Origin of the sequence: Psychrobacter sp. SC65A.3 (genome assembly GCF_025642195.1) — a bacterium.
Taxonomy (GTDB): Bacteria; Pseudomonadota; Gammaproteobacteria; order Pseudomonadales; family Moraxellaceae; genus Psychrobacter; species Psychrobacter cryohalolentis.
In genome coordinates this window covers 2,537,545-2,595,215 of the sequence record NZ_CP106752.1, presented here as the reverse complement: position 1 = coordinate 2,595,215, position 57,671 = coordinate 2,537,545, and the positions used below count along the sequence as shown (strand labels likewise).

Genomic DNA, 57,671 nt, shown 5'->3' with positions numbered 1-57,671 from the left:
TCTTCGTCGGTCCGGAGGGCTGTGAAGTCACAGGTATTACGATGGCCCCAGACTTTAAAACCTTATTTATTAATATTCAGCATCCGGGTAATACGTGGGGCGCTATTGCTGGAGGTAGTACACCACGCTCAGCCACCGTCATGATTACTCGCGAAGATGGTGATGTCATATTGGCAGAGTCGTTTGTCTAGTTAGACATTTGCATTAGTAATGATGCGTCTTAGCAAACATAAAAATCCTAAGCCATGGCTTTGGGATTTTTGTGTTTTAGGCGATAGCTACTAGTGTGCAATTTTTGATATTGAATAATTACATGGCTTTTTGACAATAAAGATACTTGATAGTTAAATCATTCTCTTCTGTTTATGACCATTACAGGATAGTATGGAAAATCCCTTTAACTGTTTGATATGTCAACATTATGCTCAGTCCAAAACCTTTAGAAACTATACATGATTTATTTGCAACGACTCGGCGTCCTTCTGATGAGCAATCTGCTATCGATATAGGATTTCAAGGCGATGTCTATGAGGAACTGGATAAGCTTGACTATATCTATGTGGATGAGCTGACTGAAAAAAGCGTGAATCATAGTGATGTTCAACCGTATCAACCGCTCTCATTGGTTGGTTTTTTTGAAGGATTGGCACAGCTTGCGACTATGGGTGTGGTCGAGGTGACTGACATTGTAGAAGCCATCCACCGTGAGATATTACTGCGTCCTTTAGGGCGGTTTAATAAAGGAAATGTCGAGCGCTGGCAACAGGGTATCACGGGACGCATTTATGGTACGGTACGTCAGGCGATGCAGCTGATTGGTAATAATTTAGCCTCAGGTCTGCACCTTTATAATACTGTTTTAAAACCCAAAAAGGTCAGACTATTACCTAAGAACTTGCGGCGCATGGTCAATATCCTAAACGGAGTGATGGGTGATCATCTGATTACGCATCAAAATCCATTAGCAGTATCGATGGTGCTGTATGATACCAATAATCGGGTGCAAAGCGCTGTATTGTCAGGGCGCGTTATTATTCTATGCCATGGACTTTGTTTAAGCCACTTAAGCTGGAAAGTATCTGGTGAGAATAATCTGGCAAAAGCGCTCATGTATAGCTTGCCATCAGCGACTGTCTTGTACTTAAATTATAATACAGGTCGACGTATCTCAAGTAATGGACGTAGCTTTGCTCAAGTGTTGCAAGATTTGGTTGAAAATAACCCAGACATCACCCAGATTGATTTGGTCGGTCATAGTATGGGCGGTTTGGTAAGCCGTAGCGCGCTGTTTTATGGCAAAGAGCAAGGTTTTAGCTGGGTCAAAAGGGTGAGCAATCTGGTGACTTTAGGGTCGCCGCATCATGGCGCAAGTTTGGAGCAGATTGGGCATTTCGTCCAAGATAAAATCGCTAAATTGCCCTTTGCTGGGTCATTGGCAAAGCTTGGTGATATGCGCAGTGCGGGTATCATTGATCTGCGTTACGGCAGTATTCGAGATGCTGACTGGCAAGCGTTAGAGGGGCGTAGTGTGCTACCAGCAGATTTTCGGCATCCTACTCACTTGCCATTGCATGTGAATACCTATCTGGTAGCAGCAGTGATGGTCGAGACCCATTTTGAATTTAAGACCACAAGTTTATTGGGCGATGGGCTAGTTTCGGTAGAGTCAGCACTGGGTGAGCATACCGAAGAGCATACGCTGGCAGTACCAGAGGGACACAAAGCTATTTTTTATGGGATAAACCATATGAACTTAATCTACAGCGATAGAGTACATCAGCAAATCATTGCTTGGCTCTTGGATGACAGATTAGGCGATGCACATGAAGCAAAGTATGCGCTGAACCCGCGTATTTATTCTTATCCAGAAACCTATGAGGTTTAGCATAAGAGATACAAAATAATCAGACTAATGCTAAAAACCCTCAAGCATCATACTTGAGGGTTTTTTATGACTGACTATAGTGAATTCAGTATTAAAACGATACAGTAGGACTGGGATGAATTTTACGCAGCCTCTGTCGGCGTAGGCACAGCACGCCAGAAAAATTTATACCAGTACTGCGTTGAAATATAACGTATCTGTTTTATTTGGAATTGACTATACTTAAATAAATGAGATAAAAGACTACTCAGCAAAAATCGCTGCCACATCGTCTTTATTAAATTTATAAATCTCACCGCAGAATCCGCAATCCATCTCAAAGGTACCGTTTTGCTCTGCAACGATATCCAATGCTTCTGTTTCGCCAATTTGCTCGATTGCCATTTCACACTTTTCACGTGAACACGTACAACCAAACGATAACGAGATAGGATCAGGAGCAACGACTTTTTCTTCATGATATAAGCGATACAAAATCTCATTGGTATCAAGCGTGGTCAATTCTTCTGCTTTCAGTGTACGCGTCAATACAGACAAGCGTGTCCACAAGTCATCATCAATACCAGCATCTTCATTTTGCTCAACTTCGTAGGTTTCTTGAGCGGTACGCGGCAGCATTTGCACCAAGATGCCACCCGCTTGTAAACCATCAGATGCCAAATTAATCAGCGTTGGAATCTGTGCCGATTGCTTTTGATAATGCGCCAAGCAATCTGCCAAATTGTCATGGCTACGTTCAACAATACCTTGATACGGCTCGCCGCCATCCGGTTGGATATTGATAAATAATACGCCTTGACCAGTAGCGCCCAGTTCAGCAAACGCTTCTTTAGCATGCAGCATATTATTCCACGCTTGTACGTGCTCGTCAGTATCATCTTTCCAGCTAGCAAGGGCGCGGATAATACCGTTTTGATCACATTCAGCCATCGCCCAATTCAGCAAACTATCGCTATCTGATGATTGCAATTGAATCGACAAGCGACCATTGATTTTAACAGTACCAATCAGCAAACTTGCAGCCGTCAACATCTCACCGAGTAAGCGTTTTAGTGCTTCAGGATAAGGCTTTTGCGCAATGGTCGTCGCATAGCTACGCGATAGGCGCACCACATCACCGCGCACCGGAGAGTCTTCAATAAAAAAGCGTTGGCGAATGTCGTTATCTTGCATCAGATCAGTATTTTGTTCAGGGGCATTCGGATTTTGGGTATCTTGGATCATAGGTCATTTATAAGATTAAGAAGTTGCTAGCTTTATGGGGATAGGTTCGGATTTATCAATCGTATCTATAGTAGATACACTTTTAAAAAAATACAGTGCTACTGGGATTAATTATTCGCAGCTTCTTTCTGCGTAGGCACGGTCAGCAAGCAGAATTGATACCAGTAGCACCTTATAATTTTTGTATTTCTTTTATTTGGGACTGACTATAGTATATTGTTGACGTAAGAAATGCCGTTTATAAAAAATGAATTTCTCTATTAGCTTTATCAAATACATACCTATATTAATGACGTTAGAGCTTGTTTTATTTAGGGATTATCATCTCCAAAAAATTAAAAACCAAAAATAGTCAGCTGAGTAAAAAAAGTTTACCCTCGTCAGTCAATTTGTTGTACAGTAACATTAAGTTGCATAGTGATAAACAACAGCAACAGCACGGATGCATAGCAATAGGGCCCATAAACGCAAATTTATAGCGTTTTTCTACGGTTTCTATCGCACTTAAATGTCATTCCAATCTTGTGGCAATGTGATAAAAGGACATATCTCATGACTTACTCTCTTTCTACCTCTATATCCAAACCATTAACGTTAGTTGCCTTTATGGCACTAGCTCTAGCAGGCTGTAACAACAATAGCCAAACCAGTAATGAGGCGACGTCAGCAGATGGAGCAACCACCGAGGCGACGGCAAATACCAACGGCACCTTAGATAAAATCAAAGAATCAGGCACCATCGTCGTCGGTCACCGTGACTCTTCTATTCCGTTCTCATACATCGCTGATGATCCAAATCAGCCGATCGGCTATGCTCATGATTTAGAGATGAAAGTGGTAGAAGCTGTCAAACAAAAGCTGAATATGCCAGATCTAAAAATCCGCTATAACCTTATTACCTCACAAACACGCATCCCATTAGTACAAAATGGTACAGTGGATTTTGAGTGTGGTTCAACAACCAACAATGAAGAGCGTCAGAAACAAGTCGCTTTTTCTAACGGCTTCTTTGAAATCGGTACGCGTTTATTGACCAAAAAAGATTCAGGTATCCAAGGTTTCGATGATTTAAAGGGTAAAACCTTAGTCACGACTGCAGGTACAACTTCAGAGCGTTATATTCGTGAATACAACGATGATAAAAAGATGGATATCAATGTCATCTCAGCAAAAGACCATGGCGAAGGTTTCTTGATGCTAGAAAACGGTCGTGCCGATGCCTTTATGATGGATGATGTATTGCTAGCAGGCGAAAAAGCCAAAGCAAAAAATCCAGATGAATGGGTCATTGTCGGTGAGCCACAATCGTTTGAGATCTATGGTTGTATGATGCGTAAAGACGATCCAGAGTTTAAAGCCGTGGTCGATGAAGCACTAGCCAATGTCTTTAAGTCAGGCGAGATCAATAGCATTTATGACAAATGGTTCTTAAATCCAATTCCACCAAAAAATGTCAATCTAAAGTTTGAGATGTCAGATAACTTAAAAGCATTGATTGCCAATCCACATGATAGCGATCAGCCAAAAGTAGCGACTGCGCAATAACGCTTCTTGTCCCTCAACATAGCATGCTTACGCGTTCAGATTGTTTGTCAAATAGTTTGATAGCAGTCTGAAAGCGTGGGCTTTTTAACCGTTGCTCGGAGAGACAATTATGAATTATAGCTGGAACTGGGGTGTGCTGTTTGAGCAGACCGGTATCGGTAGCGAGCTGTATATCCATTGGATGATTACTGGTCTTGGCTGGTTGTTATTGATTGGCAGTATTGCATGGGCAATCGCCATGGTGGTTGGTACTATTTTTGGCATCATGCGTACCTTGCCGAATAAAGGCGCACGTGCTATCGGTACTGCTTATGTGACGTTTTTCCGCAATATCCCTTTATTGGTACAATTATTTTTCTGGTTTTATATAGCTCCAGGTTGGCTCACCCCATCCATACAAGAGTGGTGGTATAAAGACTTGTCTCCCAATACCTCAGCCATGCTGTCAGCCAGTATCGGTCTTGGTTTATTTACCGCAGCTCGTATTGTTGAACAAGTACGTACTGGTATCGAGTCACTACCTCAAGGGCAGATCAATGCTGCCTACGCACTTGGCTTTAGTATCCCACAAGCCTATAAAGAAGTACTGCTGCCACAAGCGTTTCGAATTATCTTACCGCCGCTGAGCTCAGAGCTGACCAACTGCTTTAAAAACGCCTCAGTTGCGTCTTTGGTTGGGGTAATGGAGCTGATCAGTCAGACCAAAACCATCAGTGAATATACTCAAAACAGTCTTGAGATTTATACCTATGCGACCATTATTTATCTGGTGTTTAATCTGTCTTTAATTGCCATTATGGGGCTAATTGAACGTAAATTGCGTGTGCCTGGGCTAATTGCAGGGAGTCAAAAATGAATATGACCGAACTTGCAACTGCCTATCCCGGTTTGATGGGTGGCATGCTGACTACTTTAAAAGTATTATTTTTAGCAATCTTAGGCGGTCTCAGCTTAGGAACGGTATTGGCTTTGATGCGTTTGTCTGGTATCAAAGCGCTTGAGATACCTGCAAAGCTATACGTCAATTATTTCCGTTCTGTGCCATTGCTGCTCGTGCTGCTCTGGTTTTATTTTGCCGTACCGATGATTTATTTTTGGGTCGCTGGTAAATATCTGCAACTCGATACAGCCTTTACCTCGTGTGTAGTCGCTTTTATGATGTTTGAAGCGGCATATTTTTCAGAGGTGGTACGTGCGGGTATCCAATCTATCGGCAGTGGGCAGGTTAACGCTGCGAAAGCGCTTGGCATGACCTATGGGCAAACGATGCGCTTGATTATTTTGCCGCAGGCGTTTCGCAAGATGCTACCGCTGATTTTACAGCAATGTATTATTTTATTCCAAGATACGACATTGGTTTTCGCGATTGGCTTGACGGATTTTTTCCGTGCCGCTTATGTACGCGGTGAGCTGATGGGTTTATTAACGCCCTATATATTAGGAGCAGGCGCTGTTTATTTTATTATCAGTTTGAGTGCCTCTATTGGCGTACAACAAGTACAAAAGCGTTTAAGATTCTAATGATCTTTAATAAATTCGTATCGAAACCTGTACGTTAAGAGCTATATTTAATAATGATGAAAATAATGTGGTTAGGAGCCAGTGATGAATGAGCCAGTAATGAATAATACTGACACGTATATAAATGAATTTGGCGGACTGGTCACTAACACTGGTCATGCAAGCGATGAAATCGTCATCCAAATGAGTGATGTGAGTAAATGGTATGGTGATTTTCAAGTGTTGTCTGGCTGTAGTGCCCATGTGCATAAAGGCGATGTCGTCGTCGTTTGTGGTCCATCGGGCAGCGGCAAGTCGACCTTGATAAAAACGGTTAATGGGCTAGAGCCTTTTCAAAAAGGCGAGATTATGGTCAGCGGTATCTCCGTTGGCGCGCCAAAAACCAACTTGCCAAAATTACGTAGTAGTGTCGGTATGGTCTTTCAGCACTTTGAGCTGTTCCCGCATCTGACGATTGTTGATAATTTGACTGTCGCGCAAATCAAAGTATTGGGACGTAAAGAAGCGGAAGCCAAGCAAAAAGCCATGGCATATCTAGACCGCGTCGGACTAACGGCGCAAGCAGCAAAGTATCCAGCTGAGCTGTCCGGTGGGCAGCAGCAGCGTGTCGCGATTGCACGTGCGTTAGCAATGGATCCAGTGGCAATGCTCTTTGATGAGCCAACTTCAGCACTTGACCCTGAAATGATTCAAGAAGTACTTGATGTCATGGTTGAGCTAACCCGTGAGGGCATGACGATGATGTGTGTTACCCATGAGATGGGCTTTGCCAGTCAGGTGGCCAATCGGATTATCTTTATGGATGAAGGTCATATCGTTGAAAACTGTAGCAAGGATGAGTTTTTTGAAAGCGCGAAAAGTGACCGCGCGCAAATGTTTTTATCAAAGATTCTCAATCATTAAGGCAGTCATTTAGAGTTGATTTATTTAGAGCGCCTATTAATAGGCGCTTTTTTTATTGTAAGCGACTTTATAAACGCCTACGTGAGTGAATACCTGTTTACTGATATAATGGCAGCCACTATCATAAACAACCACTATCATAAAAACAATATAATCTCTCATCTATCATGGAGTCAGTATGAGCAAAGAAGCTACATTTCCTATTACTACAGCAACAGACGCCAAAGGTATTGTCATCATTGGTGCAGGTTTAGCTGGCTGGCACGTGATTGATGCCATTCGTGCCAAAGACAAAGATGTGTCGATTACTCTAATCACCACAGACAATGGCGATCGTTATCATAAGCCGATGCTTACCATGGCAATCAGCCAAAACAAGCAGGCATCAGACTTGGTACGCGCGACTGGCGCTGATGCGGCAGAAGCGGCACAAGTGACCTTACTTGCCAATACGCAAGTCACGGACATTGATGCTGCTGCGCAAACGGTACAGCTTATCTCAGCGCTACGCTCAGATCCTGTTTATACCAATTATGCAACCATCAGCTATGACAAGCTGGTCTTAGCGATGGGTGCTCATCCTATTTTCCCTAAGAGTTTGCCGCAAGATTTGGTATGGCATGTCAATCATATTGAGCGTTTTGGGCAGCTACAAGAAAAGCTGGCAGCTGGCAGTCAGCATGTGGCGATTGTCGGTGCGGGTATGGTAGGCACTGAGATTGCTGAGGACTTGCTTAAGGCGGGTCATGAGGTGACCTTAATTGATTTAAATGATGCGCCGCTATCGCAAATGCTACCGCCAAAAGCGACAGCTCGTATTGCCAAAGCAGTGCAGTCGCAGGGTATTAATTTCTTAGGCGGTTATCAAGTATCCGATGTCATACGTAATGATGACGGTAAGCTGCAAGTTAGCTATGAGCCATTTACTCCTAATCGAGAAGATACAGATGCTCAGTCATTTGAGATGTTAATCGTCGACCATGTGATTGCCAGCACGGGTCTGACCGTTGATGGTAAATTACCAACTGCAGCTGGAGTTGAGTTCAACCATCGCACTGGTATCGTAGTAGATGCACCAACACTACGAACCAATACCAATAATATTTATGCGATTGGTGATTGTATGTCTATCAATGGTGTTGCCTGCCGTTATGTAGCGCCACTACGTGCGCAAGCAGCAACGATTGCTGATGATGTATTAGGTTTAGAGCATAGCGGTTATGAGCATAAGCCACCGATGATTCGCTTAAAGAATAAAGCCATCTCAGTGATGGCCACGGGCGTGCCGCAAGCAAACGGCAACTGGCAAGTAACCACTGAAACTGAAGACGAGCTTATTATGAATTTACTCAATGATAATAATGAAGTCAGCGCGACCGTTACTATTAAGGCGCCGCCAATTATATCAGCGTAGTAATTATCAAATTGCCTGTAGTTTATGGTCTTAGCTTGTTAAACATGCATCATGTTTTTAAATTGAAAATACTCTAAAATTTAGTGCTAAAAAAAAGCCAGCCACCTATACATAGCGTGACTGGCTTTTTTGTGTCAAATATCTGCCATATTTTTATGCTATCTTTAGTAAATCATCACCATTGGTTTCTAATTAAATGATACATATTGTATTACTATTATTGACAGCATTCGATTTAAGGCGGTATAGTAGCTAACGCTAGTCGAGACCTGTTCAAGGAAGAATGAATGGGTGGCAGGCGACTAATAAGTATTATGAAAAGTAAAACGAAAGGACTCGTTATGACTCAAAATATCCATTTTGATACCATTCTAAATAATATCCCCTCTATCAATATGGGCGCACGTTCGGCAAATGCGCCATTGACTCAAAGCTATGATAAAGGTCCTGATGTGCCGCTGATTGAAGCGACCATCGGTGATTTCTTTGATGCTATCGTCTCCAAATATCCTGAACGCGAAGCGCTGGTCGTCTGCCATCAAAATATTCGCTGGACATATAAACAGCTGCAACAGCAAGTCAATCAGTTAGCGAGCAGCATGATTGAGATGGGGCTTGAGATTGGTGACCGTATCGGTATCTGGTCGCACAACAATGCTGAATGGCTTTTGATGCAATTAGCGACCGCCAAGGTCGGTGTCATTTTAGTCAATATCAACCCTGCTTATCGTGTCTTTGAGCTGCAATATGCGCTAAATAAGTTGGGCTGCTCGGCATTGGTGCTCATGCGCCATTTTAAAAGTAGTGACTATGCCAGTTTAATCCGTGAGATGTGTCCTGAGATTTACCACAAAAATTACACTCAGCTGGATTTGGTCGAGATTCCAACGATTGAGCGCATCATTTGGATTGATGAACCAAACAGCGATGAAGAGTTTGGGTTTATGCAGAAGTTTTCTGCATGGATGGCAGAAGGTGATGCCAATGATCCGCGTATCGCCGAGCGTCAAGCTCAGCTTAAAAATACTGACGCCATTAACGTACAGTTTACCAGTGGTACAACGGGCACACCGAAAGGCGCGACTTTAAGCCATCGTAATATATTAAATAACGGCTATTTCATCGGTGAAGCGATGAATTTTACTGAAAAGGATAGACTGTGTATTCCAGTGCCTTTATATCATTGCTTTGGTATGGTGCTTGGCAATTTAGCCATTCTCACTCATGGCGGTTGTATCGTTTATCCAAATGATGGTTTTGAACCATTATCGGTATTACAAGCAGTTGAACAGGAAAAATGTACGGGTTTACATGGCGTACCGACGATGTTTATCGCTGAGCTTGATCACCCTGAATTTAAAAATTTCGACTTATCGACCTTGCGTACTGGCATTATGGCAGGCTCTAGTTGTCCGATTGAGATCATGCGCCGCGTCATCGATGAGATGCACATGAAAGAGGTCACCATTGCTTATGGCATGACTGAAACCAGCCCAGTATCCTGTCAAACCAATGAACATACGCCACTTGATAAGCAAGTCTCGACCGTGGGACTCGTGCAGCCTGCACTTGAAGTCAAAGTAATTGATACTGAAACAGGTGAAATTGTGCCCTTAGGCGAAACTGGCGAGTTACTCACCCGTGGTTATTCGGTCATGAAAGGCTATTGGGGCAGTCGCTTTAAAACGCGTGAAGCCATTCAAAATGGCTGGATGCATACCGGTGACTTGGCAACCATGGACGAAGATGGCTATGTCAAAATCGTCGGTCGTAGTAAAGATATGGTTATCCGTGGCGGTGAAAACATCTATCCGGTTGAAATCGAAAACTATCTCTATCGTCATCCTAAAATCCGTGATGTGCAAATTGTTGGCGTTCCTGATGAAAAGTATGGTGAAGTATTGGCTGCTTGGATTATACCTAAAGAAGCTGGCAGCTTAACGGAAGAAGAAGTACGTCAATTCTGTAGTGAGCATATTGCTCACTATAAAGTGCCAGCCTATTATCGCTTTGTGACCGAATACCCAATGACCATCACTGGTAAAATTCAGAAATATAAAATTATTGAGCAGATGAAAGAAGAGTTAGGATTATAAAACTTGAGCCGTTTTACTTCTTTTTTATTAATAACTTACATTGGTAAAGACTAAACTAACCAGTAGTTAAAAAAAATCGCATAAAAAGCTACTCGCATTTACGCATTAAAGAAAAGGGATATCATGAGCGCTATCATAACCAGTAAACTGAGTCCAAATGCCGCTGAATTTCAGCAAAATAGTGCCGCCATGCAAGAGGTCGTCGATGACTTATATCAGCACTTGCGTAAAGTCGCCCAAGGTGGTTCAGAGCGTGCACGCGCCAAGCATTTAGCACGTGGTAAGCTACTACCTCGTGAGCGTGTCGAGCGTTTGCTCGATGTTGGTACGCCATTTTTAGAAGTGGCTCCGATGGCGGCGCACGATATGTATGGTGAAGATATTCCAGCGGCGGGCGTGATTGCTGGTATCGGTCGTATCAATGGCATCGAGTGTATGATTGTGTGTAATGATGCTACCGTAAAAGGCGGCACTTACTACCCAATGACGGTCAAAAAACATCTACGTGCCCAAGAAATTGCCCAAGAAAACAATTTGCCTTGTGTCTACTTAGTCGATTCTGGCGGTGCAAACTTGCCCAATCAGGATGAAGTATTCCCTGATAAAGAACACTTTGGACGTATATTTTTTAATCAAGCTAATATGAGTGCCGCTGGCATTCCACAGATTGCAGTGGTCATGGGTAGCTGTACCGCTGGCGGGGCATATGTCCCAGCGATGAGCGATGAGTCTATTATTGTCAAAGACCAAGGAACTATCTTTTTAGGTGGTCCGCCACTGGTGAAAGCCGCCACTGGTGAAGAAGTCACAGCAGAAGATTTGGGCGGCGGCGATGTACATACCCGTCTATCAGGGGTGGTCGATCATTTGGCGCAAAACGATACCCATGCGTTATCAATCGCGCGTAATATCGTTAGCCACTTAAACCGTTCTGCTAAACAGATTCCAAATCAAATAAAACCACGTCCACCGCGCTATGATGCTAAAGAACTATACGGCGTCATTCCAACTGATAAGCGTAAGCCATTTGATATTAGAGAAATTATCACTCGTATCGTCGATGACAGTGCCTTTGATGAATTTAAAGCGCGCTTTGGCACGACATTAGTATGTGGTTTTGCTCATATCGAAGGTATGCCAGTTGGCATTATTGCCAATAATGGCATCTTATTTAGTGAATCTGCACAAAAAGGCACGCACTTTATCGAGCTGTGCTGTAAACGCAAAATTCCTTTGATATTCCTACAAAACATCACCGGCTTCATGGTCGGTCGTAAATACGAAAACGAAGGTATTGCCCGTCATGGTGCCAAGATGGTAATGGCTGTGGCAAATGCCAAAGTACCTAAATTCACTGTCATTGTCGGTGGTTCATTCGGCGCTGGTAACTATGGTATGTGTGGACGTGCTTATAGCCCGCGTTTCTTATGGATGTGGCCAAATGCGCGCATTTCTGTGATGGGCGGCGAGCAAGCGGCATCGGTATTGGCAACGGTTAAGCGCGATAACTTTGACCGTAAAGGCGAGGCGTGGAGTGATGAAGACGAAGCAGCATTTAAAGCGCCGATTCGTGAGATGTACGAAGAGCAAGGTCATCCTTATTATGCCACCGCTCGTCTATGGGATGACGGCGTGATTGACCCTGCTGATACCCGTAATGTATTGGCATTAGCGCTTAGCGCGGCTCATAACGCGCCGATTGAAGAGACAAACTTTGGGGTCTTTAGAATGTAGAATTGAAAGGTATATTGCCAGACATTTAGCGCTCATCAATACATAAAATATAGAGAAAGATATGCAACAAAATTTGAATCATTATAAAAGTCTATTGGTTAGCGTTGAGCAGCACGTTGCAACAGTAACCTTGAATCGCCCTCAGATACGTAACGCCTTTAATGATGAAATGATTGCTGAGTTGACCCATGCTTTCAAGACGCTTGGCGAGGATGAGCAAGTACGCGTTATCGTTTTAGCAGCGGCCGGTAAAGCGTTCTGTGCGGGTGCTGATTTGAATTGGATGCGCGCCATGGCGGATTATAGCTATGAGGAAAACCTAGCGGATGCGGACAAATTGGCACAAATGCTCAAGACCATTTATGAGTGCCCAAAACCAACGATAGCGGCGGTACAAGGGGATGTTTATGCAGGCGGCATGGGTTTGGTTGCTGTCTGTGATGTAGCTATCGCTGTGAGAATTGCCAATTTCTGTCTTAGCGAAGTACGTCTGGGCTTAGCACCAGCAACCATTAGCCCTTATGTGATTAGAGCCTTAGGTGCCAGAGCCTCACAGCGTTATTTTCTCAGTGCGGAAGTATTTGATAGCAAAAAAGCCCGTCAGCTTGGCTTTATCCATGAGCGCGTCAGTGAAGAGTCGCTTGATGATGCAGTTGCAGAATTTTGTGCCAAAGTCGTTAAAAATAGCCCTGAGGCCGTCAAAACCTGCAAGCGTTTATTGCATGAAGTCGCGGGTGCACCTATTAACGATGAGCTTATTGCAGATACCGTCAAAGGCATCGCTGATATTCGCTCATCAGAACAAGGTAAAGAGGGCGTGCAAGCATTTTTACAGAAGCGCCAACCTGATTGGCTAGTAGCAGAGTAGCCATATATCAATAAAAAATATTTTTGCTAAATTGCCAATGAATAATAAAACCAGTTTAGCGTAAACAGTTATACGTGAATATCATCCTACCGTTTGATTATTTATCAACGATAAAACGACAAGATACAGGGATAGTTATGTTTTCTAAAATTTTGATCGCCAATCGTGGTGAAATCGCTTGCCGAGTTGCCGCGACTGCCAAGCGTTTGGGCGTAAGTACCGTCGCGGTTTATTCTGATGCTGACCGCGGCGCCAAGCACGTGGCTGTCTGTGATGAAGCTGTCTATTTGGGTGGTTCGGCTCCTAAAGACAGCTACCTAAAAGGCGATGCTATTATTGCCATTGCAAAAGAGATTGGCGCACAAGCGATTCACCCAGGTTATGGATTTTTAAGTGAAAACGCGGACTTTGCCCAAGCTTGCCAAGATGCAGGTTTGGTCTTTATCGGGCCATCTGCGGACGCTATCCGTGCCATGGGCGGAAAATCTGAGTCCAAACGTTTGATGGAAGCGGCAGGCGTGCCATTAATACCTGGCTATCATGGTGAAAATCAAGATGGTGCATTCTTAAAGCAGCAAGCCGATAGCATTGGCTATCCGGTACTTATTAAAGCCAGTGCGGGTGGTGGTGGTAAAGGTATGCGTATCGTTGAGCAGCCTAGTGACTTTATTGATTTATTAGAATCATGCCGCCGTGAAGCGATTACCAGCTTCGGTAACGACCAAGTATTGGTCGAAAAATATGCCCTAAAACCGCGCCACATCGAGATTCAAGTCTTCGGTGATACGCATGGTAATTATGTCCATCTGTTTGAGCGTGATTGCTCGGTACAGCGTCGCCATCAAAAAGTATTAGAAGAAGCGCCGGCACCGGGTGTTGATGCAGCGATGCGTGAAGCAATGGGAACAGCGGCAATTGAAGCTGCACGTGCGGTCAATTATTTTGGTGCAGGTACGGTTGAGTTCATCGTTGAGCAGCGTGAAGGTTCAATGAATTTTTATTTTATGGAGATGAATACCCGTCTACAGGTTGAACATCCGGTCAGTGAAGCTATCTCTGGCGTCGACTTGGTCGAATGGCAGCTATTGGTCGCGGCAGGTTTGCCATTGCCTAAAAAACAGGAAGAGCTGGCTATCAACGGTCATGCGATTGAAGCGCGTATTTGTGCTGAAAATCCTGACAATGGTTTTTTACCAGCCACAGGCACCTTATTTACTTATCAAAAGCCTGAGCATAGTACTTTCGTCATTAACAAGAGCAGCACGGATGTACGTATCGATGATGGCGTACGCGAAGGCGATGTGATTAGCCCATTTTATGACTCTATGATTGCTAAGCTTATTGTGCATGCACCTACTCGCGAGCAAGCATTAGCCAAGCTTGATCGTGCACTGGCACAAACACGCATCGTCGGTCTGCCAAATAACGTCGCATTTTTGCGCTATATTCTTAATACAGAATCGTTTAGCCAAGCCAATCTTGATACGGCGTTGATTGAACGTGAACGTGAGCAGCTGTTTGATCAGCATCCGCTTGAGTTATCGACGCTTGCGGTTACTGCTATTGCGCAGCAGCTTGCCAGTGAATCGACGACGCAAGGGTCAGATCCGTTTAGCAAGCCTACGGGTTTCCGAGCCTTTAGTGATTATACGCGCTCGTTTAGCTTGGTTTATAATGAGCAATCTTATAACGCTCGTATTAGCAACTGGCACAATACAAATTGTTCAGATAACAAAAAAGGCAGCGATAACCTTAGTAGCTTTACGCTAGTTATTGGGAAAGAGATCGCTAACACCCAAGATAATAGCAACGCTAATGTAGCCGCCCAGACAGAAAGTGTATATGAAGGTCAAGTCAGCTATAGCAGTATTGACGCACACAATCATACTCTATGGTTAGATGGTGCTCGTATCAACGCCCAAAGCTGGACAAACCATGAGACCGTCTATGTCTTTACTGATAACGGACGAGATGAGATTACTCTCGTTGATATCATGGCGCATGTTGGCGAAGAGAATGCGGCTGTTGGTAGCTTGAAATCACCAATGCCAGGGCAAGTCGTGGCCTTTAAAGTCGCTGTTGGCGATACCGTGAAAAAGGGCGAGCCATTAGCGGTCATCGAAGCGATGAAAATCGAACATACTATTACTGCACCGACAGATGGCGTGGTTGCAGAATTGTTATTTGGCGCAGGTGACTTGGTTGCTGATGGTGATGAGCTGCTGCGTATTGATAGCCAAGAGAATCAGTAAAAAGGACAGTCAATATGAGTATCTCGTACCCAAAGCACGTCACCATCGTTGATGTCAGTCCACGTGATGGCTTGCAAAATGAAGCCATGACCGTGCCGACTGCGGTTAAGCAAAGGCTTATCGATGACTTGATTGCCGCAGGGGTTAAAAAGCTTGAGGCTACTAGCTTTGTCTCGCCCAAATGGGTGCCGCAAATGGGCGACAATAGCGCGCTGTTAGAGGCACTTGCAGCCAAACGCCAAAGCGATGTGAGCTATTCGGTATTGGTGCCAAATATGCGCGGTTTTGACAATGCTATCGTCCATCGTCCTGATGAAATCGTCATCTTTGGCTCAGCAAGCGAAACCTTTAGCCAAAAAAATATTAATTGTAGTATTGATGAAAGTATCGAGCGCTTTGCGCCCGTTGCCGCTGCGGCAAAAGCGCAAGGCATCAAGGTGCGCGGCGTCATCTCTTGTACGGTCGGCTGCCCTTATGAAGGCGAGATTGACCCAAGCCAAGTAGCTTACGTGACTAAGCGCTTGGTTGAGATTGGCTCAGAGCAGATTGGCATTGCTGATACTATTGGTGTTGGTACGCCGCTCAAGGTACAGCGTGCGCTACAAGCAGCGTTAGAGTACGCTGATATCAGTATGTTATCGGGACATTTTCATGATACCTATGGTCAAGCGTTAAGTAATACCTTAGCGGCACTACAAATGGGTGTTAGCGAATTTGATACTTCAGTCGCTGGACTTGGTGGTTGTCCTTATGCTAAAGGCGCAACGGGCAATGTTGCCACTGAAGATGTGGTTTATATGCTGCATGGTATGGGTATCAGTACTGGTATTGATTTGGATAAATTGGTCGTTGCTGGTGAGCGTATCAGTGAGTTTTTAGGTCGTCCTAATGGCTCAAACGTGGCACGTGCTTTAATTAACAAACGTCAGTCTTAACGAATTTCATTAAGAATATAGTTAGTCATAAGCTAAATGAATAGATAGATAGGTTTACGGCTGGGACAAATTTTTTGAAGCCTCTGGAGTGACGAAGTCGCACAGCAAGCGAGGAAAATTTGTCCCAGCTATATCATCTATTTTTAAATTGACACAGCGCTAGTAAAAAATTAAACATCAAAATACAAGGAATGGCTATGAGTTTACCTGGATTGAATTTTCAGCTTGGCGAAGATATCGACGCCTTACGTGACATGGTACAACAGTTTGCGGCTAATGAAATTGCCCCACGTGCTGCCGAGATTGACAGTAGCGATGAGTTCCCAATGGATTTGTGGCAAAAGATGGGCGATATTGGTCTACATGGCATCACTGTTCCTGAAGAGTACGGCGGCTCCAACATGGGCTACGTCGCACATATGGTCGCGATGGAAGAGATTAGCCGTGCCTCTGCCTCTGTAGCACTGAGCTATGGTGCACATTCCAATCTATGTATCAATCAGATCAAACGTAATGGTTCAGAGGAACAAAAGCAAAAATATCTGCCTAAGCTCATCAGTGGCGAATTCATCGGTGCATTGGCAATGAGTGAAACTGGTGCGGGGTCAGATGTCGTTAGTATGAAGCTAAAAGCCGAAGAAAAAGATGGCAGTTACGTGTTGAATGGTAGCAAAATGTGGATTACCAATGGTCCTGATGCGGACGTTATGGTTGTTTATGCTAAGACCAATCCTGAGCTGGGTGCTAAAGGCATGACGGCTTTTATCGTTGAAAAAGGCATGGAAGGCTTTGGCACCGCTCAAAAGCTTGATAAGCTTGGCATGCGTGGTAGTCATACTGGTGAGATGACTTTTAAAAATGTAGAAGTACCAAGCGAAAATATTTTGGGCGGTCTAAACGAAGGCGTTAAGGTATTGATGAGCGGACTAGATTATGAGCGTGCGGTATTGGCCGCAGGTCCTATCGGTATTATGCAAGCGGTGATGGATAACGTCGTCCCTTATATCCATGACCGTAAGCAGTTTGGGCAAGCGATTGGTGAGTTTCAGTTAATCCAAGGTAAAGTTGCTGATATGTATACCATCTTGCAAGCAGGGCGCAGCTTCTTATATACCGTTGGTAAAAATCTCGATATGCTAGATCAACGCGGTGCCGGTCATAGCCGTGAAGTGCGTAAAGATTGTGCTAGTGTGATTTTATGGTGTGCCGAAAAAGCCACATGGATGGCAGGCGAGGGTATTCAAATATTCGGCGGTAATGGCTATACCAACGAGTATCCACTAGGTCGTTACTGGCGCGATGCCAAGCTTTATGAGATTGGCGCGGGTACCAGTGAGATTCGCCGTATGCTAGTCGGTCGTGAGTTGTTTAATGAGACTAAGTAAAAATTACTGAGTGTTCATTAGATATGAAGTTCAAAATAAAATCGATACATTAATATCCTCCTGCTAATGGGCTAAAGGGATGAGCTGTTCGCAGGCGTGACAGAGTCTGCGAATAGCTCATCCCTTTAGCACTCTGTATTGCTCTCAAATCAAATAGAAATTAAAAAAGCAGGACGTTTTAAGCGTCCTGCTTTTTTAATTTCTAGCTTATAAAATTTTTTCAGTCATCATGCCTGTTTACTATGATCAAAATAGCGCGCAAGACCATTTAATAATAAATCGTCACGCAGGCGCACTGGGCGGTTGACGTGTTGGGCGATAATAGCTGCATCACCGCCAGTCATGATCACTTCAAAGTTGGGATGACGTGTGCTAATCTCGTTAATAGCACCGACGATAGATAGTAGTATCCCGCGATGTACCGCATCTTGCGTGGTGAGACCTTGGCTAACATTATCAAAAGTACCGTTAGAAATGGTGATTTGCTTGGTACCAGAAAATAGCGACTCGCGTTGCAGGTAAATACTCGGGAAAATGTAACCGCCCAAATGCTCAGCATGGTCAATCAAATCAATCGTCACTGCTGTACCACAACCTATCACACATTGACGTTTGGTTCTATCCACCGCGCCGAGCATTTGTAGCCAACGGTCACAGCCAAGCTGCTCATCATTATAAGCGCTTTTCATAAGTGGATAATTGGCATCGACATGGACAAATTCAAACGGGATATTAAGGCGACTGAGCGTTTCTGAAACTTTGACATTGAGATCATCGCCGAGCACCGATGAGATACCGATAAAGTCAGGGGCATAACGCTCAAAGCGGTCGGTCAAACCCATGAGTAATTCGGCAGGTGCTTGCAAATGTTGCTTGGCATCATGTGAGACTATCTGTCCGATATCATCGGTCAGCCAGTATTTAAGGCGAGTATTGCCGAGATCAAGCCAGAGCATAAAATTCCCTTTAGATAGAGCGCATTTAGTAAATGCTTTAAGCGTTATCAATAACGTCGATGCGTCCGGTAAAAAGCGCAGAAATATTACCGTTATCTTGACGCAATTGCAAACATCCATGTGTATCAATACCGCAAGCATAGCCAGTGAGGATCTCTGTTTGACCGTTGTGCTCTTGGCTAATACGTAAGCACCGTCCTGCTAGTGCATCCATTGAGTCAAATTGCTGCAAAAAGCTGTCTAAATTATAGGTTTGACCAGTTGGCTTCTCTAACCCTAAATGCTCAAAGCGTGTCATTGCTGCCATTAATGCTTTGCTCATTTGTTGATAAAGCTCTCGTAGACTTGGCAGCGCACTTGCTGTTTTATCTGGCGCTAGCAGCTGCTCGATATCTTGTAAGCTGATGGCTTGGTAGCTCATACCTTCGCAGGTTTGGGCAGTAAGCTTGGGAGTTGCTTGTACATTAAGACCAACTCCCATCACCACGCCGACCAATTTGCCCGCTTGGGTAACCGGCTCAATTAATATACCAGCAAGTTTGCTAAATTGAATAATTTTCGTGCCTGATACGGCTTCATCTGCTTCAGAGAGAGACTGATAAAATCCCAAGTCATTCGCCCATTTTACCCCTATAGGTGTTAAACCTTGGTTAGCTAGTTGTGCATTTAATGTTTGAATAACAGGCATTTTTACCAGATCAATACCGATTATTAACGACAATAAACCGCTAATCGGCATATGTACTGGATAATATAACGACAGATAAACATTGCCACGTGGTGATTGCCACGAGCGCCCATGTTGTCCACGACCTGCGCTTTGGGTTTCGGCAGTCAGTAGATGCATCTCATGGGCATTGAGCGTGCCATCCTGTACTGCTGCGATGAGCTCACTGTTGGTTGAGACGCTGCTAAATAGGTGCCGATGGTTAAGCTCTGGCAAATGAGTAAGCAGATGTGACTTAGAGTCGCAGTCAGATAAAGAGTCGAGTGGCAGCATACGTTTTTCCGCTGTGGTTAATAGAGCAAATGTGATAAATGTGGCAAGGGAAATTTTTGATATACTGAGCGATGGTCACAAATAGTCAATACAGAGTAGATAGGATAAAGGTCAGTATACGATTTGGCAAATGCAATTAAGCGTATGATAAGTAAGTGCTGAAAAGATAAAGTAATCTAGTAAAAAGAAGCAGGATAAAAGGCTGATTCGATGATGTTATATGTATGGTTTGTGATTGCAGGGGCGTTTGCTGGCGTCAGCGCAGGCTTGTTTGGCGTCGGTGGCGGTATGATTATCGTACCAGCATTGGTCTGGATTTTTGCGGCTTATAATTTTCCTTCTGAAGTGGTCACTCATTTGGCGATTGGCACTTCCTTGGCTACCATCGTTGTGACTTCGATCAGCTCATTAACTGCGCATAATAAGCGCGGCGGGGTACGTTGGGAAGTATGGCGCAAGATGGCACTGGGCTTGATCATCGGTAGTCTAGTTGGTGCCGGTATTGCGGACATGATTGATGGTAAAGTGTTACAAGCTATCATCGGTATTGGTGCATTACTGGTCGCGCTAAAAATGCTCTTTTTATCCAATAAGGAGCAGCTCGGTAAGCCGTTGCCATCTACTGGTGTACAGTTTAGCGCCGGTACGGGCATTGGTATGGCGTCCTCTATCTTTGGTATTGGCGGCGGTAGCTTGACCGTGCCATTTTTAAACTGGGCAGGGCTACCGATGAAGCAATCGGTCGGTACGTCTGCCGCTTGTGGTTTACCTATTGCATTGGCTGGTGCAGCAGGGTTTGCATGGTTTGGTCAAGATGTGGTTAATATGCCCGAAGGTACGATAGGCTTTGTCCATATCACAGGATTCTTATGTATTTCCGTTGCTAGCTTTGCGATGGCAAAGGTCGGTGCCAAACTTGCCCATGTATTACCTGCGCTCACGCTTAAGCGTGCCTTTGGCATATTATTGTTATTTGCGGGTGGACAGTTATTGTTAAGTGGGATCGGGGTAATTTAGGTTTTACTTCCTATCAATCGCATCTAGCCCTAAACGCATCCATTTTCTTGCCAGCTCGTCATGGTCGCTGAGCATACTCCATAGCGCATCTTCACTAAAGATAGAGTGCTCTTTACCTGAGTGCTCAATTGGCAGATCTGCTTCACGATCCGCCATCCATTGTGGATTAAGATAGTAATCTTTCAACTCGTTTAGCAATGCTTCAGCTTGCAAAAACTGCTGTTGCGCTTTGAGCTGCTGGCGGTATAGTTCGCACCATTGCTCATATTTTTGCTGCAATTCTTGCGGATTATAGTTAGTCATTTTAATTCTCTTGATTTTTAGTGTTTAAATTAATGATGTTGATTTTAAGCCCTATTATAGCGTCCCTCATAAACCCTAAAAATTTAGCACAATTTGAGGTAGAATAGCCGCCTGTTTTTGCTAAGTTTACTGATTATTCATGCGTCTAAAATCTCTCAAGCTGGCAGGCTTTAAATCCTTTGCCAATCCTACGACTTTTACCTTTCGTCGTGGTATTACTGCCATTGTCGGGCCAAACGGCTGCGGCAAATCCAACGTCATTGATGCCATTCGCTGGGTGCTGGGTGAAACCTCTGCCAAGCAGCTGCGTGGCGGCGCGATGAGTGATGTCATCTTTGCCGGTACGCAAGATAAAGCCGCCAAAAGTGTCGCTAGTGTCGAGCTGACTTTTGAGCATACGCAAGATGAGCAAAACGGTATTCGCCATGAGTTTAATCTGTATCAAGAGCTGTCCGTTCGTCGTCAGGTAAATAAGGAAGGTCGCTCAGATTATTTTATCAATGGCACGCGCTGTCGTCGTCGTGATGTGGTCGATGTATTCTTGGGCACGGGTCTTGGCGCGCGCAGTTATGCCGTCATCGAGCAGGGTATGATTGGGCGTATTGTTGAGTCTAGCCCCATGCAACTGCGTGAGTTTATCGAAGAAGCGGCAGGGGTTTCGCGCTATCAAGCGCGCCGTGAAGAGACGCAAAAGAAGTTAGAGAAAACTAAAGATAATTTGGCACGTCTGCATGATATGCAAAGCGAGCTTATTAGCCAACAAAAACGCTTGTCTAAGCAAGCCGCCAGTGCTGAGCGTTATGAAGAGCTGGCGTTAACGCTTGCTGATATTAAACAACAACTTGCCATTCAACAATTATATCAAGCCAAACATAATCAGCAGCAGCAGAAAATCGCTCATGAGCGTAGTGCCACTGAGGTTGCAACCTTACAAGCCGACTATGAGACTCTAAAAGCCAAACAAGATAAGCTTGCGACATATATCAATCAGGAGCAATGGCTCAAAGACGATGCCCAAAGCAACCATTATCAACAGCAGCTAAGCTATCAACAAGCAGAGCACCAGCTCAGTGATGCAAAGTCACAGCTGACCACCATTGAGCAGCAACTTGCCAGTTTAGAGCAGCAGCGTCAGCAATTAGTCGATGAGATTGAGCGCTTAAAATCTGATGAAGCTGAGCAGCAGAAGGTGCTAGAATTATTGCGTCCGAAGCTCATTGAATTAACGAATAAACGTGAAGCGCATAAACGCAACGAGCAACCGTTGCAGCGCGCCTACCATGACGCGCAAAATCAGCTGTCACGCCTGCAAGATACTGCGCGTACTCTTGAGCAGCAGCAAGCGATTAATAGCCAAGCACAAAAACGGCAGCAGAAAAATCATGATAAGTGGCAGCGCCGCCAGCAAAATTGGCAAAATCTCTGGCAGCAATTACAACAGTCTGTATCTCTAAATAATAGTGCTGACGAGCAAGAGCCGACTGATGCGAACAATTTACAGCACACATTAGATACGCAAGTGACTGAGCTAAATAAACAGCTGCAACAGATTGAGCGTCAACAAGATAGCGTTGATGAACGTCTGTCAGAGCTACAACCGCAAGCGCATGATTTACAACAGCGTTTAAACATGCAGCAGCGCGAGTTGAGTGAATATGAAAAACGTCATGCCGTATTGGCAAGTGAGTACGATACCCTACACCAGATATTGCATCCTAAACCTATTCCAAAATCGCAACCGCTTGTTCATGCAAAAACTGCTGATGTTAAAGGCGATTTAGGAACCGAAATAGTCAGCGATTATAAAGAGCCGGCCATATCAACCTTGCGCGAGCAGATTGAGCTAAGCGAGAAAGGCAAACAACATGCGCAATTACTCGATAGCGTATTGGCGTTGTGGTTGGATAGTCATGTATTGGTTTGCAATCAAACCATGCAGCCAAGCATTGATAACGCGAGCGATGATTCTGAGAAACCACACAGCTTATGGCAAGCGCTTAAGCAGGACTTAACAGCTTTATTTACTTATCGGACTGCGCAAAATGCGCATAGTAGTACGAAAGAGAAGTCACTAGTAGAAACTAGTCACAGCTTATGGTTATCTACAAAGCAAAATGAGGCAAATACAAAACCATTTATCAGTAAATTGCCAGATACTCTAAGTGATAAAGTACTACCTCTATCAGAGCTGATTAGCGCGCCGAACTTAGCGCTTTGGCAGCAATGCTATTTATATATTGCGCAACCTGAGACAAATAATAAGCAAACGTTAGAAGTGCTTGCTGAGATTTTAAAAGCATTGCCATCATCAGCCATTTTGCTAACGTCTGATGGCTGGCTTATCAGTCGTCAGGGGACGATTAATCTAAGTAAGTTTGCTGGCACTCAAAATGGTCAAAACGATAGCAATAGTCAATTTTTAACTCAGCGTTTACAGCAGCGCAGCCGTCTGCAAGTGTTAGAAGATCTGATTGATGAGTTTGAAGCCAAAATCCAAAATCAGCAAAAGGCTATTACTAATAATCAGCGTAACTATGATGCACTAACGGTCAGCTTAGAAGAAACCCGTGCGCAAGCTGAGCAATTGACCCGTGACCAGCATAAATATCAGCAACAGCTCACTACTCAACGCGCTAATGCTGAGCGTCTACAAGCGGACAGCCAACGCTTAAGCACTGATAAAATAGCCCTTGAGCAAGAGCGGCAAGAGCTTAAGCAAGAACAACAAACGCTTAATAATGAGCTACAGGACATCCAAAGCGCAATAGCGGCGCTAACGCCACAAATCACCGATGCTCGAGCAACAACGCAGCAATTACAAGCTGAGCGTAGTGAGTTAAGTCGCACCCGTCAGGCAGACGATGATGAGTGGCAAGCATTGCAGCTGCGTATCCAGCAGAGCGAGATGCGTTTAGAGCATGGCGTAAGCAGCCTTGCGCGTGCGACCGAGCAACACGATAAGTCACTGCAAAGCGAGAAAATTTTACAGGCAAATTATGAACAGCAGCAAAATAAGCTGCCAGAACTGCAAGCAACCCTGCAAACAGTGCAAACGGCGCGTGATGAGCAGCAGACGTTATTAACAGGGCGCGAGACAGCATTAACGGCGCTTAAGCAAGAGTATAATCAGCAGCAGGTCGAGCTAGATACCCTGCAACATAAATTGCAAACTCAGCAAAGCGCGCTTGCCCATCACTCGACCGAGTTGGCACTAAGCGTGGCGAGGTTAGAGGATGCTAGCAGCCATACGCAAGAAGCGCTAGATGTGTACTCTAATGCGAGTCATAAATATAAAGCGCAGTCGGATATATCTCAGCAGCCACAGCATCAGCAACAAGTGATGAGTGTCTCAAACTTATTGGCAGACTTTATCGCTCATGATCGCCGTGTGCGTCCAGACAAAATCGTAGAATTAGAATCTGAGCGTAATAAGCTTGAGCAGCAATTAAGCAAAATTGGCGCAGTTAATCTCGCCGCGGTGGCAGAATTGGCTGAGGTTAATGAACGTTTAGAGCCACTGGCGCAGCAGACAGCGGACATTGCTGCCAGTATGCAGACGTTGACCGAAGCGATTGCCTCTATTGACGAGACGACCAAGACACTATTTATGCAGACACTTGATGCGGTCAATAATGAGCTTGCTAACTTATTTGCCAAGGTTTTTGGCGGCGGGCAAGCAAGCTTAACGCTAAATACTGAGGATATGCCTGCTAATGCGCCAAAATCAGAACAGTGGCGGGCAGGGCTGACTTTGATGGCACAGCCAAAAGGTAAGCGTAATAGTCGATTAGCCGTGTTATCAGGCGGTGAAAAAACCCTGACCGCGCTGAGCTTAATTTTTGCGATATTTAAGCAGCATCCTGCACCATTTTGCGTGCTTGATGAGGTTGATGCGCCGCTTGATGATGCTAATGTCGCTCGTTTTACCAGTCTCATTCATGAATTAGCAGACGATTTGCAGTTTATCTTTATTAGCCATAATAAATTAACCATGCAAATTGCTGATGAATTAAAAGGTGTTACCATGCCAAGCGCAGGGATTTCTACCTTGGTCAGCGTATCGCTCGATGAAGCAGCACTTTATATTGCTGAATAGCAAAAATAGTGATAACTGACAGCGATTGTCAGTGGTATAGTTAGGGGTCAGGGCAGAAGGTCACGCAAGTGTGTCAGCCTCACGGTAAACAATGACTATATGGTGACGATGTTAATTAGCCATGCTAGACTATTGCCATTTATTCCCTCTTATGTATTCTCTTTTGTCGTAGATTAGGATTATTTCTCATGACCGCTATTCAGTTTATATTGATCGCCATTGCTGCATTGATTGTGCTTGCCGGGCTAATTATGGTCATGCGTAGCTTTAAGCGTCGCAAAAATGCAGAAGCTGCCGCGGTCAATTATGATAAAAACGGTATTCCTATCATACCGCGTCATGAGCGCAATATCGTCGATCAGCCAGATTTAGACGACACGATCGCTGGCGAAACCAGTATCACGCCTGACCGCAGTTATCTGAATGCAGTCGTTGAAGATGCACCTTTGAGCCAAGCGCGTCAGCAAGACGATGTACAGTTGATGTCTGGATACGATAATGTCAGTAGCGATGTAAACGATAGCTATAGCCAAGTAAATGATGAAGATTATGCGCGCTGGCAGGCAGAGCAGCATAACGATAATAGCGAATTTACCTCTGCTGCTGAGCAAATGAATATCGAACAAGAGCCTGATGCGTTTTCAAGCTTGGTATCGGCAACCGACAGCCTGATGCCATCTATTGATACGGCAGAAGAGCCAAGTTTCAATGATAATAGCCCGATACTTGATCAGCATTTATCAGAGCCAGTCGATGATACGCAAAATGCACCACTTATCAATGCCAAAGACAATATCAATATCACCATCTTGCCGCACCAATATCGTGACCGTCCAGCAGCGTTGATTCGCGGTCGTGATTTATTGGCATTGATCGATAAATATGGTCTGCGTTATGGCGCGATGAATATGTTCCATCGCTATGAGCAAAAAGACGGCACCGGTATGCTATGGTTTAGTATGATGGGCATCACCGATAGTGGTATCGCGCCTTTTGATCCGCATAGCGTGGCGACCAATAACTATAACGGCGTGGTGGTCTTCTTATCGTTGCCGCATCCTCAAGCGCTGCGCAGTTTCGACAGTATGATGAGCATCGCTTATATGATGGCAAGCGATTTGGACGCTGTGATGCTAGATGAAGAGAACGACCCAATCACGCCTGAATACAAGCAACAGCTACGCAACCAAGTGCGCGATTATGAAGGTTGATCGCTACCAAAGTTGATTAAAATCGATAAATAGTATCAGTACTAAAAAAGGCAAATAGCGATAACGTTGTTTGCCTTTTTACTTTTCCTAGCCATTCATTTTCATTAAAAGTTTATCCGAGTATCTTGCAAACTTGTTATCATATCGACATCTTGAATTGCAAAAAAAAGACGCCGACTATGACTGACCCTATCGCACCGCTTACCTCTAAAGACATCAATACTGCAAAATCTGCAGCAAACGAAGATGCTATCGTGGCTCAAATGCGCACGTTTATTGATGCCCTCAAGCAGCACAATTATGCCTATTATGTGCTCGACAATCCCATCTTAGAAGACAGCGAATACGATCAGTTGCGTCGCTCTTTATTGGAGTTTGAAGAACAATATCCCGATTTGGTACAGCCAGACAGCCCAATCAATCAAGTCGGCGATATGCCGCTATCGGCATTTACGCAAGTGACCCACGATATCCCTATGCTATCGCTTGGTAACGTTTTTGAATATGATGATTTGCGTGATTTTATGCGCCGCGTTAATGACCGCTTAAGCGTCGCTCAGCAAAGCCCAGAGTATGAGATGGAGCTAAAGCTGGATGGTTTGGCGGTATCACTCAAATATGTCTACGGTAAATTTACTCAAGCGGTCACGCGCGGCGACGGTCAAACGGGCGAGGATATTGCCCAAAATGCCAAAACCATTCGTAACTTGCCGCTTTGGCTTGCTGATGCCACTGATATTCCGCTGTTAGAAGTGCGCGGTGAAGTGCTCATGCCCAAGGCGGGATTTGAGCGCCTCAATCGCTTAGCAGCCGAAAAAGAAGAAAAGACTTTTGCCAATCCACGCAATGCTGCTGCTGGGAGTTTACGTCAGCTAGATCCCGCCATTGCTGCTAGCCGTCCGCTCGCATTTTACTGTTATTCAGTCAATCAAGGGTTACCTGAGCATATCAAAACCCAATCGGCAGCGCTTGCTTGGCTAAAAACCATTGGCTTTACCGTCAGTGCGGTGGAAGTAGTGCAAAATCCACGTGAGGCTCAAGCCTATTATGAATCGGTAAAAGAGACACGTGGCGAGCTGCCGTTCGAGATTGATGGCATGGTGATTAAGGTCAATAGCTTGGCGTTGCAGCAACAGCTTGGTTTTTTATCGCGTGAGCCGCGCTGGGCAACTGCTTATAAATTCCCTGCTGAAACCGTCATGACACGCTTGCATACTATCGAGTGGCAAGTCGGACGCACTGGCGCGATTACACCAGTTGGTAAATTAGAACCCGTGAAAGTCGGCGGCGTCACCGTCAGTAATGTTACCTTGCATAACTTTGGTGAGATTCAGCGATTGGATGTGCGTGCAGGCGATATGGTCAGCGTCCATCGTGCAGGGGATGTGATACCTAAAGTCACCCGCGTTTGGACAGATCAGCGTCCAGAAAACTCTGAACCCGTTAAGTTGCCATCGACTTGCCCAGTATGCGACTCGCCAGTGGTGCTGCCCAAAGATGAAGCATTGGCGCGTTGCACCGGTGGGCTATTTTGTCCCGCGCAGCAGGTCGAGGCGCTCATTCACTTTGTCTCGCGTCGAGCGATGGATATCGATGGCTTAGGCGCAAGTTGGCTCATCAGCTTTTTTGAGCATGGTTTGGTCAAGACCGTTGCTGATATCTATCAGTTACACAATCATCAAGACGAGCTGATTACGCTTGAGAAGCTGGGCGAAAAGTCGGTACAGAATATCCTCAGTGCTATCGAAGCTAGTAAGCATACAACACTCGCTCGCTTTATCTATGCGCTGGGTATTCGTGGTGTCGGTGAAGGCACGGCACAGAGTTTTGCTCAGCAGTTTGGCGATTTAGACAGCCTCATGAGTGCCGATATAGAGACCTTGATAAAAACGCCAGATGTCGGAGAAATCACCGCTGAGCTTACCTATAAATTCTTCCGCGCCCCGCACAATATCGAAGTCATCACGGCATTACGCGAGGCAGGCGTGCACTGGGATAAGGTCGAGCAAAAATCTGCTAGTGACTTACCTCTTGATGGGCAAACGTGGGTGATCACAGGCGCGCTTAGCAGCATGGCACGCGATGAAGCCAAAGCCAAACTACAAGCACTGGGTGCAAAAGTCTCAGGTAGCATTTCTGCTAAAACCACCGCACTACTGGCAGGTGAAAAGGCTGGCTCGAAAATGGCGAAGGCGGAAAAACTGGGCGTCAAAGTGGTAGGTGAGGACGAGTTTTTGTCGATGGTTGGGGAGTAGGTAAAAGTATAGACTTTTAACGGTAAGGTGGGTTTTTGATAGCGAAACCCACCATTATTTTATTGTAAAAGGCAACTATTCTAGCTATTGAAGACTTTCTTTAAGAAACTAACTTTGTCCTTTTTCATTTTACTCCAATAATCTTTTAGATCATTAGCTGGTAGAACCTCATAGTAGTATAGCCAATAATCATCTTCATTATTATTATACAGATGTTTAGCTACTATTTTATGCTGTCTAACAGCCTTGCTGCGGGCTCCGTATTTCTTTTTATCGTACAAGTAGGCAAGTAATAACGTCAAGCAGTCATCTAGATTGCCAACTTTTTCCAGTAGAGAAGATTTTATATCGAATTCAAATTCGTATTTCAATGAAAAGTATATTGAGTATGCTACAAGCTCATAACTATTACGCTCGGTACCATAATGAAGAAGATTCTCAGATATATTTTTGATTGTAGAAACATTCACTTCATATCTTTCGAATAGCTTGTTCTCAAGCAAACCTACAAGGTATGGGTAAATCATAACTAAATGATGCACCGTATCAATAAGGTATTCAACAGCATTAACAGAAGCACGTTTTCCAGTTATAACCTTTATACCATAGTTTAATATAGTAGCGTCATCATCATTTTTCTTAAGTAAATTTAATAGAAAGTCTAAATAATTAACCATTACATTATAATTGAGATAGTTTATTAAACTTACTGGGTGGTTAGAAATATCAACAATCCAACTTGAGCTTTTTGTCGCTGGTAAATCTTCTATAGAAACTTTTTTACCATTAAGAATTAGACCGAATTTCCGCAATTCATTAGACAGGTCGGCTAAAAAATTCTCTGCAGTTTCATAGCTCTTTGTTAGACAAACATAGTCATCAATATGCCTTATAAATTTGTAACCTTTTTTGGCTAGTTGATAGTCGATTACTACTAATATAATTTCAGACACTAAATTATATGCATGTGCACCTATTAAAATACCGTGTGTTTCGCCATTGTTTGTATTCATCAAAAGCGTATCTAGCTCATTAAACCAAAATCCACTACGGGTGACTTTTGCATTAGCTTTACCAGCAACTGCCCAAGTTAAAGAATGTGTATATATGCTCCCAAAACAGTTAGATATATCTGCATGTGCCTGAAATCTTGATTTTATTTTAAACTTTAATAATGGGTCATCGTCCTCCTTGTAGTCCGAAAAACCCATGTCGAATAATTGTTCTTTATCTATTTGGTGGTTTACAACTTTTAATGTGTCATATTTTCCTAAGACTAAGATCTTCTTATTTTCTTTAGTTTTTCTTATGTGTATTCTACTTACTTTCCAATCTTGATTACCTGTATAGGTTTGGAAGTGTAATAGAATATCGTTCCAGTTATTTTTCAAATTAAAACAGAGGTTTCTATATGCTATAGGATTTGGGATTGTAATAAGTCTTGGTATGTTTACATTTCTTATGCTTTCATAATAGACGGGAGTAGTTTCCATTTTCTGAAAAGTAGCTTGCTTCTGTACTTTGCACCAAGCAAAAAAATCAACAGATTGTAAGAAGGATGGTAAGTTGTCGCTAAACATTCCATAACTTAATAAACCCTCATAAACTTCGTCTGGGCTAAGTGAATGATGGTGTTGATAATATGATTTAAACATCGACTTCCTTGTTTGTAAAATCTATATAATTTTTTTTAGTTTAATCATTATTAACGTAGAGCGGTAAAACCTAATCTCTACTCCGCCATTTCCCCATGCGCCTTCACATCACCTTTCTTACCATCAGGTTTGATTTCAATGGGCAATACCAATCCTTTAGCAAAGTCATCAGACAGCACATAATCATAGCTGCTGGCAGCGACATCAGGTGTGGTATGAATGACCAGTGTCATGTCTTTATCATCGGTCAGCTCATGTGAGACATAGCTGTCACTCAGCTGATCCAAGGCCTTTGATAGCGCCTCATTACTTGCCATACTTACGGTCAGATTATGCTGTGCAGTGGCATTATCCACATCGAAATACTCTGCGTAGTCACGGACATTTTGGCTATCGAGCGCAAACGGATACTGATAGTTAGCAAGAGCGGCTGGCTTTTCGCCACTATCCATGACTGACCAATCTATCGTATTTGCTGCCGCTGAGTCTGTCGTTGATACTGCCGTATCCGTTTTTTTAACCGTAGTCTCCGTGCTATTATTGCAGCCTGTCAGCGCCCACATACTGGCAGTCGTAATGATGAGCATAGGTATAAGACGCTTTGGCATCGAGGTATCCCCTTTATGATAAGTCATGAGATGTTTTGATAGAGGGGCTATTTTGACAGCTTTCTGTGTGCTTCTCTAGCGAAATGCAAAAAAGGATGCTTTTCACTCTAGCAATTTCTTATTCTAGCAAGTCAGATAAGAAGATGAGTTTTCTATAAAACGTTTAACAGAGGAGGCACAAAAAAACAGCCATCTTTCGATGACTGTTTATAGTAATGCTAAGCTTAACAATTATAGATTTATCATTATTAATGAATGATTAAACTGAAATAACTATCTACCTACTTGGCAGTTTACTTGGTATTCTTTACCATTTGCCCATTTCATAGCAAAGATGCCTTTGTCGCCTTTCATATGCCATGCATAGGTGGCTTCTGGGTTTGAGTCGTTGACATAGCTTGCGACATCACCTTGTACAATACCGTTTAAGATAATCGGTTGCTCTGCCCATTTCACTTTAGGCAAGGTGGCGTTTAGCATTACTTGCTTCTTATTGATTGACTGCTTTGCCAAGATTTTGCTGCCATCAGTACAGGTATAAGGTGCTGGTGCCATACGGTCATAAGCGGCGTCAGTCACGCTTTCTGAAGCAGGTGTACTTGGCGTAGTAGGAGCAGTAGTCGCACATGCACTTAGTAGGGCAAGCGCAGGTAGAGCGGTAGCAAGTTTGGTTAGGGTATTCATAGCATTCTCCAAAAATATAAAAATCATCGTGTATTTGTTATTAACTATGCGTTAAGCATATAGCGCATATAGTATCGAAAACTCACTTTATAGAATGTTAGAAATTGTTTGTTACGTGTTCACTTGGTTACTTAAACACTGATTACTGTAACGATTGATTTAAGGATGCTTAATGAATTTCTGATTTGCTTACTTTCAGCAAGCAGCATAATCAATTTCAAGATCAAATAAAAAAGCGCCTATCAACGTGTGGCTGATAGGCGCTTATCTAATTAGGTATTAGCCAATAGATATTATTGATCCACTGTATAACAGCCGATCATTGATGATTTGATTACTTGGTTTTACGTGGTGGTAGACCGGTATGCTGAGTTTGGAAGTTGCCTTTACTCACATTCTTTTTGCCGCCAGTAGTTTTGCTCGAAGTACCTTTATTTGACCAGCTGTCAGCTGTTTTATTGCTACGTTTCACCGAGTCATTACCCAGACGGCTGTTTTTCTTACGCGCTGATTGATAGCTGTCTTGCGCCGCATCACGACCTTCTAAGCTGGCATTAAATGGCGGGATTAAGCAGCCGCGATTTTTACCAATCAAATCACCGCGCCCCATATCTTGCAGGGCTTTACGCAGCATTACCCAGTTTTTTGGATCATGATAGCGTAAGAAAGCTTTGTGCAATTTGCGCTGCTTACCTGATTTGACGATATCCATATCACCTTCGTCACGGCTGATTTTATGCAGTGGGTCTTTATGCGTGTGATACATGGTGGTCGCGGTAGCCATTGGGCTTGGGTAAAACGCCTGTACTTGGTCAGCGCGGTAGCCATTGCCTTTTAGCCATAGCGCAAGATTCATCATATCTTCATCTTTGGTACCCGGATGGGCGGCGATAAAGTAAGGAATCAAATACTGCTCTTTGCCCGCTTCTTGGCTGTATTGCTCAAACATGGCTTTGAATTTGTCATAATTACCCATGCCCGGTTTCATCATTTTCGATAAAACGTTTTCTTCTGAATGTTCAGGGGCAATTTTTAGATAACCACCGACATGATGACTGACCAATTCTTTGACATATTCAGGATCTTTAATTGCCAAATCATAACGTAGACCAGAGGCAATAAGGATTTTTTTCACGCCTTTAATGTCGCGCGCTTTACGGTACAATTGAGTCAAATTGCTGTGATCGGTAATCAGGTTTTCACAAATATCAGGATAAACGCAAGACGGTTTACGGCAATTCTTCTCAATAGTTTCATCTTTACAGTTTAGACGATACATATTGGCCGTTGGACCACCAAGATCAGAGATAACACCGGTAAAGTTCGGAGCAGTATCACGAATCGCTTCGACTTCACGTAGGATAGATTCTTCTGAGCGATTTTGGATAATGCGTCCTTCGTGCTCGGTGATAGAGCAAAAAGTACAACCGCCAAAACACCCACGCATAATGTTGACCGAAAACTTAATCATGTCATAAGCAGGGATACGCGCATCGCCATAACTTGGATGCGGCAGGCGAGCGTATGGCAAGTCAAACACGTAATCCATCTCTTCCGTCGATAAAGGAATCGGTGGCGGATTGAGCCACACATCGATAGAGGTATGTGAGTTACCGGCGCCACTGCTATGACGCTGTACCAATGCGCGTGCATTACCCGGATTAGTCTCAAGATGCAAGATACGGCTAGCATGAGCATAAAGCACAGGGTCAGATTTGACATGCTCATAATCAGGCAAGCGAATGACGGTTTTCTCACGCGGTGGCATTTTGATTTTGTGCTTACGTGCTGTCATCGGTTTAGTAAAGCCACGCATTTGTACAACTTGCGTCTCTTCATCGACTTGGTCAGTATTCAAGATTTTATTGGTCACTGGTTCAGACACGAATCCTGGATATTGCCCTGACATTCCTGACATTGATTGTCCAACAGGAGAGGCGCTAGGCTTATCTTGTTCGATTGAGCATTGGTCAAGATCTTCAGTCATCACATACGGGTTGATAATCGGATCAACACGACCAACGGTATCGACATCATTACTAGCAACTTCGGTCATGCCTGCTTGCCAATGACGGCGCGTCGGCGTGAGCAAGTAAGCTGTACCGCGCAAATTGCTCATTTGCTCAAAGCTATAGCCTTTGGATAGACCATGTACCACATCGACGATGGCGCGCTCAGCATTACCATACAATAAAACATCAGCACGGGCATCAAGCAAAATACTACGGCGTACTTTATCTGACCAATAATCATAATGCGCAATACGGCGCAGGCTGCCTTCGATACCGCCTAAGATAATCGGCACATCAGGATAGGCTTCACGGCAGCGCTGGCTATATACGATGGCGGCGCGATCAGGACGTTTGTCCGCGACGTTACCCGGCGAATAAGCGTCATCACTACGGATCTTACGATCAGCCGTATAACGGTTAATCATGCTGTCCATGTTGCCCGCCGTCACGCCATAAGCGTAGACAGGTTTGCCAAGTTCCATAAAGGCATCTTTACTCTTCCAATCTGGCTGAGCAATGATACCGACGCGGAAACCTTGTGATTCTAGTAAGCGCCCGATAATCGCCATACCAAAGCTTGGGTGATCGACATAAGCATCGCCCGAGATAATGATGACGTCACAGGCATCCCAGCCAAGCTCATCCATCTCTTTGCGGCTCATCGGCAAATAAGGCGCAGGCTCGTAGCAGCTTGCCCAATGTTTGTCGTAGTCGTAAAGGGGTTTGGTGCCTTGTTTAAAGGCGGTGCGGGCGATGGTATCGGCAGACATGGGATAACCTTAATCAGAAAATCAGAAAAAATGCATATATATAATAGCCATTATAGATAACGGTAGTTGATGGCTAATTTAAAGGCGCTCATTTTAACATGAATAACGTTCATGATGTAATAAACGTATTAGCGATAAGTTATTGATAGCGCAGAGTAATCTATGGATAGCAATTAGGCAAAAAGCAGCTATCAATCTAAATAAATCTTCGTACCACTCTTAGTAAAGTTCATCACAAACTGACTCTTAAAATTACGTACATTATTTTCGTAAGTGAGTAAATTGCGAGTGAACTGATGATAATCCTTCATATTTTTAGCACTCACCATAAGCATAAAGTCAGCATCGCCAGATACTTCATAACAGCTCATCACTTGCGACTGGGCATTCATCAAACGCTCAAATCGATGCTGCATAGAGTTATTGGAGCGCTCCATCTCTACCATCACCACCGCCGTCAAGCTATAACCAACCTTATGAGGGTCTACTATAGCGACTTGCTTAGTGATCACCCCATTGTCTATCAGCGCTTGCACACGACGTTGAGCCGTAGCGATAGACACATTGACATGTTCTGCAAGGGTTTTTAAAGGCAATGTCGCATCATCTTGCATCAAATTCAAAATGGACTTGTCGATCTTATCTAGTGGCTGATTCATAGGGTTTCGCTTTAAGGTAGAGACATTAACAGAGGATGATTACAATTCACTTACTATAGAAGTATTGTCACTATAAATCATAAAGTAATAAATTATTAGTAATATAGGTAACTATAAGATAAATATATTCACATTAAGATAAATATAGAGATTTTTTCGCAACCACTGGCTATAAACTAAGCTTTATATATTAGAAAACGATAATAATCTCTATCAAATAGTGTTTTCGCTGCTCATGCAAATAAAGGTGCTTTATGTCTACTTCAACCCTAACCAATACTGTAGCGTCGACTTTGTCACGTTTCCCGATGCCAGCAATGTGGACGAAAGGCAGCGTGCAGCAGCGCACTTTAATGATGGGTGTAGCGCTAGCAGTCTTATCCAACGTATTGTTTGGCGTGCTATATGCTTATAGCAGTTTTTTAGCACCGTTATCAGGGACACAAGTTTTTATCTGGCGGATGCTAGCGATGTGGGCCGCACTGATAGGCTATTTGCTTATCAGCGGGCGTTTAGGTTTGCATATGGATAAACTCAAAGCATTAGGCTCTGTTAAACAATGGGCGTGGTTGCTATTGCCTACACCGATATTCTTAAGTCAGTTTTGGCTATTTATGTGGGCACCCGTCAATGGGCAGGGCGTACAAACTGCTATGGGTTATTTTTTATTTCCGCTCATGATGGTGGTGTTTGGATGCGTATTGTTCGGTGAAAAACTAAGTCGCTTACAATGGTGGGCGGTTGCTTTTGCCGCAGTTGGAGTCGGCAGTGAGATTGTACGTACGCAAAGCGTCTCGTGGGCAACGCTATGGGTGTGCGGTACTTATCCTGTTTATTATATTTTGCGCCGTTTGCAAGGTATTGGCGCGGTCACTGGGTTATTGGTTGATTTAACGATATTCGCACCATTTGCTTTGGCGTACTTATTTTTTATTACCCCAAGTAGTTTAAGCTTAGTCAGCGGCTCTGGGTTCTTTATTGCGATGCTGGTAGGACTCGGCGTTATGAGCGTGCTGGCCATGAAAACCAACGTCGATGCCAGTCAAATGCTGCCAATGAACGTTTATGGTATGATGAGTTATTTGGAGCCAGCATTACTATTTATCTTAGCAATAACCGTTTTGGGCAATCCTTTTGAATCGGCGATGATTTATAGTTATGGTCTTATTTGGATCGGGATAGCTTGTTTGATTGGGCATGGTGTACGTCAATTACGCAGTGCTCATAAACAATCGCAAACGACAAAGACTGCGCCAGTTGTTTGAAAGTTAATAAGTAACCTTGATTGAACAAATAAAAACGGACGATTCAACATTATGCTGAATCGTCCGTTTTTTTAAGATTAACCCCAATCTGTTGAAAGAGGGCTTTAATCTAAATCCTTCTTAAAACCACGCTGCTTATCACGTTCCCAATCACGGTCTTTAAGCGTTTTACGTTTGTCATGCTGTTTTTTACCCAGTGCCAAGCCAATTTGACATTTTACCAGCGAGTTTTTCCAATAGCAGGATAATGGCACGCAGGCATAGCCTTTTTGGTTGACTGCACCCATTAGCTTTTCGATTTCGCGGCGATTAAGCAGCAGCTTACGGGTACGGATACTATCAGGGCTGACATGCGTCGAGCTAGATAGCAACGGCTGAATATGCGCGCCAAATAGGAATGCCTCATTATTACGAAAAATAATATAAGCTTCCGTAATGGTCATTTTGCCCGCGCGAATGGCTTTAACTTCCCAACCTTGTAACGACAGACCTGCCTCAAATGTCTCTTCAATAAAGTACTCATGACGAGCCTTTTTATTGGCACAAATTTGATTTTCCGGTTTTTTTGATTTTTTTGACATAATGTCTCCATAAGGACTGCTTAAATATGTCTTGTCCCTATATTTCTAGTCTTACTAATTCCTCATCCTAACCCTTAAATGCGAGTTATTTTTTATAAATGCTAAACAGATGAGTCGAACTGGCTATTGTAACAAAGCTTCCGCTGCAAATGTAGCCGCGCTGTTAGGACAAATGTAGCAGATAAGTATTAAGTTTGGATAAAATTTGCTAGCATATAGCTTATTATTTTATCACCAACCACATTGGTCCTGCTATGAGCTCTTCTGCTACTTCTTCAAAATTGCATACCAAGATTCTATACCCTGGCACCTTTGACCCCATTACCAATGGGCATGTGGACTTAGTGACGCGCGCGACCAAATTATTTGACGAGGTGGTGATTGCAGTGGCATCTGGTCATCATAAAAAGCCGTTATTTAACTTTGAAGAGCGTGTGGCTTTGGTCGAGACCGTATTTGTTGATTTGCCGCAGGTATCCGTCATAGGCTTTGAGGGCTTGCTAGTCGATTTTATGCGCGAAAAGAATGCCACTGCTGTCTTGCGTGGTTTGCGTGCGATGTCAGATTTTGAATATGAGTTTCAACTCGCCAATATGAATCGCGAGCTTGATGAAAATTTTGAAGCCGTATTTTTGACGCCTTCGCAGAATTACTCATTCATCTCGTCGACCATGATTCGCGAAATTGCTAAGCTCGGCGGTGATGTGACAAAATTTGTGCCGCCTTGTGTCTCTGAAGCTTTTATTCAAAAGCTCGGTAATAAATAGGTCGCGTATCTGTGTTAGATTGCGTATTTCTTAATAAATAGAAATGCCTGATAGAAAAAAAGGAGCAGTCTATGGCGTTGTTAATTACGGATGAATGCATCAATTGCGATGTGTGTGAGCCTGCCTGCCCAAACGAAGCCATCTCAGAGGGCGATGATATCTATGTAATCGACCCTGACTTATGTACCGAATGCGTCGGTCATTTCGATGAGCCGCAATGTGTGGTTATTTGCCCTGTCGATTGTATTCCTCATGATCCCAATCATATCGAAACCGAAAGTGATTTGATGTCTAAATACAAGCGCATTACTGGTCAATAAAATATGACAACTGTATCAACCAACGATTTTGATCAGCAACATCTCTGGCACCCGTATGCCAGCCTACCACCGACTTATCCCAATATCGTGATTGACCGTGCCGAAGGTATTTATATCGTTACTGAAGATGGTACGCGCCTGATTGATGGTATGTCGTCATGGTGGGCAAGCGTGCACGGTTATAATCATCCCAAATTGAATGCGGCGATGATTGAACAATTGGGCAAAATGGCGCACGTCATGTTTGGTGGTTTAACCCATCAGCCAGCGATAGACTTGGGCAAAAAACTGCTGTCAATTGTGCCTGCCCGACTGGATGCGATATTTTATGCCGATAGTGGCAGTATCGCGGTAGAAGTTGCGCTTAAGATGGCATTGCAATATCAAATTGCTGCCAAGCGTCCAACCAAGCAGCAGTTTGCCTCGACCCATTCAGGTTATTACGGTGATACATGGCATGCGATGAGTGTCTGCGACCCTATTAATGGTATGCACAGTCTCTATGGTAAGCAATTACCGATGCAACACTTTGTCGCAGCGCCACCAATGGGATTTGAGCGTGACTTAACCCAAAGTGAGCGTGAGGCATTAACTGAGTTTTTTGTCAAAAATAGCAACCAGCTTGCTGGATTTATCATCGAGCCGATTATCCAAGGCGCAGGCGGCATGCGCTTTTATAGTCCTCAGTATTTGCAGCTCTTACGCCAATTGTGTGATGAACATAACGTGGTATTAATTGCCGATGAAATTGCCACCGGTTTCGGGCGTAGTGGCAAATTATTTGCCTGCGAGCATGCTGCTATTAGCCCTGATATTATGACGATTGGTAAGGCACTGACCGGCGGTTATATGACTTTTGCCGCGACCCTGTCTACACGAGAAATAGCTGACACCATTAGCCAAAGTGATTACCCGTCACTGATGCATGGTCCGACCTTTATGGGCAACCCGCTGGCATGTGCCGTTGCTTGTGCGTCGATTGATTTAATACTGTCCTATGATATTGAAGCGCGTACAGCAAATATGCAATCTGTCATGGAGCAGCAACTTGCGCCAGCTGTGAGTTTAAATGGCGTTGCTGAGGTACGCTGTTTGGGTGCTGTAGCAGTGATTGAGCTGCAAGAAGCCGTTAATATGCCAGTCTTTCAATCCTTACTGATTGAAAACGGCATTTGGGTCAGACCCTTTGGGAAATTGGTTTATATTATGCCGCCCTATGTGATTACCGATGATGAACTTACCACTCTTTGCAAAGCGTTATTAAATGTGGTCAGTAGTTATTTAACGCGAAAGGATTAATGATGAGCGTGCTCTTTATATCTGGTATCGATACCGACATCGGCAAAACTTATGCAACCGGTATGATTGCCAAAGCGCTGATGCAGCACGGCGTTAATGTCATTACCCAAAAGCTGGTGCAAACGGGCGTCGCAAGAGATTTAATTAGCGGAAAAATGGGAATTGCCGATGATATTATTACCCATCGTCAGCTGATGGGGATTCCGCTACAGCCGTGTGATATTGATAGAACCACTTGCCCGTATCGTTATGAGAAACCGGCGTCACCGCATTTATCCGCCGCACTTGCTAATGAAATTCTTAATACTGATGGGATTACAAGCGCTACAAAAATTTTGCAAGCGGATTATGATGTGGTGCTTTTAGAAGGGGCAGGTGGCTTATTAGTGCCCATCACTGAGCAATTATTAACTTTGGATTATATTGCCGATAAAGGCTATCCCGTTATTCTAGTCACATCAGGTCGGCTTGGTAGTATTAACCATACCTTGCTTAGCTTAGAGACGATCAAATCTCGTGGTCTAGACGTTCATAGCGTAATTTATAATCATATTCACGACAATGCTGCTCAGACGGATGAACAGATAGCAACTAGTACGATAAAATTTTTGCAAAACTATTTAGCTGAGCATCATCCAACGGCGCATTGGGTGGCCTTACCTGTACAAGAAGATAATGGGTTTAGTCATACAGATTTTATACTCCCCCAAAACTTTGTATAAATCACCGCTAAAAATAAGCCAAAAAAACTTTCCGAAAGCAATATGAATTTTGCTATACTAGCGCGCTTGGTAGACTAGGCAATCGCCGCTGCACACTGGTAACAGACATGCAGGGGAGGAAAGTCCGGGCTACATAGGGCAGCGTGCCAGCTAACGGCTGGGCAGGGTAACTTGACGACCAGTGCAGCAGAGAGTAGACCGCCTTTAGTGTCTGACACTATCGGTAAGGGTGAAAGGGTGCGGTAAGAGCGCACCGCGTGGCTGGCAACAGTTCACGGCATGGTAAACTCCACGCGTAGCAAGACCAAATAGGCATCGGCATGGCGCGGCCCGCGTTCGATGCGGGTAGGTTGCTTGAGCGTATTAGCGATGATACGCCTAGAGGAATGATTGTCCACGACAGAACCCGGCTTATCGGTTTACCAACCTTTTTAGCAATGTTTTAAACATGTTTCTTTATTAGCTAATCTTTAAAGAAGCACAGCAGTACCGGTTTGGTGTTTTAAAATTGCGCTTATTTTGAATTTAATTCAATTTTTTTGCAAAAAATGCCTTTTAAGGGTTGACGTAAGTCACTCATATCGGCATAATACCGAGCCTAAAATGGCGATGTAGCTCAGCTGGTTAGAGCGCATGACTCATAATCGTGAGGTCAAGAGTTCAAGTCTCTTCATCGCCACCATTTTTAGCAAGACCTGTAACATTAAAAATGCCAATCATTATTTGATTGGTTTTTTTTTGCCTATTTTATGGCTGAAAATAAATAGCTACTCATAGAATCTATATCAGATCTAACGAAGTAAATATTCTTGATTTAAAGCTTACTTGTTTACCTTCATTTATAAAACCAAGGCTTGCTGACAAAATCCACTTACTTTATAGTGGAAAACTGCTAGAATACCCTCACGTGCCTGCGCGTAGTTATAACTAATAATCAGCGCTGTAGGCACTTCACTTGCTACAATACGGTTTGCTTAATGTAGTGATATTGGTGTATTGACCGATATTAACTATGAGTAAGTATTCTATTGTTGCCATCTGACAGCATTTATATTCGTTATTCAATCCTCCATTATTTAGTAGGCGCTTTGTGACTGCATTAGCCAATATTCGTAACTTTTCTATTATTGCCCACATTGATCATGGCAAGTCGACCCTTGCTGATCGTTTTATTCAAATGTGTGGCGCGCTGCAAGATCGCGAGATGCAGGCGCAAGTCCTCGATTCGATGGATATTGAGCGTGAGCGTGGTATCACGATCAAAGCGCAGTCGGTGACGCTGTATTATGACCATCCAAATGGTGAGCGCTATCAGCTGAATTTTATTGATACGCCTGGTCACGTGGATTTCTCTTATGAAGTCTCTCGTTCCTTAGCGGCTTGTGAAGGCGCGCTATTGGTTGTTGATGCAGCGCAAGGCGTTGAAGCACAGTCGGTTGCTAATTGCTATACCGCGGTCGATCAAGGTCTTGAGGTCATGGCAGTTTTAAATAAAATTGACTTGCCACAAGTTGAGCCTGAGCGGGTGATTCAAGAGATTGAAGACATTATTGGTATTGATGCTGTTGATGCGCCGCGTGTGTCGGCAAAATCTGGTCTCGGCGTTGATAAATTACTCGAAGCACTGGTTGAATTTATTCCTGCGCCAACAGGTGATCGTGATGCACCGCTGCAAGCGTTGATCATTGACTCATGGTTTGATAATTATTTAGGCGTGGTTTCATTAGTACGTGTACGCCAAGGTACGATAAAAAAAGGTGATAAACTTTATATTAAATCGACCAAAGATGCGCATTTAGTCGGATCAATTGGTGTCTTTACCCCGAAGCCGTTAGATACGGGTATCTTGGAAGCGGGTGAAGTGGGCTTCATTATTGCGGGTATTAAAGACATTGCAGGAGCGCCAGTTGGTGATACGATTACTCATGCCAGTACGCCTGACGTCGATCGTATTCCTGGATTTAAACAGATTACGCCGCAAGTGTATGCTGGTATGTTCCCTGTAGAATCTACCGACTTCGAAAAGTTCCGTGAAGCACTGCAAAAACTGCAAATTAACGATGCGTCATTGTTCTTTGAGCCGGATACCTCAGACGCGCTAGGTTTTGGTTTCCGTTGTGGCTTCCTCGGTATGCTGCATATGGAGATTATCCAAGAGCGCCTAGAGCGTGAGTATGACTTGGATCTGATTACTACTGCGCCTTCAGTTATTTATGAGATTGTGAAAAAAGATGGCAGCATTATCTATGTTGATAACCCATCAAGACTGCCTGAACCGAATAATATCGAAGAGTTCCGTGAGCCGATTGCTCGTTGTCAGATTTTAGTACCGCAGGATTATCTCGGTAACGTGATGACGCTTTGTATTGAGCGCCGCGGAGTTCAAGTCGATATGCGCTTTATGGGTCGTCAAGTGCAGCTCATTTTTGATATTCCGATGGGTGAAGTGGTCATGGACTTCTTTGACCGTCTAAAATCAGTGTCACGTGGTTTTGCCTCACTTGATTATAATTTTGAGCGTTATCAGGTCGATAAATTGGTTAAAGTTGATGTGCTGATTAACGGCGACAAAGTCGATGCGCTTGCTATGATTGTGCATGAAACTCAGTCGCGCTACCGTGGTAACGCACTGGTAACCAAAATGAAAGAGCTGATTCCGCGTCAAATGTTTGATGTCGCTATTCAAGCGGCAATTGGCAGCCAAATTATCGGGCGTAGTACTGTGAAAGCCATGCGTAAAGATGTCTTGGCTAAGTGTTATGGCGGTGACGTCTCGCGTAAGAAAAAGCTACTGTCTAAGCAAAAGGCCGGTAAAAAACGCATGAAGCAAGTGGGTAACGTCGAGATTCCACAAGAAGCCTTCTTAGCCGTATTGCAGGTAGATTAGATTATTAATAAATGAATCATCATTGCTGTTTTTACGGATGTCATCATTGGATAAGTAGCTCGCTAATAGGCAATTAAGTATGGATTTTGATTTCAATTTGATTTTAGTGCCATTAACCATAGGTTTGGGTATTATTTGGCTATTAGATAAGCTGACACTGAAACAGCGTAAAACACGGGGTCGCGGTAAAGAGAGCTTGCTGGTACGCTGGGCATATGATTTTTTCCCCGTGCTGGCGGTAGTATTAATTGTGCGCTCGTTTTTAATTGAGCCGTTTAATATTCCGTCGTCCTCGATGGTGCCAACGCTATATACGGGTGACTTTATTGCCGTCAATAAGTATGCTTATGGTGTTCGTTTGCCACTGACTTATAATAAAGTAATCGATACTGGCACGCCTGAACATGGCGATGTTGCCGTTTTTCGTTATCCAGAGAACCCAAGTATTTATTATATTAAGCGCGTCATTGGTCTGCCGGGTGATACGGTTAGTTATAATCAAGGCACAATTGCGATTAATGACGTGCCTGTTGCTACTCAAGCCATTGATTTTGACGCCAATGCAGAGCTGACGTCACAGTTATATTCGTCAGGGGAAGTTGCTCCGGGTCAAATGCTGACAGAAGAGAATGCTGCTGTAATGGGTCAGCAAGAAGAAAGCGACGCAAAATATTTTAAAGAAACTCAAGGTAAGCATGAGTATGTTGTTCGTTATTTGAATGGTATGAACAGCTCGCAATATGCGCCATTTTTACAGCAACAGTCGCCAGAAGTGGTGAGCTCAGAAGGCAGTGAATGGCGTATTAATGTGCCTGAAGGTCAGTATTTTGTCATGGGTGATAACCGTGATCGCAGTGCAGATGGACGCTTTTGGGGCTTTGTTCCTGATGATAATTTAGCAGGAAAAGCAGTATATATTTGGATGCATAAGCCGCCAGGTCTACAGCTACCTACTTTTAAACGTAATGGTGCTATCGATTAATGACATCAATGTTCTATAGATATATTTACCGACAAACGTTTTGTGCTAATATTATGGCTATTCAATGCAATGATATTTAGCTTATAAACATCCACTAAGAAATAGTGTTTTCTAAGCTAGATACATTACAAATATAGCTATTTTTCGTTGAGAGGTATTATGGTGCAACAGTTATCTGGCTTATCTACACAGCGTGGTGCTAGTGTCACGAGTATCGCTTTTATTATCATCGCTTTGGGTGTTGCTGTTAAATTGATTGTTGCCATTGTGCCAGCACAAATTGGCGATTATCAACTGACCAAAACCTTGAGTGCGCAGCTTCAAGAGTCTAATAACAAGAAAGAGACTGCCAAGCAGTTCGTCGAGCGTGTTGATAAGCAGTTGTCTATCAATGCTGATTACGATACCAAAGCAGAGGATGTATTTACCTTTAAAGATAAAAAAACAGGTCAGTTGGCTATCTATAAAAAATATGAAAAAACCAATACGCTCTTTGGAAATATTGATATTGTGAATCGCTTTGAAGGCGATATCGATCCTACAATAGCAGAGTAATTCGATTTTCTAAAATACGAGCAGCAACGATCTAACAAGCCAGTACTCTAGAAAACAGTTCTTTATGAGCTGGTTTTTTGTATTTAATATTTTTAAACGTTACTATTTAATGACTTTAAATAGTACAACAAAAGGGATAATCATAAGCCACGCATGAAACCAACTTCGCAGTATCCTCAGGCGGTTCCTAACCCACCAAAAAATAGCCTGTCTGATGACACGCTTGTTATTAGCTCAGAATTTATTCAACGCTTAGCAGTATTAACGCGCAAGTTGGGTTATGTGTTTAATGATTTAAGTCTACCTAAGCTGGCACTCACGCATCGCTCGTTTGATAGTAAAAAGAACTATGAACGCTTAGAGTTTTTGGGTGATGCATTACTAGGTATGATAGTCGGTGAAGCGCTATATCATCGTTATCCAACCCAAAATGAAGGTCGTCTGACCCGTATGCGAGCGACGCTCGTGAGGCAAGAATCCTTGGTCATTATCGCTCAAAATCTAGAGCTGTCTAATCAGCTAATATTGGGTGTGGGTGAGCGTAAAGGTGGCGGACGCAATCGTGCTTCTATATTGGCGGACGCCGTCGAATCCTTGATTGGTGCTATTTATCTAGACAGTCAAGATATGAATATCACACGAGAATGTGTATTGTCTTGGTATGGTGATTTGATTGATAATGTCAATGACCAAAAAGCCCTAAAAGATGCCAAGAGCCGTTTACAAGAATGGCTGCAGTCGAAGCAATTTGACTTACCACATTATGAGTTAATGGAAACACGCGGTAATGCCCCGCATCAAATATTTGTGGTACGCTGTCAGGTAAACATTCTTAACTGTCCTGATATTACCGAATCTGGTGAAAGCCGCCGTATTGCTGAGCAAAAAGCGGCTGAATTGATGATTAACCAACTTCATAAGCTGCCAAGTGTGCCAAAAAAACGCAGCTAATGGTTTTTGTAATATTACTCTGATTTTATATTGCTGACTTGATAGTAATACCTTCAACACTATCATTTCTATATTTTAAAAATGCTCATTCTTTAACGAATTAGTATTGCAACATCAAATATTCATAACTTGATAACAGTGCTGCTGTTTTATGTCATATGTGCATACAGCAGTTTGACTGACGATAACCTCCACAGGATTACCCTATGAGCAATCACACTGACTTGCCATTAAACAATGAAGATAATGCCACAAATATGACCGAAAATACTGACCTAAACATAAGTACAAACAATGCAATAGAAATGAGTGAAGTAGAAATCAACGAAACAGAAAACAATGCAGTAGATAACGATTCAGCAATCGAAGATTTCTTTTCACCAAATAATGGCGCGCTTGCTGCTGAAGGTTTTAAAACTGGCTACGTCGCTATTGTTGGTCGTCCAAATGTCGGTAAATCAACGCTGATGAACCATTTATTGGGTCAAAAGCTGTCCATCACTTCACGTAAACCACAAACGACGCGTCATCGTATCCACGGTATCTTGTCTAATGATGAGATGCAGGCAGTATTTGTTGATACCCCCGGGATTCATCGCAATGAAGTACGTGCTATCAATGAACGCATGAATAAAGCGGCCGTCTCTGCATTGGTAGATGTTGACTTAGTATTGTTTGTCGTTGATTCTGATCAATGGCGTGACGATGATTTACTGGTTCTACAGAAGCTTGGTGATACCAATTTAAATGTGGTTTTAGTGATTAATAAAGCCGATACCTTAAAAGATAAAGGCAGCGTTTTACCGTTAATGGAAACCTTTAACGACAGCTTTGATTTTGCTGATATCGTCCCAGTTTCTGCATTAAAGAATCAAAACTTAGATCGTCTGCAAGAAGTGATCGCATCACATTTGCCAGTCGCGGCGCCAATTTATGATACAGAACAAATCACCGATCGCTCAGAGCGTTTTTTAGCCAGTGAAATTATTCGTGAAAAAATCATGCGCAGTGCCGGTGATGAAGTACCGTACGATTTAACGGTACAAATTGACGGCTTTAAAGATGAAGCGGCTCATACTGACCCAAAAACTGGTCGTCCACGTAAAGCCTGTACCTTTATCGATGCCACTATTTATGTCGAGCGTAGCGGGCAAAAAGCGATTGTGATTGGTGACAAAGGGCAACGTATCAAACAAGTCGGTATGGATGCTCGTAAAGATATGGAGCATCTGTTTGATAAAAAAATCATGTTAACGCTATGGGTAAAAGTTAAGCGCGGTTGGTCGGATGACGAGCGAGCTTTGACCAGTTTAGGCTATTAAAAATATTAATAGCCACTCTCTTTTATATTGAGTGAACTATAGCTGAGGTAATAATCATGCGTAACGAAGCGTTAATCGGTTATTTATTACATCAGCGCCCTTATCAAGAAAAGCGCGCCTTATATTATTTATTTTCTCAGCAGCATGGGGTGATACATGGTATTGGTAAAAAGGGCGCGCCACTATTTATGCCTTTACAACTCTTTGCTACTGGCAAACGTGATCTTAAAACATTCAGTCAAATCAATATAGTCTCTTTTAGTTCAGTCCATACACAAGCTGTCCAAGATGACGATGCTGCAAATGTAGATATACGACATCAAGAAAGCATTACAGGTCAGCATCAATATGCAGCCTTGTATTTGAACGAGATATTGTGGCGATTGTTGCCTACTGAAGATCCTATGCCCATATTATGGCAGCATTATCAAAATAGCCTAGATGCGCTCAAAAAACCCCTAACCGCTGACGAGCTACGTCTGTGCTTGCGCCAGTTTGAGAGCTATCTATTTGATGAGTTGGGATTTTCACTGACGTTACATCAAGACAGCCTTGAAAACCCTATTGAGCCTGAACAGGTTTACCGATTCTTACCCGATATGGGCTTAGTGCCGACTTTGCATACAGAAGATGGCGAAGGTATGGTTGGTCATGCGGTTTTTAAAGGGAATGATATTTTGATAATGGTAGAGCAAGGGTTGTCCGTTAGTACGCTGAACGCATGGTCGCGTTTACATCGGCAGTTGATTGATCATATGCTTGATTATCAACCGCTACAAAGTCGTCTGCTTTGGCAGCAGCAACAGCGTTATCAACTATAAAGCGTATTTAACAATAGAATATGTTCACAACTACTTATCATTAATAAGCTATTTTTAGTAAATGATCTAACTATTAATAAAAGGATTTTTTATGACGGATACAGCGCAGATTTTGCCGACTACTACATTAGAGCAAAATCCACAAAATACTTCAAAAAAACCACTCTTAGGTGTCAACGTTGACCATGTGGCAACCTTACGTCAAGCACGCGGTGTGGGATATCCAAGCCCACTAGCTGCAGCACTTTTGTGTGAGAAAGCAGGTGCTGACGGTATCACTATTCATTTACGTGAAGATCGCCGTCATATTCAAGATGCCGATGTATATGAGATGGCAGGGCAGCTGACTACGAGAATGAATCTAGAGATGGCAGCAACGACTGAGATGCTAGACATAGCCTGTCAAGTCAAACCATATTGGGTATGCCTAGTGCCGGAAAAACGTGCTGAACTGACTACAGAAGGGGGGCTTGATGTGGCAGGGCAGCTAGCTTCATTGACAGATTATGTCAGTAAGTTACAAGCAGCAGGTATCAAAGTCTCTTTGTTTATTGATCCAGAAGATAAGCAGATCGAGGCAGCAGTTAATTGTAGCGCGGACGCAATAGAATTACACACAGGTTCTTACGCTGAGGCTGGTCTGGCAGGTAACATAGATAGGGTAAATGTAGAGCTTGAACGTATTAAAAATGCAGTGGTTACCGCTAAACGAGTTGATAGTAAGCTGTTGGTCAATGCTGGTCACGGTTTAACACGTGATAATGTTCATGCGATTGCCCAAATTGACGGTATATATGAGCTAAATATTGGCCATGCTTTGATAGCGGATGCGCTATTTGTGGGGATAGAGCAGGCGGTTATTATGATGAAAACAGCGATGCACCGATAGCTACGACAGTTTATTCTTAGCTTATATTGCTATTTCATTATGTACCACATCCGGTCGGATGGTTTTCGTTAGGTTTGTAGGTAATACCGCCTGTCTGATTAAAAGAGATTTGGTACATGGTGTGATTATAGGTTGAGGTTGGACAGTATTTAATATGTCCGAAATGCCCACGAGGACTGCCACTATCGCCCCAAAATTTAGTGTAGTGACGGTTATCACCGACCCGTAAATACAAAGTACTGTATTTGGGGTTCAGCGCTTGGTCTTCTAACAAATCATCAATACCAACATCAAAATTGTTATTATTATTTTTATCCGAGAATAATAATAACTTTTGAAAGCTGTCTCTATGGCAAAGACCACCCCCATTAGATAAGCAAACCAGTAAATCTTGTCTTCTAATATGACTCTCAGCTTTTGCTAAAGTCAAGGTAGTGTCTATTTGGCTTGCAATACGTCTGGCTTCCATACTTGCCAACTGAGTCAAAATATAAGGTGTGGCAATCATTAATATAATAGCTAAGATACCAATGGTTACGATTAATTCTACTAAATTAAACCCATGCTCATTATGCCGTCTAAAACCCTTCGAGCATATTGAAAGTATTCTATAGGATATAGCCATAATGGACTGCTACCTGTATGAAAGGGATAGCTAAGATGGTTTTAAATGTTCATTGTATTTTTAAATCTATTGTTCGTGTCATCATTTGTTTTATCAAGTTGCATTACTAATATAGTGAATAGCAAAAAAAGCTATTAAACGGAATAAGTGGAATATTGTTTGTTTCTACAATCGTAAATATAAACCAAATATATGTCTACTGTCAAAGAATGTTTCAATTCGTGAATAGATGCTTTTAATAATAGAGAAAATTAACTACTTGTATTAAAATGAGTTGCAACAATAGGTAGGAATCGTTTCATCATCTATTGCGACCTAACATACAAAAGATAAAGAGTGTAAAGTGTGTTAGCTCTCAGTAAGTTAAGCGGGCTAATGTGTTTTAGTTATGACATTATCGTGTAATAATGTGTAGCTGGTTTACGAAAAAAGTTGTAAACTGAATTGATAATCGCTAAGCTACGTCTTAATTGGTTTTGCTTTGTAATTTTAAGTTCGTAAATGATGTTTGTTTTTGAGCAATAGTTTTGCTTAATGCACTACTAAAATTATCCTTTGGAGGAAGTTTCATGAAATTAAATAAAATTGCTTTGGCTTTGTTTGCCATCACAGCAGCCCCACTAGCAGCTAACGCTGGCGTAACTATCAGCCCATTACTACTTGGTTATCATTACAGCGAAGGTGCTGACGACGAGCAAGCTGAAATCATGGGTGATGGTAATGGAAATGGCTTCTATCAAGAGAACGGTCTATATACTGGTGCTGCACTAGGTATTGAACTTACTCCTTCTACTCAGTTCCAAGTAGAATATGGTGTATCAAATACTGATGCCGTTCGTCAAGATGGAAATACTGACTTTGATGCAGAACAAGAAACTATCTCTGGTAACTTCTTGATCGGTACTGAGCAATTCACTGGTTATACTGATAGTGCATTAAAGCCATATGTATTAGTTGGTGCTGGTCGCTCTAAGATTGAAGTTGAAGATGCTGCTGGTAACTTCGTTACTGGTTCTAAAGATACTATCGGTAACCTAGGTCTAGGTGCTATGTATCGTATTAACGACGCTTTAAGCCTACGTGGTGAAGCTCGTGCGATTCATAACTTTGATAACAACTGGTGGGAAGGCATGGCTTTGGCCGGTCTAGAAGTAGTACTAGGTGGTCACTTAGCACCAGCAGTAGCTGTTCCACCGATGCAAGAGCCTAACGTTCAGACTCCACCAATCGTTGTTGTTGAATCTGATCTTGATTCAGACGGCGATGGCGTGCCTGATAGCATCGATGCATGCCCAGGTACTCCAATGAATGTGGTTGTAGATGAGCGCGGTTGCCCAGTACCAGTAGATATTACTGATGAATTGAAAATGGAACTACGTGTATTCTTTGATAACGATAAATCAGCTATCAAAACTCAGTACAAACCTGAAATCGCTAAAGTAGCAGAGAAGATGCGCGAGTATCCTAACTCTACCGCTCGTGTTGAAGGTCATGCTTCTAAAACTGGTCCATCAGCACGTTATAACCAACGTCTGTCTGAAGCCCGTGCTGTTGCTGTGAAATCTATGTTGACTAACGAATTTGGTATTGCTCCAAACCGTCTATCAACCGTTGGTTATGGTTATGATCAACCAATCGCTGACAACAACACTGAAGAAGGTCGTGCTATGAACCGTCGTGTTTATGCCATCATCACTGGTGACAAAACAATGACTGTTGAACAAACTAAAGATATGGTTGTTCAATAAGTACTAGCTACTAGTTATGTAATAAGCTAATTAGTTACAAAAAAAGTCATCCAATGGGTGGCTTTTTTTTATTTATGTATCGAGAAAAGTAAGTTATTACATAAATTTATGATTTAATAATGCTATACTAGCCACCCAAACACTTTGTAAACTGACAAAGTGTACATTAGCATAGCTATCTGTACGATGGATTCATCACCATAAGTCTATGTTTTACTTCTATTAATTATTTAGCTGTACCTATTGTATGGTTACTTAATCATAGCGTAATACTACTTATCTGGTTAATGGCAAAAGTTTATCCAGCGGTGCTTACTGCTACTGCATTTTTTAAGACGAAACGAGCATTTTATATGGCGAACGATATCAAACACCTGCGTAACATTGCAATTATTGCCCACGTTGATCACGGTAAAACAACTTTGGTTGATAAGCTATTACATCAGTCTGGTACTTTTGGCGACCGTGCAAATATTGCTGAGCGTGCAATGGATTCAGGTGATATTGAGCAAGAACGTGGTATTACTATTTTGGCGAAAAATACAGCCATTCGTTGGACAGATAACACTGACGGTACTGAATATCGTATTAATATTGTGGATACCCCTGGTCACGCCGATTTCGGTGGTGAAGTTGAACGTGTCATGTCTATGGTTGACTGCGTACTTCTAGTGGTTGATGCTGTTGATGGTCCAATGCCACAAACTCGTTTCGTAACGCAAAAAGCGTTCGAGCAAGGTCTAAAGCCTATTGTTGTTATCAACAAAATTGACCGTCCTGGTTCACGTCCTGATTGGGTAATGGATCAAATATTTGATTTGTTCGATAACCTTGGTGCGACTGATGAGCAGCTTGATTTCCCAGTGGTATATGCCTCAGCATTGAATGGTATTGCAGGTTTAGAAGCTGATGATTTAGCTGATGACATGACGCCACTGTTCAAAACTATCGTTGATGTTGTACAGGCTCCACAGGTTGATGCAGATGCACCATTCCGTATGCAAATCTCAAGTCTTGACTACAATAGTTTCGTTGGTGTTATCGGTATTGGTCGTATCCAGCGTGGTAAAGTAAAAACCAATACACAAGTAACTGTCATTGATAAAAATGGCAATACCCGTAATGGCCGTATTTTGAAAATTATGGGCTATCATGGTCTTGACCGTATTGATGTTGAAGATGCACAAGCTGGTGACATCGTTTGTATTACTGGTATTGATTCGCTTAATATCTCAGATACGATTTGTGATCCTAGTGCTGTCGAAGCATTACCAGCATTAACGGTTGATGAACCTACCGTTTCTATGAACTTCCAAGTAAATAACTCACCTTTTGCTGGTCGTGATGGTAAGTTTGTGACCTCACGTAATATTCGCGAGCGTCTTGAGCGTGAATTGATTCATAACGTAGCATTACGTGTCGAAGATACAGAATCTCCTGATAAATTTAAAGTATCAGGTCGTGGTGAGCTGCATTTATCTGTATTGATCGAAAACATGCGCCGTGAAGGTTTCGAGATGGGCGTTTCGGGTCCAGAAGTTATCGTCAAAGAAGTTGATGGTAAGCTACAAGAGCCGTATGAAAACGTTGTCTTCGATATCGAAGATGCGCATCAAGGCCCTATCATGGAGCAGGTTGGCTTGCGTAAAGGCGAGATGACCAATATGGAGCTTGATGGTAAAGGTCGTATGCGTATCGAAGCGACAATGCCTGCCCGTGGTTTGATTGGTTTCCGCTCTGAGTTCTTAACCCTGACTTCAGGTACAGGTATCATGACTTCAAGCTTTTCACATTATGGTCCACAGAAAGTTGGTGAGGTTGGTGCTCGCTCAAACGGTGTCTTGGTTTCTATGGCGAAAGGTGTTTGCTTAGGTTTTGCTTTATTTAACCTACAAAAACGCGGTAAATTATTTGCTGAGCCACAGCTTGAAGTTTACGAAGGTATGATTATTGGTCTTAACTCACGTAATGATGACATGGCAGTGAACCCGACGACTGGTAAGCAGTTAACCAACGTACGTGCTAGTGGTACTGATGAAGCATTGACACTGACTCCAGCGGTTAAGTTTACGCTTGAGCAAGCACTTGAATTCATCCAAGATGATGAATTGGTAGAAGTAACGCCAAAAGCGATACGTATTCGTAAACGCTACTTGACTGAAAGTGAGCGTAAACGTTATGGTCGTAAGAAAGGTGCGTAATATTGAACAATAAATAGTGGTTATCCATTATTTGGTTCCGCATTAAAGATATCTAGTGAGCAGCATAGAATAGTGATATATCAACTATTCCATGCTGCTTTTTTTTGTGTTGCATTTTACATAGAATAAAAAGACAATAGTTGGATATCACTTACTAAAAAAACGAGTAATATTACGGTTATTATTAAAATCCCAAGTTGGATGCATCATTTACACGCTTATCTTATGGTCAATAAGATTTTTGAGGAGATAAATCATGAGTATGGTATCTGAGTTTAAAGAATTTGCTTTAAAAGGTAATGTGATGGATCTGGCCGTCGGTGTGATCATCGGTGGAGCATTTGCTACGATCACAACGTCTTTAGTAGAGGACGTAATCATGCCCATTGTTGCTTTTATCGTCGGCGGCGAAATTAATTTTAGGAATATGTTTTTGATACTGGGTGATGCGCCAGAAGGTGTGGCACGAACCAATGATGCCCTCAAAGCTGCTGGCATTCCTGTATTGGCTTATGGTAGTTTCATTACCGTACTGATTAACTTTCTAATCTTGGCGTTTATTATTTTTATGATGGTAAAAATGGTCAATAGATTGCGCCGTGCAGATGAGGTAGAAGAAGCGATAGAAGAAGCAATAGAAGAGCCATCAGAAGAAGTGCAATTGCTTCGTGAAATTAGCGCCAAGCTTGGCAATATTAATAAGTAAACACATTTTACTGACCTTCAGATTAAAAAATAAAAAAGGCTAACGTCATGTTAGCCTCTTTTTATTGGATTTCTTATAATTACTTAATGGTAGTTATGTTTAGGGTCTAACGACAACATAGTCATTGGTATTAATAATAATTTCTGATGGTTGATCAACGACGATACGCACAACGTTATTATCAACGATTTGCGATTTGTAATAGTTGTCTTCAGCAACCGTACAGCCTAAGCAGCGACTCATTGCATTCCATGGTTCAACAAAGAGCTTCTGCTGTGCTTGGTCAGCATTACCGCCAATCAAAGAGAAGGGCAAACTGACGATGTAAGCGGCTGTACCTGCGACAGCTGCTATCAACTGTAATGGCTTGCCGACAACGGTATCTACAGCCATAGTCTCATAAGAGGGACCAAAATCTGTTTCATCAATTTCTATCGCTGCCAAAGCAGGTTGCATACTTGCAAAAGCTAAGCTGGCACTTATCAATACAGTTAATAGCTTATACTTTGCGGTGCATTTGGTGTTAGCTTGAGCAGTCATAATGATATCCTAAAACTCATAAATAGAATGATAAATGGCTGTTGCTATTTCTCCACAGAAATAGAGATATCGCGGCAACGAGAAATAGCCTATATATTACAGGTAAATAAATGATTTGCATTATTTATGTAAGTGCAAGCACTATTAAAGCAATATGTGGATCAATAAGCAACAAAAATGCGCAGCATATAAGGATATGTTTATTAATTGCTCTATTTTAATGACCAGTAGTTAAAGAGCAGCGAACTGGTCTATTTAAGTGAATATTGGATAAAAAATTAATATTGGAAAATTCAGATCTAATTAATTGGCTGACAAACAGGGCAGTAGACACTGGCACGTCCATTGAGCTTGATATTCTCTAAAACTGAATCACAGTGTGGACAAGTTTCACCTTGTCTACCATAGACGTTCAAAGTTTGTTGGAAATAGCCTGTTTGACCATCAGCAACCGTAAAGTCACGTAGTGTTGAACCACCTAGCTTGATAGCTTTCTGTAAAATCGTTTTGATATGGGCGACTAAAATTACTATTTGGTCATATGATACCTTATTCGCTGGAGTAGCAGGATGGATGCCCGAGAGGTACAAGCTTTCAGTGGCATAAATATTACCAACGCCGACCACAGCTTGCTGCTCCATAATGACTGACTTGATGGCTCGTTTGATAGACTGTTTTTTAATCGATTTGCTGTTTTGAGTCTGGATGGATGGTTCGCTACGTTGGATGAGATAATACAAATAGTCTGCCGTAAAATCATCTGATAGTGGCTCGGGTCCTAAATGGTTTAGTAGTTTATCCCCGTAATCCTCAAGCCATAAGATAGAGCCAAAGCGTCTGGGGTCATAATAATGTAGCTGAGTTTGACTATCGTCAGCGCCGATAAAACTCATAACCAAATGGTCATGTTTGCGCTTATCGCTTGCATGACTGTGTTGTTGCAAGCTACCTGACATACCAAGATGAACCAGAAGCTGTCTCGGCTGTAAATTCCTAGGTTGAACAGAAGATGAAATGCCATCATCAACTAACGGTATAAAATTGAGGATTAAATACTTTGCCCGTCGCTCAACGCTGTCCAATGTATAATCAATCAAATCTGCTAAATTATCAGGCATCGACCAACGCAGCTTGGGTTGAAAGACTTGTACGTTGGTGACTTTTTGTCCTAATAAAGGCGTCAGACTGGTTTTTGTCGTTTCTACTTCTGGTAACTCAGGCATAGTATTTTATAAAATCTCTATTAAGAATTAAAGGTATTATCAGGCAACAGCGCGGCGAGCATGTAAGATACCGTGCTGCTGTTCAAGCTTAGCAAGTAACTTGGATAAATGTGCCAGCCCCGACACTTCAATATGAAACTTTAAAAAGGCAATATTATCATCATTGCTCAGGGTTTGAACTTGACGAATATTGACGTTTTCTTTATCAATAATTTGGGTTAAATCGCGTAATAAACCACGCCTATCATAGGCTTCTATATGAATATCAACTGGCTGATAGCGACCAGATTTAATTTTCCAAGCTGCCTTGATTTCGCGTTCAGGATCACGTTCAATCAGGCGCAGATATTCAGGGCAACCGCGATTGTGGACACTGACACCACGCGATAAAGTAATGTAGCCCGCGATAGGCTCACCGTGCACAGGGTGACAGCAGCCTGCCAAACCAACTTCGATATTATCCAAGCCATCGATTTGGATTTTGTAAGCATCAAGCTTACCTGAATCTCTTTTATCGATAATAGGGGCAAAATCTTCTTCAGATCTTTCAGGCTCTAGATGCAGCTGACGAGAGATATGACTGGTAAGCTGATTTAGACCAATTTCACCCGTCACCAAACCAACCACAATATCGTCGGTATTGTTGACATTAAAATGTTGCGTATAATCGTTTAAATCGATGCTGTTCGGATGTACCGATAGACGTTCAAGCTCTTTACTGAGCATCTGACGCCCGATTTCGATATTCTTATCGCGATCTTGTTTGTTAAACCATTGACGCAGTTTTGAGCGGGCACGATTGGTATGAATATAGCCTAGTGAAGCCACTAGCCAGTCGCGATTGGGCTCACGTGAAGATTTGGTAATAATCTCAACTTGCTCGCCGGTTTTGAGCTGATAAGTTAGTGGTACATAACGCTGATTGACACGCGCTGCTTGGGCGCGGTTACCGACCTGCGTATGAACATAATAGGCAAAATCCAGCACAGTCGCGCCTTTTGGCAACTCCGTAATATCGCCATCACGACTAAATATGTAAATACGTTCGAGTTCATCAAAATCAACCAATTGCTCTTCGTCATCATATTCAACTTCCTCTAATTCATCACCGGTTGATAAAGATGAGCGCGGCTGATTATTGATAGACAGCAGTTGACGTAAAGAACTGATTCGCTGATTAAGGTAATTGTCCTTTTTATTTTTGAGCCCTTCTTTGTAGTTGACATGGGCACACATGCCAAGCTCAGCTTCAAAGTGCATCTCTTGAGTACGAATCTGTACTTCAAGCGATTTGTTTTCAGCGATGACCGCAGTATGGAGTGAGCGATAACCGTTAGATTTTGGATTAGTAATATAATCGTCAAATTGCTCAGGAATATAACGCCATAACCCGTGTACCAATCCTAGCACGTGGTAACAGTCTGAAGGAGTGGTCACCAATACTCGCAGCGCACGGATATCGTACAGCTGATCAAAAGACAATCCTTTAAGCTTCATTTTTCGATAAATAGAATAAATGTGCTTTACGCGTCCTGAAACTTCGCCTTCAATACCAGATTCTGCTAAAGACTCGTTCAGTCTATCTTGTACACGCTGGATATAAGACTCACGCTCGCTACGCTTTTCTGATAATAGTTTGGCAATTTCTTTATAACGATCAGGGGCAAGGTAGCGAAAGGCTAAATCTTCAAGCTCCCATTTCAGCTGGGCAATACCCAAACGATGTGCCAATGGCGCATAAATAGTCATGACTTCACGCGCCACGCGAGCTTGCCGAATTTCATTGGAAAAGGTCAGCTCGCGCATAGCAAAAGTGCGTTCAGCAAGCTTAATCAGCACTACTCGAACATCGTTGGTGACTGAGATCAGCATGCTATAAATATTTGATAATTGATCCCGCTGATTATTTACGAAGTGATCTTCTAAGCGCTTATTGCTTTCGATAATCTCAGACAGTTGTCCCATCGCCAAGGTATCTTTAACCAAGGTTGAGATATCGGTGCCAAACTTTTTTTCGATTTCTCTAAGACTAATAATCGATTTGCGCGCACTGCGATAGAGCATGGCAGCAACAAGGGCATCTTCATCTTGATAAAGGTAAGTTAAGATATCAGTCATGCCGATACCAGTCACGTAGGCACCCGAACGCTCCGATTCACTGGTATTCATGTGATTACGGACGAATGCACAGGCAGCGCTAAGATTGGGTACTGAATCTTGCCCAATACGCTTGGCAACATTATCAAGCCAAGTAGGTACATCAATATTGATTTGATTTA

General features: G+C 43.0%; 46 protein-coding genes, 1 tRNA gene and 1 other RNA gene (2 of these 48 only partly in view). 34 read left to right on the top strand and 14 right to left on the bottom strand.

Going from position 1 to position 57,671, the window contains the following annotated elements; all coding sequences use genetic code 11:
- On the top strand, window positions 1-191 hold the final stretch of the coding sequence (locus OEG80_RS10990) for a PhoX family protein (RefSeq protein WP_263240835.1). The gene continues 2,011 nt to the left of window position 1, outside the view; only the last 191 of its 2,202 coding nucleotides appear in the window; its start codon lies off the left edge, out of view; the stop codon is at window positions 189-191.
- A gap of 230 nt (window positions 192-421) precedes the next feature.
- Entirely contained in the window at window positions 422-1,885 is a 1,464-nt protein-coding gene (locus OEG80_RS10985) for an esterase/lipase family protein (RefSeq protein WP_263240833.1), read from the top strand.
- A gap of 243 nt (window positions 1,886-2,128) precedes the next feature.
- Here OEG80_RS10985 and hslO read toward each other — a convergent pair whose 3' ends face one another.
- Complete coding sequence (hslO, locus tag OEG80_RS10980; RefSeq protein WP_263240831.1) at window positions 2,129-3,109, bottom strand: Hsp33 family molecular chaperone HslO; 981 nt, start codon at window positions 3,107-3,109, stop codon at window positions 2,129-2,131.
- 552 nt (window positions 3,110-3,661) lie between these two features.
- On the opposite strand from hslO, the gene OEG80_RS10975 reads away from it, so the two are divergent.
- The 11 genes from OEG80_RS10975 to OEG80_RS10925 all read left to right on the top strand — a co-directional run bounded on the left by OEG80_RS10975 (window position 3,662) and on the right by OEG80_RS10925 (window position 17,762).
- Complete coding sequence (locus OEG80_RS10975; RefSeq protein ID WP_263240829.1) at window positions 3,662-4,654, top strand: glutamate/aspartate ABC transporter substrate-binding protein; 993 nt, start codon at window positions 3,662-3,664, stop codon at window positions 4,652-4,654.
- A 109-nt stretch (window positions 4,655-4,763) separates the two neighbouring features.
- Window positions 4,764-5,510 (top strand): amino acid ABC transporter permease, encoded by a 747-nt coding sequence (locus OEG80_RS10970; protein WP_011512705.1) that lies wholly within the window; start codon window positions 4,764-4,766, stop codon window positions 5,508-5,510.
- Window positions 5,507-6,175, top strand: a complete 669-nt coding sequence (locus OEG80_RS10965; RefSeq protein ID WP_011512706.1) for an ABC transporter permease subunit — start codon at window positions 5,507-5,509, stop codon at window positions 6,173-6,175. Before OEG80_RS10970 ends, OEG80_RS10965 begins: the two co-directional genes overlap by 4 nt.
- Window positions 6,176-6,358: 183 nt before the next feature.
- Window positions 6,359-7,078 (top strand): amino acid ABC transporter ATP-binding protein, encoded by a 720-nt coding sequence (locus OEG80_RS10960; protein ID WP_041753349.1) that lies wholly within the window; start codon window positions 6,359-6,361, stop codon window positions 7,076-7,078.
- A 178-nt stretch (window positions 7,079-7,256) separates the two neighbouring features.
- Window positions 7,257-8,492 (top strand): FAD-dependent oxidoreductase, encoded by a 1,236-nt coding sequence (locus OEG80_RS10955; RefSeq protein ID WP_263240826.1) that lies wholly within the window; start codon window positions 7,257-7,259, stop codon window positions 8,490-8,492.
- 341 nt (window positions 8,493-8,833) lie between these two features.
- Complete coding sequence (locus OEG80_RS10950; protein WP_263240824.1) at window positions 8,834-10,588, top strand: AMP-binding protein; 1,755 nt, start codon at window positions 8,834-8,836, stop codon at window positions 10,586-10,588.
- Window positions 10,589-10,711: 123 nt separating this feature from the next.
- Window positions 10,712-12,322, top strand: coding sequence for a carboxyl transferase domain-containing protein (locus tag OEG80_RS10945; RefSeq protein ID WP_263240822.1), 1,611 nt, complete (start codon window positions 10,712-10,714; stop codon window positions 12,320-12,322).
- Between the two features lie 61 nt (window positions 12,323-12,383).
- Window positions 12,384-13,190, top strand: coding sequence for an enoyl-CoA hydratase/isomerase family protein (locus tag OEG80_RS10940; RefSeq protein ID WP_263240820.1), 807 nt, complete (start codon window positions 12,384-12,386; stop codon window positions 13,188-13,190).
- Between the two features lie 137 nt (window positions 13,191-13,327).
- Entirely contained in the window at window positions 13,328-15,442 is a 2,115-nt protein-coding gene (locus OEG80_RS10935; RefSeq protein ID WP_263240818.1) for an acetyl-CoA carboxylase biotin carboxylase subunit, read from the top strand.
- A 14-nt stretch (window positions 15,443-15,456) separates the two neighbouring features.
- Entirely contained in the window at window positions 15,457-16,377 is a 921-nt protein-coding gene (locus OEG80_RS10930; protein WP_327107255.1) for a hydroxymethylglutaryl-CoA lyase, read from the top strand.
- Between the two features lie 197 nt (window positions 16,378-16,574).
- A complete protein-coding gene (locus tag OEG80_RS10925; RefSeq protein WP_263240816.1) occupies window positions 16,575-17,762 on the top strand; it encodes an isovaleryl-CoA dehydrogenase in 1,188 nt (395 codons plus the stop codon).
- 227 nt (window positions 17,763-17,989) lie between these two features.
- Here OEG80_RS10925 and OEG80_RS10920 read toward each other — a convergent pair whose 3' ends face one another.
- The gene (locus OEG80_RS10920) at window positions 17,990-18,718 is read right to left on the bottom strand and encodes a pantothenate kinase (protein ID WP_149408854.1); all 729 of its coding nucleotides are present in this window, start codon (window positions 18,716-18,718) and stop codon (window positions 17,990-17,992) included.
- 37 nt (window positions 18,719-18,755) lie between these two features.
- On the bottom strand, window positions 18,756-19,718 hold the full coding sequence (locus OEG80_RS10915) for a biotin--[acetyl-CoA-carboxylase] ligase (RefSeq protein ID WP_263240814.1): 963 nt from the start codon (window positions 19,716-19,718) through the stop codon (window positions 18,756-18,758).
- A gap of 213 nt (window positions 19,719-19,931) precedes the next feature.
- Between OEG80_RS10915 and OEG80_RS10910 the strand changes: the two genes are divergently transcribed.
- Window positions 19,932-20,735, top strand: a complete 804-nt coding sequence (locus OEG80_RS10910) for a sulfite exporter TauE/SafE family protein (protein ID WP_263242515.1) — start codon at window positions 19,932-19,934, stop codon at window positions 20,733-20,735.
- A 3-nt stretch (window positions 20,736-20,738) separates the two neighbouring features.
- Here the strand turns inward: OEG80_RS10910 and OEG80_RS10905 are convergent, their stop codons facing one another.
- Entirely contained in the window at window positions 20,739-21,038 is a 300-nt protein-coding gene (locus tag OEG80_RS10905) for a DUF4298 domain-containing protein (protein WP_201530833.1), read from the bottom strand.
- Window positions 21,039-21,177: 139 nt separating this feature from the next.
- On the opposite strand from OEG80_RS10905, the gene OEG80_RS10900 reads away from it, so the two are divergent.
- The 3 genes from OEG80_RS10900 to ligA all read left to right on the top strand — a co-directional run bounded on the left by OEG80_RS10900 (window position 21,178) and on the right by ligA (window position 28,600).
- Window positions 21,178-25,134, top strand: coding sequence for an AAA family ATPase (locus OEG80_RS10900; protein WP_263240810.1), 3,957 nt, complete (start codon window positions 21,178-21,180; stop codon window positions 25,132-25,134).
- 188 nt (window positions 25,135-25,322) lie between these two features.
- Window positions 25,323-26,345 carry a cell division protein ZipA C-terminal FtsZ-binding domain-containing protein gene (locus tag OEG80_RS10895; protein WP_149408849.1) on the top strand — a complete coding sequence of 341 codons (1,023 nt, stop codon included), beginning with the start codon at window positions 25,323-25,325 and terminating at the stop codon, window positions 26,343-26,345.
- A gap of 179 nt (window positions 26,346-26,524) precedes the next feature.
- Window positions 26,525-28,600: an NAD-dependent DNA ligase LigA gene (gene ligA, locus OEG80_RS10890; RefSeq protein WP_263240808.1), complete on the top strand. Its 2,076-nt coding sequence runs from the start codon at window positions 26,525-26,527 to the stop codon at window positions 28,598-28,600.
- An 80-nt stretch (window positions 28,601-28,680) separates the two neighbouring features.
- Here the strand turns inward: ligA and OEG80_RS10885 are convergent, their stop codons facing one another.
- The 5 genes from OEG80_RS10885 to OEG80_RS10865 form a co-directional block, all read right to left on the bottom strand.
- Window positions 28,681-30,255, bottom strand: coding sequence for an RNA-directed DNA polymerase (locus tag OEG80_RS10885; RefSeq protein WP_263240806.1), 1,575 nt, complete (start codon window positions 30,253-30,255; stop codon window positions 28,681-28,683).
- Window positions 30,256-30,332: 77 nt separating this feature from the next.
- On the bottom strand, window positions 30,333-30,863 hold the full coding sequence (locus OEG80_RS10880) for a hypothetical protein (RefSeq protein WP_263240805.1): 531 nt from the start codon (window positions 30,861-30,863) through the stop codon (window positions 30,333-30,335).
- A 273-nt stretch (window positions 30,864-31,136) separates the two neighbouring features.
- Window positions 31,137-31,547 (bottom strand): hypothetical protein, encoded by a 411-nt coding sequence (locus OEG80_RS10875; protein ID WP_263240804.1) that lies wholly within the window; start codon window positions 31,545-31,547, stop codon window positions 31,137-31,139.
- 334 nt (window positions 31,548-31,881) lie between these two features.
- Complete coding sequence (locus tag OEG80_RS10870) at window positions 31,882-34,329, bottom strand: YgiQ family radical SAM protein (protein ID WP_263240802.1); 2,448 nt, start codon at window positions 34,327-34,329, stop codon at window positions 31,882-31,884.
- A 191-nt stretch (window positions 34,330-34,520) separates the two neighbouring features.
- Window positions 34,521-34,988 carry an Lrp/AsnC family transcriptional regulator gene (locus tag OEG80_RS10865; protein WP_263240801.1) on the bottom strand — a complete coding sequence of 156 codons (468 nt, stop codon included), beginning with the start codon at window positions 34,986-34,988 and terminating at the stop codon, window positions 34,521-34,523.
- A 254-nt stretch (window positions 34,989-35,242) separates the two neighbouring features.
- Here OEG80_RS10865 and rarD point away from each other — a divergent pair, with 254 nt between their 5' ends.
- Window positions 35,243-36,253: an EamA family transporter RarD gene (gene rarD, locus OEG80_RS10860; RefSeq protein WP_263240799.1), complete on the top strand. Its 1,011-nt coding sequence runs from the start codon at window positions 35,243-35,245 to the stop codon at window positions 36,251-36,253.
- Window positions 36,254-36,357: 104 nt separating this feature from the next.
- Here the strand turns inward: rarD and smpB are convergent, their stop codons facing one another.
- Entirely contained in the window at window positions 36,358-36,834 is a 477-nt protein-coding gene (gene smpB, locus OEG80_RS10855) for an SsrA-binding protein SmpB (RefSeq protein WP_011512728.1), read from the bottom strand.
- Window positions 36,835-37,088: 254 nt separating this feature from the next.
- Between smpB and coaD the strand changes: the two genes are divergently transcribed.
- The 13 genes from coaD (at window position 37,089) to OEG80_RS10790 (ending at window position 48,349) form a co-directional block, all read left to right on the top strand.
- A complete protein-coding gene (coaD, locus tag OEG80_RS10850; RefSeq protein ID WP_020442709.1) occupies window positions 37,089-37,601 on the top strand; it encodes a pantetheine-phosphate adenylyltransferase in 513 nt (170 codons plus the stop codon).
- Between the two features lie 71 nt (window positions 37,602-37,672).
- Window positions 37,673-37,921: a YfhL family 4Fe-4S dicluster ferredoxin gene (locus tag OEG80_RS10845; protein WP_011512730.1), complete on the top strand. Its 249-nt coding sequence runs from the start codon at window positions 37,673-37,675 to the stop codon at window positions 37,919-37,921.
- Window positions 37,922-37,924: 3 nt separating this feature from the next.
- A complete protein-coding gene (bioA, locus tag OEG80_RS10840; RefSeq protein ID WP_263240797.1) occupies window positions 37,925-39,220 on the top strand; it encodes an adenosylmethionine--8-amino-7-oxononanoate transaminase in 1,296 nt (431 codons plus the stop codon).
- Window positions 39,221-39,222: 2 nt separating this feature from the next.
- The gene (gene bioD / locus OEG80_RS10835; RefSeq protein WP_263240796.1) at window positions 39,223-39,942 is read left to right on the top strand and encodes a dethiobiotin synthase; all 720 of its coding nucleotides are present in this window, start codon (window positions 39,223-39,225) and stop codon (window positions 39,940-39,942) included.
- Window positions 39,943-40,008: 66 nt separating this feature from the next.
- Window positions 40,009-40,372: RNase P RNA component class A (rnpB, locus tag OEG80_RS10830), an RNA gene on the top strand.
- A 175-nt stretch (window positions 40,373-40,547) separates the two neighbouring features.
- Window positions 40,548-40,624: transfer RNA gene (locus OEG80_RS10825), tRNA-Met, on the top strand.
- 408 nt (window positions 40,625-41,032) lie between these two features.
- Window positions 41,033-42,829, top strand: a complete 1,797-nt coding sequence (gene lepA / locus OEG80_RS10820) for a translation elongation factor 4 (RefSeq protein WP_011512733.1) — start codon at window positions 41,033-41,035, stop codon at window positions 42,827-42,829.
- Between the two features lie 79 nt (window positions 42,830-42,908).
- Window positions 42,909-43,811, top strand: coding sequence for a signal peptidase I (lepB, locus tag OEG80_RS10815; RefSeq protein WP_263240793.1), 903 nt, complete (start codon window positions 42,909-42,911; stop codon window positions 43,809-43,811).
- A 159-nt stretch (window positions 43,812-43,970) separates the two neighbouring features.
- A complete protein-coding gene (locus OEG80_RS10810; protein WP_263240791.1) occupies window positions 43,971-44,366 on the top strand; it encodes a DUF4845 domain-containing protein in 396 nt (131 codons plus the stop codon).
- Window positions 44,367-44,519: 153 nt separating this feature from the next.
- On the top strand, window positions 44,520-45,317 hold the full coding sequence (rnc, locus tag OEG80_RS10805; protein WP_020442714.1) for a ribonuclease III: 798 nt from the start codon (window positions 44,520-44,522) through the stop codon (window positions 45,315-45,317).
- A 305-nt stretch (window positions 45,318-45,622) separates the two neighbouring features.
- Window positions 45,623-46,639: a GTPase Era gene (era, locus tag OEG80_RS10800; protein ID WP_442792468.1), complete on the top strand. Its 1,017-nt coding sequence runs from the start codon at window positions 45,623-45,625 to the stop codon at window positions 46,637-46,639.
- Window positions 46,640-46,695: 56 nt separating this feature from the next.
- A complete protein-coding gene (gene recO / locus OEG80_RS10795) occupies window positions 46,696-47,460 on the top strand; it encodes a DNA repair protein RecO (RefSeq protein WP_263240787.1) in 765 nt (254 codons plus the stop codon).
- 91 nt (window positions 47,461-47,551) lie between these two features.
- Window positions 47,552-48,349: a pyridoxine 5'-phosphate synthase gene (locus OEG80_RS10790; protein WP_263240786.1), complete on the top strand. Its 798-nt coding sequence runs from the start codon at window positions 47,552-47,554 to the stop codon at window positions 48,347-48,349.
- Window positions 48,350-48,386: 37 nt separating this feature from the next.
- Here the strand turns inward: OEG80_RS10790 and OEG80_RS10785 are convergent, their stop codons facing one another.
- Window positions 48,387-48,974: a pilus assembly FimT family protein gene (locus tag OEG80_RS10785; RefSeq protein ID WP_263240784.1), complete on the bottom strand. Its 588-nt coding sequence runs from the start codon at window positions 48,972-48,974 to the stop codon at window positions 48,387-48,389.
- A 569-nt stretch (window positions 48,975-49,543) separates the two neighbouring features.
- On the opposite strand from OEG80_RS10785, the gene OEG80_RS10780 reads away from it, so the two are divergent.
- The 3 genes from OEG80_RS10780 (at window position 49,544) to mscL (ending at window position 53,629) form a co-directional block, all read left to right on the top strand.
- The gene (locus OEG80_RS10780; RefSeq protein WP_263240783.1) at window positions 49,544-50,722 is read left to right on the top strand and encodes an OmpA family protein; all 1,179 of its coding nucleotides are present in this window, start codon (window positions 49,544-49,546) and stop codon (window positions 50,720-50,722) included.
- A gap of 353 nt (window positions 50,723-51,075) precedes the next feature.
- Window positions 51,076-52,923: a translational GTPase TypA gene (gene typA, locus OEG80_RS10775; RefSeq protein WP_011512742.1), complete on the top strand. Its 1,848-nt coding sequence runs from the start codon at window positions 51,076-51,078 to the stop codon at window positions 52,921-52,923.
- 256 nt (window positions 52,924-53,179) lie between these two features.
- The gene (gene mscL, locus OEG80_RS10770; protein ID WP_133103758.1) at window positions 53,180-53,629 is read left to right on the top strand and encodes a large conductance mechanosensitive channel protein MscL; all 450 of its coding nucleotides are present in this window, start codon (window positions 53,180-53,182) and stop codon (window positions 53,627-53,629) included.
- 99 nt (window positions 53,630-53,728) lie between these two features.
- Here mscL and OEG80_RS10765 read toward each other — a convergent pair whose 3' ends face one another.
- From OEG80_RS10765 to OEG80_RS10755, 3 genes are all read right to left on the bottom strand, one after another.
- Window positions 53,729-54,169, bottom strand: a complete 441-nt coding sequence (locus OEG80_RS10765) for a hypothetical protein (protein ID WP_020442721.1) — start codon at window positions 54,167-54,169, stop codon at window positions 53,729-53,731.
- Between the two features lie 299 nt (window positions 54,170-54,468).
- On the bottom strand, window positions 54,469-55,392 hold the full coding sequence (gene mutM / locus OEG80_RS10760) for a bifunctional DNA-formamidopyrimidine glycosylase/DNA-(apurinic or apyrimidinic site) lyase (RefSeq protein WP_263240781.1): 924 nt from the start codon (window positions 55,390-55,392) through the stop codon (window positions 54,469-54,471).
- 39 nt (window positions 55,393-55,431) lie between these two features.
- Window positions 55,432-57,671, bottom strand: partial view of a RelA/SpoT family protein gene (locus tag OEG80_RS10755; RefSeq protein ID WP_263240779.1) — the 3' portion only. Its footprint extends 301 nt past the window's final position; only the last 2,240 of its 2,541 coding nucleotides appear in the window; the start codon falls outside the window, past its right edge — the gene reads right to left on this strand; the stop codon is at window positions 55,432-55,434.

Excerpts from the sequence above, each read along its gene's own strand:
- OEG80_RS10970 (WP_011512705.1), top strand. The coding sequence starts at position 4,764 with ATGAATTATAGCTGGAACTGGGGTGTGCTGTTTGAGCAGACCGGTATC.
- era (WP_442792468.1), top strand. The coding sequence starts at position 45,623 with ATGAGTGAAGTAGAAATCAACGAAACAGAAAACAATGCAGTAGATAAC.
- OEG80_RS10960 (WP_041753349.1), top strand. The coding sequence starts at position 6,359 with ATGAGTGATGTGAGTAAATGGTATGGTGATTTTCAAGTGTTGTCTGGC.
- OEG80_RS10790 (WP_263240786.1), top strand. The coding sequence starts at position 47,552 with ATGACGGATACAGCGCAGATTTTGCCGACTACTACATTAGAGCAAAAT.
- OEG80_RS10920 (WP_149408854.1), bottom strand. The coding sequence starts at position 18,718 with ATGCTCTGGCTTGATCTCGGCAATACTCGCCTTAAATACTGGCTGACC.
- OEG80_RS10945 (WP_263240822.1), top strand. The coding sequence starts at position 10,712 with ATGAGCGCTATCATAACCAGTAAACTGAGTCCAAATGCCGCTGAATTT.
- OEG80_RS10885 (WP_263240806.1), bottom strand. The coding sequence starts at position 30,255 with ATGTTTAAATCATATTATCAACACCATCATTCACTTAGCCCAGACGAA.
- mscL (WP_133103758.1), top strand. The coding sequence starts at position 53,180 with ATGAGTATGGTATCTGAGTTTAAAGAATTTGCTTTAAAAGGTAATGTG.
- recO (WP_263240787.1), top strand. The coding sequence starts at position 46,696 with ATGCGTAACGAAGCGTTAATCGGTTATTTATTACATCAGCGCCCTTAT.
- OEG80_RS10765 (WP_020442721.1), bottom strand. The coding sequence starts at position 54,169 with ATGACTGCTCAAGCTAACACCAAATGCACCGCAAAGTATAAGCTATTA.
- hslO (WP_263240831.1), bottom strand. The coding sequence starts at position 3,109 with ATGATCCAAGATACCCAAAATCCGAATGCCCCTGAACAAAATACTGAT.
- OEG80_RS10895 (WP_149408849.1), top strand. The coding sequence starts at position 25,323 with ATGACCGCTATTCAGTTTATATTGATCGCCATTGCTGCATTGATTGTG.
- ligA (WP_263240808.1), top strand. The coding sequence starts at position 26,525 with ATGACTGACCCTATCGCACCGCTTACCTCTAAAGACATCAATACTGCA.
- OEG80_RS10950 (WP_263240824.1), top strand. The coding sequence starts at position 8,834 with ATGACTCAAAATATCCATTTTGATACCATTCTAAATAATATCCCCTCT.
- coaD (WP_020442709.1), top strand. The coding sequence starts at position 37,089 with ATGAGCTCTTCTGCTACTTCTTCAAAATTGCATACCAAGATTCTATAC.
- mutM (WP_263240781.1), bottom strand. The coding sequence starts at position 55,392 with ATGCCTGAGTTACCAGAAGTAGAAACGACAAAAACCAGTCTGACGCCT.
- OEG80_RS10810 (WP_263240791.1), top strand. The coding sequence starts at position 43,971 with ATGGTGCAACAGTTATCTGGCTTATCTACACAGCGTGGTGCTAGTGTC.
- OEG80_RS10900 (WP_263240810.1), top strand. The coding sequence starts at position 21,178 with ATGCGTCTAAAATCTCTCAAGCTGGCAGGCTTTAAATCCTTTGCCAAT.
- typA (WP_011512742.1), top strand. The coding sequence starts at position 51,076 with ATGGCGAACGATATCAAACACCTGCGTAACATTGCAATTATTGCCCAC.
- OEG80_RS10845 (WP_011512730.1), top strand. The coding sequence starts at position 37,673 with ATGGCGTTGTTAATTACGGATGAATGCATCAATTGCGATGTGTGTGAG.
- lepB (WP_263240793.1), top strand. The coding sequence starts at position 42,909 with ATGGATTTTGATTTCAATTTGATTTTAGTGCCATTAACCATAGGTTTG.
- OEG80_RS10935 (WP_263240818.1), top strand. The coding sequence starts at position 13,328 with ATGTTTTCTAAAATTTTGATCGCCAATCGTGGTGAAATCGCTTGCCGA.
- rarD (WP_263240799.1), top strand. The coding sequence starts at position 35,243 with ATGTCTACTTCAACCCTAACCAATACTGTAGCGTCGACTTTGTCACGT.
- OEG80_RS10965 (WP_011512706.1), top strand. The coding sequence starts at position 5,507 with ATGAATATGACCGAACTTGCAACTGCCTATCCCGGTTTGATGGGTGGC.
- OEG80_RS10785 (WP_263240784.1), bottom strand. The coding sequence starts at position 48,974 with ATGGCTATATCCTATAGAATACTTTCAATATGCTCGAAGGGTTTTAGA.
- OEG80_RS10865 (WP_263240801.1), bottom strand. The coding sequence starts at position 34,988 with ATGAATCAGCCACTAGATAAGATCGACAAGTCCATTTTGAATTTGATG.
- OEG80_RS10955 (WP_263240826.1), top strand. The coding sequence starts at position 7,257 with ATGAGCAAAGAAGCTACATTTCCTATTACTACAGCAACAGACGCCAAA.
- OEG80_RS10915 (WP_263240814.1), bottom strand. The coding sequence starts at position 19,718 with ATGCTGCCACTCGACTCTTTATCTGACTGCGACTCTAAGTCACATCTG.
- OEG80_RS10875 (WP_263240804.1), bottom strand. The coding sequence starts at position 31,547 with ATGAATACCCTAACCAAACTTGCTACCGCTCTACCTGCGCTTGCCCTA.
- OEG80_RS10925 (WP_263240816.1), top strand. The coding sequence starts at position 16,575 with ATGAGTTTACCTGGATTGAATTTTCAGCTTGGCGAAGATATCGACGCC.
- bioD (WP_263240796.1), top strand. The coding sequence starts at position 39,223 with ATGAGCGTGCTCTTTATATCTGGTATCGATACCGACATCGGCAAAACT.
- OEG80_RS10870 (WP_263240802.1), bottom strand. The coding sequence starts at position 34,329 with ATGTCTGCCGATACCATCGCCCGCACCGCCTTTAAACAAGGCACCAAA.
- OEG80_RS10780 (WP_263240783.1), top strand. The coding sequence starts at position 49,544 with ATGAAATTAAATAAAATTGCTTTGGCTTTGTTTGCCATCACAGCAGCC.
- smpB (WP_011512728.1), bottom strand. The coding sequence starts at position 36,834 with ATGTCAAAAAAATCAAAAAAACCGGAAAATCAAATTTGTGCCAATAAA.
- OEG80_RS10905 (WP_201530833.1), bottom strand. The coding sequence starts at position 21,038 with ATGACTAACTATAATCCGCAAGAATTGCAGCAAAAATATGAGCAATGG.
- OEG80_RS10985 (WP_263240833.1), top strand. The coding sequence starts at position 422 with ATGCTCAGTCCAAAACCTTTAGAAACTATACATGATTTATTTGCAACG.
- OEG80_RS10880 (WP_263240805.1), bottom strand. The coding sequence starts at position 30,863 with ATGCCAAAGCGTCTTATACCTATGCTCATCATTACGACTGCCAGTATG.
- bioA (WP_263240797.1), top strand. The coding sequence starts at position 37,925 with ATGACAACTGTATCAACCAACGATTTTGATCAGCAACATCTCTGGCAC.
- OEG80_RS10975 (WP_263240829.1), top strand. The coding sequence starts at position 3,662 with ATGACTTACTCTCTTTCTACCTCTATATCCAAACCATTAACGTTAGTT.
- OEG80_RS10910 (WP_263242515.1), top strand. The coding sequence starts at position 19,932 with ATGTTATATGTATGGTTTGTGATTGCAGGGGCGTTTGCTGGCGTCAGC.
- OEG80_RS10940 (WP_263240820.1), top strand. The coding sequence starts at position 12,384 with ATGCAACAAAATTTGAATCATTATAAAAGTCTATTGGTTAGCGTTGAG.
- rnc (WP_020442714.1), top strand. The coding sequence starts at position 44,520 with ATGAAACCAACTTCGCAGTATCCTCAGGCGGTTCCTAACCCACCAAAA.
- OEG80_RS10930 (WP_327107255.1), top strand. The coding sequence starts at position 15,457 with ATGAGTATCTCGTACCCAAAGCACGTCACCATCGTTGATGTCAGTCCA.